This is a genomic window from Ruegeria sp. YTSA064, assembly GCF_059610325.1.
Genome location: NZ_JBXWNK010000001.1, coordinates 394,787 through 451,874 on the forward strand (window position 1 = coordinate 394,787; position 57,088 = coordinate 451,874).

A 57,088-nucleotide genomic window follows, 5' to 3' on the forward strand; every position below is an offset into this window, starting at 1 on the left:
CACGGTCAGGGATGTTGGGCGGACCAAACAAAAGACTATTTCAGTATTGCGGGGAGGCTAGCAAAGCTACCGATCAGCAATACTGCCAATCGCGATCAAAAAACCCACAGACGTCATGCGTAGACTGGCGCAAACAAGGCTTTCGAATGAACCACCAAACCTACAACCCTGTGGTGTTCTAAACATCTGAAAGCACCGAAAACGGCCTTGTAATTGAACCACTGCAAAGCTAGCGTGACGCCAGACCAAAAATTGTGCGCGCATAGTTTTCGTACGCATTTATTGCTGGGAGGCCATCTTGAAGAACGAAAAAACGGGACTTCGATGGGGAGTCGAGCAACGGCTCGAATTTATTGAGTTTCGTCTTTTCTGGGAGGGGCATGTGAACCGGAGCGATTTGATGGATCAGTTTGGACTTTCGGTCAACCAAGCGTCCGCCGACCTGAACCGCTATATCGGCTTCGCCTCTGAAAACATGATCTACGACAAGAGCGCGCGGACTTACGTGCGAGGCAGTGCTTTCCAACCACAGTTTCTGGAACCTGATGCGAGCCGCTATCTGGCTCAGCTTCGGTCCGTGGCCGAAAATATTCTTGACCGTGAAGACTCTTGGATCGCCAGTCTTCCGTCCTTCGCCTCTGCGCCAACGCCGGTCCGCGGAGTTGACCCAGTGACTCTTCGTTCCGTTGTGGGAGCGATCAGGCGGACCGAAGAGTTAGAAATCAGATACCAGTCCTTTTCCAGTCCGGATCCTCGATGGCGGTGGATTGCACCTCATGCGATTGCCTTCGACGGGTTTCGCTGGCACGCCCGCGCGTTTTGTCTGACCGACGAGTGTTTCAAGGATTTTGTTCTCTCCCGGATGATTGAGATTCGTGGATCACGCGAGAGCGCGACATCGGCCGATGATGATATTGACTGGAATTCAGAAGTCGCGCTCGAAGTTGCTCCACATCCCGAACTGTCGGAAACGCAGGCAAAGGTCATTGCCCTTGACTATGAGATGCGGGGCGGCAGTGCGAAGATCAAGGTGCGGCGCGCGTTGCTCTATTACGCGCTGAGGCGCTTGGGATTGGATACAGATCCCTCCGCGCGGCGCCCGCAAGACCAACAGATCGTCCTTATGAACGCCCCCGAAATCGGGCTTCCAACACCGAGCCTCTCGGCGCCAGTGAACGGAGGCGCAAACGGATGATCGAGGCACTTGAACGCGTCGTCGACGATCTTGCCGTGGTGAACAGCAAGCTATTGTTGCTGATTGGAGCACCGAATACTGGGAAGAGCGACTTGCTGCGCCAATTGGCTGGGCGTCGGCAGCTTCACATCCTCAACATTGGAGCAGCACTTGGACGTGAACTGCTCACAATCCCAAGCCCTAGGAGACACCTTCAGGCAGCAGACCTTCTGAAAGGGTTGGCGGATGAGTTCTCGCGGGAAGGACTTCTCCTCATGGACAATCTCGAACTCCTGTTCGATCAGGAGTTGAAGCTAAGTCCACTCGATTTGCTCCGGCGTCACTCTCAGGCGCGACGCGTTGTTGCGGCTTGGCCTGGTACGCTAACAGACAACAGACTGTCTTATGCAACGACAGGGCATCCAGAATATCAGGACTACAGCTGTGATGGCGTGGTTCCGTTCAAAGTTAGTTGAAAGGAAATCTCGAGATGGCAATGCGTTACGGCGATCTCATTCAATTTGAGCCCATTGAATCGGTTATTCAGCTTCTCGATGCAGATCGTCCTGATGAAGCCAAGAAGCTTGTGTCCACCTATGTCATCTCGGATGACATGGCCGACCGCATCGCCAAGCTCATGATCCCGCAGCTCTCCTTCGACGAGGCGGTGGACCACAAAGGCGTCTTGGTGGTCGGGAACTACGGCACTGGTAAGTCGCACTTGATGTCGGTGCTGTCACTTGTCGCTGAGGATGAGGCATATCTGCCGATGATCCAGCACCCCAAAGTGGCCGAGGCTGCAAAGACAATTGCGGGCCGCTTCAAAGTGCATCGGATTGAGATTTCGAGTCAGATGTCATTGCGCGACATCATCACCCAACAGCTTGAGGTGTTCCTAGAAAAGCACGGCGTGACATATGCGTTCCCGCCTGCCGACAAGGTCATCAATAACAAGGCTGCGTTCGAGGAGATGATGTCGGCTTTTGCGGAGGTCCACCCTGATCAAGGTGTTCTCCTCGTTGTCGATGAGTTTCTCGAATACCTGCGGTCGCGCAAGGACCACGAACTTGTGCTCGACTTGTCCTTCCTCCGCGAGATCGGAGAGGTTACCAAACATCTCCGGTTCCGTTTCGTTGCAGGCGTTCAGGAAGCGATCTTCGATAGCAGCCGCTTTCAACATGTGGCGGATAGCCTGCGGAGAGTGAAGGACCGCTTCACTCAGGTTTTGCTGGCAAGACAAGATGTCAGTTTCGTTGTCGCGGAACGTCTCTTGAAGAAGTCCGCGGACCAGCAGGACAAGATCCGCGCTTACCTTGCACCATTCTCGAAATTCTATGGCTCAATGAATGAGCGGATGGACGAGTATGTGCGTTTGTTCCCAGTACACCCAGACTACATCGGGACGTTTGAGCGCCTGGTCTTCACCGAGAAGCGGGGCGCCCTAGTAACCTTGCGTGATCAGATCCAAGCCATCCTGGACGATGAAGTTCCTTCAGATCGGCCTGGTTTGATCGGCTTCGACAAGTTTTGGGATACCGTCGCAACGAACTCCGTACTGCGTTCAGATCCGAATATCGGGCCTGTGCTCAAGGTCTCAGAAGTGCTTGCGGAGAGGGTCTCCAAGGCGTTCACCCGGCCGGCCTACAAGCCGATGGCGCTTCGCATCATTGACGGCCTTTCGGTCCACCGCCTGACGACGGGCGGGGACATCTATGTGCCGGTCGGACCGACGGCCGAGGAACTGCGCGACACGCTTTGCCTGTTTCAGCCGGGTATTGAAGACATGGGTGGCGACCCGTCTGACGACCTACTCACCGCGGTCCAGACCACGCTTCGAGAGACCCTCAAGACGGTAAACGGTCAGTTCATCTCCAAGGCGCCAGACACCGAGCAATACTATCTCGACCTGAAAAAGGACGTCGATTACGACGCGCAAATCGAGAAGCGGGCCGAGGCTCTTTCGGAGGATGCGCTCGATCGCGCTTACTACGGCGCCATTCGCCAACTCATGGAGCGCACGGACGAGTCCAGCTACGTGACGGGACACCAGATTTGGCAATACCAGATCGAGTGGCAGGAGCGTCGCGTCGAACGGATTGGCTATCTGTTCTTTGGCGCGCCGAACGACCGGCCGACCGCTCAGCCAGAGCGGGATTTCTATTTGTACTTCATCCAGCCCTTCGATCCCCCGCGTTTCCGTGATGAGCAGAAGCCCGACGAGGTCTTCTTCCGTCTGAAAGCACCAGACGAAACCATCAAGCGATTGCTGAGCTTCTACGCCGCCGCCCAGGAACTGGCCTCCACGGCAAGTGGTGGCGCGAAAGGCGTGTATCTCGACCGCGCTCGCGATGCGCTGCGCGAAATGAGCAAATGGCTGCAGGAAAAACAGCTGGAGGCATTCGAGGTCACGTTCCAAGGCAAGTCCAAGACACTTCGTGACTGGACCAAAGGTATTTCACTCAGGGACAAAGCGCGCTTGGGGCCGGACGAGCGCATCAACTTCCGCGACGTCGTCAACGTGATCGCGGGGATCGCGCTAAGCAGCCGGTTCGCCGATGTTTCGCCCGAATACCCAACATTCTCGGCGCTCGTGACGGAGTCCAACCGAAAGCAGCTCATTGGAAATGCGCTTCGTGCTCTCACGGGGAGCAACCGTACGAAAGACGCTGTGATCGTCCTGGATGGCCTCGAAATGCTCGATGGTGATCGCATCGATCCGGTTCAATCTCGATACGCTCAGGAGGTTCTCGCGCGGCTGAAGGCCAAAGGTCATGGGCAAGTGTTGAACCGCAGTGAGTTGCTCGTTGGAAACGCGGAGATCGAGTACTTCAGCCCTGACAAGTACCGGCTTGAGACTGACCTATTGGTCACGGTGCTTGGGTCACTGGTCTATTCCGGTGACATTGTCCTCGCGATTACCGGGGACAAAATTGACTCCGGCAAGATCGGGCTTCTCGCGGATCGTCCGCTCGATGAGTTGAAGCAGTTCAAGCATGTTGAGGCGCCGAAGGAGATCAACGTTGCCGTGCTCCGGTCACTCTTCGAGATGCTGGAGTTGCCGCCGGGTCTCGCGCAGCAAGCAACTCAAGGCTCGGATGAACCGGTCAAGGCGCTTCAGGAGGAAGTCAGCAAGCTCACAAAACGTGTGCTTGCAGCTTCCACCGACATGGCGAACCGGCTTAGCTTTTGGGGCCAGTCTCTTCTGCGCGAGGAAGAAATCCGCGACTGGAGATCGAAGCTCGACGAGCTCAAGGCCTTCTCGGAAAGCCTGTCGCCCTACAACACGGTCGGCAAGCTCAAAAACCTGCGCATTGGGTCAGACGATATCGCAGCCCAGAAAAAGAACCTTGAGGTTCTGAACGCCGTCGAAGGGCTCATCAGCCTTATCGGCGAACTCGGGAACACGGCAAGTTATCTTGGCCAGGCCGAGATGGTTCTGCCTTCTGACCACGCATGGGTGAAGCAGGCTCGGGACACGCGCAAGCAGGTCCTCGACGCATTGTCGACGAGCCGAACTGGACAGAATGGATCCGAACTCCGGCAGACGCTCGCCAAGCTCAAAAAAGACTATGTAACGGCTTATGTCAGCCTGCACAGCAAGGCGCGTCTCGGAGTGTCCGAGGACAAGACGAAGACCGCGCTGCGCAAGGACTCTCGGCTCGTCGCCATGCGGGCTTTGGCGAATATCTCGCTGATGCCGACAAGCCAGCTCACCACCTTCGAGGAGAAGCTCGACAAGTTGAAGAGCTGCGCCTCGCTGATCGACTCCGAACTGGCGGCCAGCCCGGTTTGCCCGCACTGCAACTTCCGCCCGGCGAATGAGCAGGGCGACATGCTGCCCGCGGCCAATGTGCTCAAGCAACTCGATGACGAGCTCGATCAGCTGCTGGACGGATGGGTGCAGACGCTTCTCGACAACCTCGAGGATCCAATCATCCAGTCCAACTTTGAACTTCTGAAGGAAGGGTCGCGCAAGATCGTCACCGGCTTTGTCGACAGCAAGTCGTTGCCCGATCCGGTCACGCCCGAGTTCATCAGCGCCGTTCAAGAGGCGCTGTCCGGCCTCGACAAGGTCGTCGTTTCGGGTAGCGACATCCGGCAGGCCCTGCTTCAGGGTGGATCGCCCGCGACACCCGAAGACCTGCGCAAGCGGTTCGAAGCATTCCTGACCGACCGCTGCAAGGGCAAGGACACCACCAAGCTGCGCTTCGTGGTCGAGTGAACTTCCGCCAACCGATTTTGAAATGAGACGAACCGATGACTGAACAACCGAAGATGGATGGCGGCAAGGACGGCGGACTGGTCGAATGCCTGGGTATGACGTTCCCGAGCGATGACGCGCGCCGGGAGCACTTCCTGAAGCTCTTGGCCGAGAAGCTGCAAGAGCCCGAGTTTCGTGCTCAGGAAGGTTTTCCCCAAGGGTCGGACGAATCAATTCTGACGTTGTCAGATCCTCCGTTTTATACCGCCTGCCCCAATCCGTGGCTGGAGGAGTTCGTCAAAGAGTTTGGAACCCCTTTTGAAGACAGTGATGACTACTTCCGATTGCCGTTCGACGCAGACGTGAAGGAAGGTAAAAATCATCCCGTCTACAATGCGCATACTTACCACACAAAGGTACCCCACCGAGCGATCGTTCGCTATATGATGCATTACACAGAGCCGGGCGACGTTGTTCTTGATGCATTTGGCGGAACAGGTATGACAGCAATTGCCGCCGCCGCATGTGGTAACTATCGAGAGCTGATGGAATGTGGCTACCGTGTTTCGGGCGGGGTGGCTACTGACAACTCAGGTGAGTCATCTGGAGTAGGACCTCGCAGGGCCATTATTTCTGACCTTTCTCCCATCGCAACTTTCATTTCTGCAAATCTGAATGACCTTCCAGACGCGCGTGTGCTGCTCGAGGAAGGTGAGAAAATCTTGGCGGGGATCGAAAGCGTTGAGCAGCAACTGTATCGCTCGATATCAGACGACGGAAAGCTGCGCGGACGGGTCAACTACGTCGTTTGGAGTGATTGCTACAATTGCCAAGAGTGTGGCTCGGAGTATGACTATTGGACTCAAGCCGTAGAGCTGGGATCGGGCGAGGCTAAGAAAACTTTCCCATGTCCCACATGTGGTGCAACTCAAAATACGAGAAATCTTCAGCGCGCGTATACAAATTTTATCGATCCGATCTTAGGGTCGGCGGTAAAGATGATGAAGCAGGTGCCTGTCCACATCAATTATTTTGATTTGAAAGGTAAGAAAGCGAGAGGAAAGCTTAGTCGCAAAGACTATGAGCGTGCAGTCGAAATACCTGATCTGACGGACCAGTCATGGTGGTGCAGAGCAATCGAGCTACCCAAGGGGGACCGCTATAGGCGGGACGCCTTTGAAGATAAGGGTGTGACCCACGCACACCAATTTTTTACTTGGCGCAATCTCAAGGCGACATTCACAATTCTTGAGGCGATACGAACGTCAGAGCTCGCCCCAAACATCAAGCGGGCGCTTTTGTTTGTTGTCACATCGTTTGCTGATCGCAACGGAACAAAGCGAAATAGGTTCGTTATCAATAAATATAATCCGCGTGGGCGGATCAATGGGCCGATGGCAAATACCTTGTACCTCCCGAATCTCTTTTGTGAAGTAAACATATTCGAGCTATTTCGAGAGAAGCTCAAAGATGTCGCTGTGGCTTGCCAGTCGAGAATAGGTAAGGCAGATACGATTATAAGTACTTCGAGTGCGACCGGAATGAGTATCCCGAATGACTCCATTGACTATATTTTCACGGATCCACCTTTTGGGCACAATATCCAGTATTCTGAGCTAAACGTTTCCTTGGAGGCTTTGCTGGGAGTCTTAACAAATTCCCCGAATGATCTCGTCGTAAACGCGGCTGTGGAGAAGGGAAACGACTTCTATCGAAAGCGGATCCGGCAAGCGTTTTCGGAATACTATAGGGTACTGAAACCGGGCCGATGGATCACCGTCGAGTTTTCTAATACGCAGGCTGCCATTTGGAATAGTATACAAACAGCACTTTCCGAAAGTGGTTTTGTAATCGCTTCAGTTGCCGCGTTGGACAAAAAGAGGGGTGGGATGCACTCAACTCTGGGGGTCACGGCCGTGAAGCAAGACTTGGCAATAACTGCATACAAGCCAAACCAGAGTCTTGAAGCGGCATGTGACGAATTCCGAGATCCCGCAGAGACAGCTTGGAGCTTTATCGAAGACCATCTTCGGAAACTCCCAGTCGTCCGCACGAAGGCCAGAGAGATTCAGTATATCGCTGAACGTGACCCCCGTATTCTGTTCGACAGAATGATCTCGTGGTTCGTGAGACATAACGTGCCTGTTCCGTTGTCGAGCCAGGAGTTCCAAGACGGCCTGATTCTCAGGTTTGCGAACCGTGACGGAATGGTCTTCCTGCCGGAACAAGTGGCCACGTATGATCGTAAGCGAACCCAATTCGCGCAGGCCCCCCAGATGGAACTGTTCGTCTCGGATGAGCGATCGGCTATCGACTGGTTGACCGATTTCCTGCGGAAGCGCCCTTCGACCTATCAAGAGGTGCATCCCGAGTTCACCACTCAGGTTGGGGCCGGCTGGAAAAAGCACGAAGAGAAGCCCGAGCTTTCGGCGTTGCTCGAAGACAACTTCCTGCGCTTCGACGGGAACGGCGACGTGCCCAGCCAGATCCACAGCTATCTCTCGTCCAACTTCAAGGATCTCCGCGGGCTGGAGAAGGAAGACCCGCGCCTGAAGGCAAAGGCGAAGGACCGCTGGTATGTGCCCGATCCGAACAAGGCGAAGGATCTGGAACAAAAACGCGAACGGACATTGCTGAAAGAATTCGAAGCCTACAAGACCGCGAACAAGCGCCAGCTCAAGGAGTCGCGCCTCGAAGTGTTGCGTGCCGGTTTCAAGACGGCCTGGGCTGCGAAGGACTACAAGACGATCATTGGCATAGCTGAGAAGCTTCCGGACGCGACGCTGCAAGAAGATGAAAAGCTCCTGCTCTGGTACGACCAGGCGCTGACCCGTACGGAGGCTGATGCGTGACGCATGGCACTCAAGACTTTGGCATTGGCGCGTGGTGCTGGCATGAACGACATGCCGCACCCTGCCGCGTCGTGGACCGGGAGGAAATGTGGGGCGAAACCGCATACCGCGTCTGGCTCCCGGGCAAGGATGCCGTTGTCCGCGCCAGATCTCGGGAGCTAGGGCCACTCGACGCTGTCCGAACGACAGTGGATCAGATCCTGCACACGGCCGCCGCGGCAAAGCTCCTGGATGCGCTGGAAGACAATCTGCTTCTGGCGCCGATCCAGTCGAGCGTCGTTCCTTTGCCGCATCAGCTCTATGCCCTGAACCGCGCCATGAGCCGGGATCGGATCCGTTATTTGCTTGCGGATGAAGTAGGGCTCGGCAAGACCATCGAAGCCGGTCTGATCCTCCGGGAGTTGAAGCTTCGCGGCATGGCCAAGCGGATCCTTGTCGTCGCGCCCAAGGGTCTTGTGCGGCAATGGCAGGCCGAGATGCGCCTGCACTTTGGTGAGAACTTTCAGTTCATCGAGCCTTCAGAGCTTTCGGCATATCGTCAGTTCCGAGATGATGAGGAGAATCTCTGGCGGCTGCACGATCAGGCGATCTGTTCGCTGGATTCGGTGAAGCCACTCGAAGGGCGGCGCGGATGGAGCGCGGAGCAACTCAGCACCTACAACCGTGAACGGTTCGAAGACCTGATCTCGGCCAACTGGGACCTTGTGATCATCGACGAGGCTCACCGAATGGGAGGCAGCACGGATCAGGTTGCACGTTACAAGTTGGGCGCGGCACTTGCCGAGGCTGCCCCGTACCTTCTCCTTCTGTCGGCAACACCCCACCAAGGCAAAACGGATCAATTCCACCGTCTGATGCAACTGCTGGATCGAGACTCTTTCCCCGATGAGAACAGCGTCTCGAGCGACCGCGTGCGCCCGTTCGTTGTGCGGACAGAGAAGAGGCTTGCGATCGATGCTGAAGGCAAGCCTCTGTTCAAGCCTCGAATGACCCGCATTCAGGCTGTCGCCTGGCTTGACCGACACAATGCACAGCAAGGGTTGTACGAAGCGATCACTGAGTATGTTCGCCACGGCTATAACCAGGCCATGGCATCGAAGCAGCGGCACATCGGCTTCTTGATGATCCTTATGCAGCGTTTGGTGACGTCCAGCACCGCAGCTATCCGTGCAACCTTGGAAAAGCGCCTCCTCGCTCTGGACGACGACCAGCGACAGCTTCAGCTCTTTTCCACCGAAGGTGTCGGAGACTGGCATGAGCTAACGGGTGATGACCAGATCGATATCGCCGTGGCCTTCGATGCCTTGGATGACGAGCGAAAAGACGTTGAGGCACTCTTGTTCCTCGCTCGTGAGACAGAGGCGCAAGGAACAGACGCAAAAGCCGAAGCACTCCTTGAGCAGATCTACAAGATTCAGCAGGAGGAAAACGATCCTGAACTCAAGGTCCTGGTTTTCACCGAGTTTGTTCCGACCCAGGCCATGCTCGCGGAGTTTCTCGAAAGCAGGGGGTTCTCGGTTGCAACGCTAAATGGGAGCATGGACCTTGGGGCACGTGGTCGAGCTCAAAGGGCCTTCTCCAAGGATGTGCGTATCCTGATTTCGACGGATGCTGGCGGCGAGGGACTCAATCTTCAGTTCTGCCATGTCATCATCAACTTCGACATGCCGTGGAACCCGATGAGGGTCGAGCAGCGAATTGGGCGCGTGGATCGCATTGGGCAACCGCATATTGTGCGAGCCATCAATTTCGTACTCGAAGACACCGTCGAGCATCGGGTTCGCGAGGTTCTCGAAACAAAGCTCGCTGTGATCGCCGAGGAATTCGGTGTGGATAAAGTTGCCGATGTGATGGATTCGGTGGAGGCGGAGCCACTGTTCGACGAGCTCTTTGTTCAGGGGATCCAAGACCCGGCATCGATCGAAACAGAATGCGATGCCGTTCTGACGCAGCTTCGATCCTCGTTGGCAGAGAACCGGAAGAATAGTGATCTGCTCGCCGATCGCCATGAACTAGAAGCCGATGATGCGCGCAAGTGGCGAGACCATCCGGCACAGTTTTGGCTGGAGCGGGCAATCACAACTGGACTCCCTGCGCGGGGGGGAGAAGCCAGGAAGGAAGGCGATACCTGGCGGATACGGTGGACCGATGGCACAGAGTCATCTTCGGTGTGTTTCGATGCGCGCACCGCGGGAGATCGACCCGAAGTTGAGTGGGTTGCGCTGGAAGATCCAAGAGCGCAGGCTTTGATTGCTGATCTTCCGCGTTGCATCGCTGGTCAACCCGTCCCCGCCGTCCGCATAACAGGCCTGCCTGACAGTGTGAAAGGCGTTTGGTCGCTTTGGGAAGTCAGTCTGGCAGCTGACGATTTCAGCCGCCGCCGCTTCCTATCCGTTTTCGTCAATGATGAAGGGCGCGCCTTCCAACCGACGGCAAAACGCATTTGGGATGTGCTTCTGACGGAGCAGATCGAGCCGATTGCTGCGCCTCGGATCGAGGCGCCGTGCGACTGGTTCGAGAGATCGAAAGGGGCTGCGGTCACGCAAGGAGAGCGAGTGTTCTCCGATCTTGTGACAGAGCACAAGGCTCGGATCGAGGAAGAACGCGAACGCGCACTCTACGCTTTCGAAGCTCGACACCAGGCGATTGGCAGAGTGGGGCTTCAGACTGTTCGTGATTATCGACGGAAGCGGCTGCAGAAAGAACATGAAGCTCGTATGGCGCAGCTCGATGCTGCGGCATCTTACTCGCCCGATCTCAATGCCCTCCTCGTGTTGCGAATTGGCGAAACGCTGGCTGGTGCACGATGAGTATTTGGGCTGATCGTATCCTGCGGGAGTTTCCCGCAGATCTGTCTCGCTTCTGGATCGCCTTGGATCCGGATGGCCTGCTCTTGGATGAGACCATTCTGCTCGGGCTTCGCGAACGCGATTTTGAGGTTCTCCCGTTCGAAGATTCTGTTTCGTTTAGAACCGAGTATGAAGAACGTTATCGATCCGCATGGGATGTGGGTCAGAAAGGTACCGCGAAGGCGCTCATCCTGCAGTGGCGGGGCGCGGACATCAATTCCATCCCTTGGGACTACATCAGGGCAGCACGACAAGTCAGCCTGAGCTTGGCTGATCTTTTTCCCAATCTGAATTATGGTGTCGTCCGCAAGCTCGACTCTGAACACCATGAAGGGCTATTCCAAGCCTACCAGAAGCATGTGACGCAGCTGCTCGGTGAGGCTGAGACCAAGAATTTTGTCCTGACGCACATCTTCAGGCTTAGCCCTTATCTGCTGAATCGACCGGAGGATTTCTGGCGAGAAGCTCTGCGGCTTCACTATCGCGGGGCTGGCCTTCCCAACCTATTTGCAGACCATGTCGCAACCGTTCTTCGGGACACATCTCTTGGAAGTCTTCCGATTAGTGAACTGCTCGCCTCAAAACCCTTTATGCTCCGCGCAATACAAGAATCTTGGGCACGTTTCGTTGCACAATATGGCGTTGAACCTGATGCCCGCGACATGGATCAGGAGCCGGTCGAAGGCTATGCGTTTGACGTGCCCTTTGATCACCCCGACGTAAGGGTGATCATAGATACCATGTTCCTCGAGGGAGCCCTTCAGCCTATTGAGGCAAGTGTTCGCCCTGTCCACCCTCCAGATTGGATACAGGTGGGCCTGATCGATGATCCTCAGGCACTCGTTCATTTGGTGTCGGAGGGAGCGAAAAGGATCGCGGCGAGTTTACCCTCAGAGGGGGCGTCGCATCGAGATTGGGTAGAAGCGGCGCGGCGCCTTGGAGAACTCATCTACCGCTTCAACGAACTAAAGGCCGTGGATGCAGATAGCTTGCGGGGGCAGCTCCAAATCTTGCAAAGAGATGCCGATGCCCGCCTTAAGGATTGGGTACTTCAGCATTTTGCGGACTTGCCCTCGCTACCTGTCGCAAAGGCGCCAGTGATGGTTCATCACGTGCCGCGCTATCTCGCGATGCGCAGAGGCTTTGGCGAAGATCGAATTGCTCTTCTTGTCTTTGATGGCCTGGCATTAGACCAGTGGGCTCAGATCAGGGAACACCTGTCGGCCAAGCTTCCCGACTTTTCCGCCGACGAAGGTGGCTGCTTTGCGTGGCTGCCCACGCTAACGTCAATCTCTCGCCAGGCGCTCTTTTCGGGCCTCAAGCCACGGGAGTTTCAAGGCTCGATGGATACAACGGCGAAGGAGCCTTCTCTGTGGACTAAGTTCTGGCAGGAGAACGAGCTCAAGCAGCCTGAAGTCGTATTCCAGAAAGGACTCAAACACTCTGAACAATTGGCAGGACTGGAAGAAGTGCTTTCGAAGCCTACCACCAAAGTTGCAGGCCTTGTTGTCGACATGGTCGATGAAATCGTCCATGGCGCGATGCTCGGGAAACGCGGGATTGCGAGCCAAATTCGCGAGTGGTGTGATACCGGCTTCATCGAAACGCTGTTTCAAATGCTCAGTAGGCATGGCTACCATATCTACCTGACTGCTGATCATGGCAATGTTGATGCTGCGGGCATTGGACGGCTTAGCCAGGGTGTTGTATCCGAGATGAAGGGGGAACGCGTTAGAGCGTATCGCAGCGAGGACCTCGCGGCGTCTGTTCCGCAAGAGATCGATGTATTTCAGTTTAGTGGCCCAGGACTTCCGCCCGACTTCTTGCCCGTTTATGCGAATGAACGCGGTGCGTTTGTGCCCAAAGGGAATTTGGTTGTTGCTCACGGAGGAATGGCGTTAGAGGAACTGATCGTGCCGTTTGTGAAAATAAGAATGAAGAAAGAAGAGCATGCGACCGACAGCTCCTAAGATAGGATTTGACCGTTTCATCCGCCTTGAATGGGCAAAAAGAGCGCTGGAAGTCAGGGCTGGTCTCGCTGAGCTCGACGAGCTTGATGTTCTCCTAGATGAAGCTCACTCAGGCCCATCCGCCAAGAAAAAGACCAGAACCGTACTGAACCGCCTCTGGTTAGAGCCGCGGACGGATCTGGAGCCTTTTACTCAACGCGCCGTGGAACTTTTCCAATCGTCACCGTCTACATCACCAGCTGCCCTTACGTGGGGCATGGCCATAGTGACATATCCCTTCTTTTCCAAAGTGGCTGAAATCGTTGGCCGATTGACCTCGCTCCAAGGCGACTGCACCACCGCTGAGGTGCATCGTCGGATGGCAGAAATCTACGGCGAGCGCGAAGGTACGAGAAGAATGACCAACATGGTCCTTCAATCCCAGATAGACTGGGGACTGCTAAATCGCAGTGACAACGGCAAAACCCTCACTCGGAAAAAAGCCATTGCCTTAGAAGAACCGGATCTCATGCGTTGGATGGCAACGGCCGTTCTGGAAGCGGTGGGGCGTCCTATAGGGCTCGGGACACTAGATGCCCAACCAGTGATCTATCCCTTTGTCCTTGGCGATAATCTTGGTTTTGTTCTCTCGTCTGCGGCAGATCTTGAACTGCGTGCGGATAGTGCTGGAAACCAAACCGTTTCGCAGGTCAAAGAAGCGTAAACCAAAAATCTCGACTACGGTCGGTATCAAGTGAAGCGCTCAAATCTATCCCACTGAAAAGAAAGACTTTCACACGCCGATGCTTGCACAAATCGCTCACTGCGGTTGAGTTACCCACTTGGCACTGGCCACAACGAACTTGCGCCAGGGCGGGAACTCCGCCCTAGCGCTGAGGTCATTCGGTGACCGGATCTTCGTCGCGGCGCGGGAAGGCAACCATTTCGACGTCGGGAAACATGCTGTGTTTGACGTTGATCGACGTGATTTTGCCGCTGTCGTCGGTGTTTACGAAGAGCACGCCGCAGCGGTCCCAGAAGCTCTTGCCGTCTTTTTCGCCGGATTTGATGTTCAGTTTCAGAGTTTGACTAGCCATTTTTTGATCCTCACTTTGAGTGTTTCGATGAACATGTCCAAAGCTGGCACCAAGGGGCTGTCAGCGAGAAACTTGCCTCGCGAGGAATGCGCTAGCGCAGGGGAATTTTCTTGTTGAAGTGGGGCTTGCGCCGCGTCTGGCCCGGGTGCCTGCTTATGTTCAGCAATCAGAAACACGGCGCTGAGGATCTGAGTTCGGCACTCACAAACTGAACGGTGTCGTCATGCTGCGTTACAAGGGCTAAGGACCTAGAAAATCCGCTGCGGCTTAACTGTGGTCACTCCGTCACTACGGGATTTCAGTCGAATATGTTGTCAAAATCAGATGCAGTGCCTTTGCTGCGCGTTCTGACCAAAAGCTCTAAGTCGAGGGCTGCCAACAGCGCCAAGATCGTGTCGAGCTTTGTGCCACCCCGCCCGGCCTCAACTTTCGATATCGTTTCCTGCCAAACACCGCTGCGCGTGGCGAGATCGGCCTGCGTCCAGTTTTTCTCTCGACGAGCCAAACGGATCGCATGCCCAAGATCTCGGGGAATTCGAACGAAGTTCTGCAAGCCTGTCTCCTGCGCCGCCCATGATGCCTAGATCATAGTGCCTGTTCATGATCTAAAGATCATAAGCGCAGCAGTCTAGCCCACGACAACTTACGCTGCAGCGTAATTTTCCTATTTTTGCGCTGTAGCGTAAATTTCGCACCAGTTCTCCTCTTTGCCCTATACCAGTTGCACCTACCGAGGGGTTGCTCCATGGTCCGTTGACTTTCAGAAAAACATACCATATTTTCTGACAAGGAGTTCGAACATGATTACGTCAAACATCAAGCAACGCATCATCGGAAAAGGTCGCGGCGCAATCTTTGCGCCGACCGATTTTCTCGACATTGGATCCCGCGCAAGCGTAGATCAGGCCTTGTCACGCCTTGCTGATCAGGGTGTGATCCGGCGACTGACGCGGGGGCTGTATGACTACCCGAAGAAGAGCCCGCGCTTCGGATTTCTGTCGCCTTCCGCCGATGACATCGCAAAAGCTGTTGCTCGAAAGGATGGTCAGATCTTGCAACCTTCTCCTTCGATGGCTGCCAATCAATTAGGCCTTTCCACGCAGGTACCCTCCAAGCCGACCTATATGACCGACGGCCCGACCCGTACCAAAAAAGTTGGACGGCAAGTCATCCAATTCCGGAACGCGTCCTCCAAGACGCTCGTCGGCGCAGGCCATAAAACCGGGGTTGTCTTCCAGGCACTGCGTTATGTCGGCAAGGACCGTGTGGATAGTCAAATCGTCGACCGGCTTGCACGCGCACTGGACGACAATGATCGGAAGCTCTTGGCAAAGCAGAGCAGGCACGTCCCTGCATGGATGCACCCCGTCGTGCAACAGATTGTTGCACACGCTTGAGCATGGAAAATTTCGCCAACGACGCGCCGGAACTCAGAGATGAAGCCTTTCAAGAAACTGCAGCGCAGCTTGGAATGTCGAAGGCAATCATCGAAAAAGACTTCTGGGTTTGCTGGTCCCTAAAACAGCTCTTTGCACTACCATCTTTTGGCGAGCAAATGATCTTCAAGGGCGGAACATCCCTGTCCAAAGCCTATGACGTCATCCACCGCTTCTCCGAGGATGTGGACCTCTCGCTAGACCGCGAACAACTTGGGTTTGTAGGCGACCGTGACCCAGAAGACCCGGACTTTTCGGGCAAGAAGCAGAAAAGGTTGCTTCAGGAATTGGAGGAAGCGGCGAAAGAAGCCGTCGGAGGCCAAATGCTGGCCGAGATTCAAACAGCGTTTGGCTCCAGTCTCGAACAAAGCTTCACGCTCTCGGTCGACCCTGGTGACCCGCAAACCATTCTCTTTGCCTACCCCGCGTTGGCAGAAAGCGATGCGGGCTATGTCAAACCGGTTGTACGCTTTGAGTTCGGTGCCCGTGGTGTCCAACTGCCTGCCGAGCAGATCGACATTGCACCATACCTGCATCAGGCTTTTCCGGATCTTCTGGCAGACGGTCTGGTCGGCGTGAAAGTGTTGGGGGTCGAGCGCACGTTCTGGGAAAAAGCCACCATTTTGCATATGCTCTTTCATCAAGATGCAGCCAAACCCCTCGCAGATCGCATGTCCCGCCATTACTACGATATGGCGCAGCTGATTGGGCATGAAGCCAAAAAACGTGCCCTCGAAAGGGTCGATTTGCTGAACCAAGTCGCGCATCACAAGTCGGTTTTTTTCAAGTCCGCCCGGGCAAACTACGAAGAGGCAAAGCCCGGTTCCCTGCGCTTGGCACCGAACGCCAAACTCACTGCCGCACTTAGAAAAGACTATGCCGGAATGCGGGAAATGATCATCGGTGACGCACCAACCTTCGATGAAATCATCGCTACGATCGAGACCTTCGACACCGAGATCAACAGCTGACCAGAGGACGCAAATTCTCAACGGCTTTGCCCTGAGTTCAAGCGCACGAAACGCACTGTTCACGCCGATCCTTTTCACGCCTGCAGCCCCGCAGCACGAACCTGTTCGGGCGTCACCAGCATTGATGCAATCAAATCCTCGATCTGCCGGTTGGTGATGTGGCGGCATAGAGGATGGCGCTCGTGGATCCATTCGGCAAGGCTGGCGCGCCCTTTGGCTTCGGCCTCTCGCGCCTTCTCTCGGTCCGCCCGTACTTGGGCAAGCCCCTTCTCCCATCGGCGCATCTTGAACCAATTGTCCGAGAAACAGACCTTGCTGCGGGTGTAGCCTTCGCTTTCCTTGGCATAGGCTTTGACCGCCTGCTTCAGATCGTCGGGCTTCAATCCGGCCTTCACAGCTGCTGCGATCAAACGCAGACTGGTCCGCCGGTCTCGGATCCTGTCTTCGGGATAGGCCGCCAAGATCTTCTCAGCTTCATGATCTTCAACCTCCTCCGCCGCCTCGCGCCTGCGCGTAGGTGGTTTATGGATGGTTTTAGGATGGTTTGGGGTCCACCGTGAACCCCGTACCCCGTTCACCGTGGACCCCGTACCGGGTTCAGGCTGGACGGGGTTCACAGTGACCCCCGTCTCATTATCGGGCTCGGCCGTGGGTTCGAGCGCGGCCACGCGCTCCAACACAATCCGGTAAATGACGGTGTAGCCGTTCTTGCAGTGCCGCCGCCCTGTCTCGATCAGAATGCCTTCTCGCAGGAAGTCGATGATGGTGCGCTTGACTGTGCTCTCGCTGAGCTCTGTGTGGCGCTGGATCGTGCCCTTGGAGCACCAGATGCCCGAGCCGTCATCGCTCGCCTTGTCAGCCAGGAACATGATGATCTGCTTTCGCGCGGCGCTGCCAAAGCGGCGCTCGGCGCATTCATTTGCGATGCGCCAGCTCATTGGACCACCTCACCGGTCAGAGGCCATGAAAAAGCAGACTGAGCGTTTGCGGTGCGGCGCTGGCCCGTGCTAATGTGCTTCGAAAGCTGACAGGCTTTTTCTATTTGGCCCCGGTTCACAGTTGCCGCTGTGACGGGGCCTTTTTCGTTTTGAACCGGCGAATTTGGCTTTGAAACTTTCGCTTTTTGTTCACTTTTTGTCAGGGGGTCTTTTGCACCCTTAAGCCGTTGTTTTCGCTGCCTCTCTTTCTGGATTGCAAATCCGTGTACACCGGTTCGATTCCGGTACTCGCCTCCAATAAACTCAACAACTTATGATTTTCTGCTGTCATGGGGTATCACCTCAGGTATCAGTTTCTTGTTCTGTGCTTGTTCTGTTCGCAAGTCATTTGCGCTTTGCTGCTGCCTGACGCGCCCGCATAATTTGCCGCGCTTCGCCTGCATATTTGATGATCATCGCTTTGGATGTATGGCCGCTGAAGCTGGCAATCTCGTCGTCGGTACAACCAGCCCAAGCCAATTCCATCACACCACGATAGCGTAAGGCGTGCTGGTCAAAGGACATCAGGCCCAGCCGCTTACGCTCCCGCACCATCACCCGAGCCATAGCGTAGTAATCCATGGCAGAGCCGTCTGCTCGTGTCAGGATGTGTCGCGAGGGATGCAGAGCGAACCGCAATTCGACCTTCGCCCTCTCAAGTGCGGCTTTCAACGCCTCAGTACAAGGCAAGAGCAATGGCTTACCAGTTTTGTTCTGGCGCAGTTTCAGGGTTTCTCCATCATAATCACCCCACTGGAAATCCACCCAGTCACCGGGGCGTTGTACGCTGCCTACGCCGATTTCAAAGATCAGCAAAGGAAGCGGCTCCCCCTCATCACGCATCTTCTTCACCGCCCAGTCAGCCCACGGCACATGGGGCTTTTTACGCGACTTCGGAACTTTGAGCGGCTCGATATCAATTGCCGGGTTGTCCCTGCGCCACCGTTTGCGGATCGCTAACTTGGATAACATGCTGATCGCAGTCGGGATGTAATTCGCAAATCGAACCCTGTGCCGGTTCTTTTCCATCGCATCATAAATATCAGCCTGCGTCAGGCGCGCCACTTCCGCCTTGCCAATCTTCTCAGTGAGATATTCAAAAACAGGTTCCAGATCCTTGCGATACCGAGGCGAAAAATTCGCCCATTTATCGGTTTCGCGCATTGCAGCAATCAGCGCGGTCCAAGAGGTTTTCACCTCCACCCTCTTGCCACTCACGATTTCCCAATACTGATGGTCAAATTCGGCGGTACCTTCCTCCGCTGTGATGCGCCCAAGATAGATCATTTTACCGTTGACGCATTTGCGCACATACCAGCGACCGGACGAATGCCGCCACAAGTACTTCTTGCGCCGGATCACCATTCTATTGATCCCTGAATGTCGCCCGCATCGCCATTTGAGATCTGCTTCAGCAGATCCGTGTCCCAACGCACAACACCCGGCGCAATTTCATGCCCCTTCGGCAAGTACCCTTCGTCCACCAAAGATCGAAACTGCTTTGCCCCCAAATCCAGCAAGCGCGCAGCTGTGGTTTCACTGGCCATGAGAGGTGTCTGCTTTCCATGTCTCAAGCCCCTTCCCCCTCATCGATGCAGGAAGGTTCTACCATATTCCGCTCTATATACTCTTGGATAGCATTTGGAGGCAGCAGGAAGTTGGTCCCATTCTTTAAAAACCGTATGCTTTTGGTCGCAATCAACTTCCTTATCCGCTTCTCTGGCCAGCCTGTCTTTGCTGCCAATTCTCGAGGGGTGAGTAGGGAACAATCGTTCATCTTTCTTTCCTTGTTGGCATCTTTTGCTATAAGTAGGCAGAATGCGTTGCAGTAAGTTACGCAAGTCCAAATATGGGTACGTTTGTCCGAATGTCAACTGCATTGATTGGGATAGGTCAGAGGATGCTGAGTATTCGCAGTCAGTTGGGCTATCCTCAAAGCAAAGTCGCTGCGATTCTCGGGATCGCCGACAAATCCTACAAAAACTATGAGCTTGAGAAACGAGAGTTACCGCTCTCAGTCGCTGTCAAATTTTGCGAAGAATTCGACCAAAATCTGATGTGGCTGGTCTACGGAGTTTCTGTTCCTGATGGTGAAAAATCGGCCCAGCTTGCAGGTGATACTGCCAAGGCAGTGTTTGAACATCTCGACACAAATGAGAAATCATTTACTAGCACGGAAATTCAGAAATTCACTCACTACATATTTGAGCAATCTCTTTCGAAAAGCACATCACCAGAAAGCGAAGCAAAACTGTTCTTCTCAGCGATTACATAAGGACCATCTATGAAACACCTGCAAGACCTAGCTACCCCCGTAAACAAATTTGCCAATACAATTAAACTGATTGGGGTGTTCTTGATGCTAGGCGGAGGCGTTGCATTAATTTCTTACAGTTCAGGGCAAGTTGAAGTCTGGGACTTGTTCAGAGGTATAATGCTCCACCTCACCGTCGCCGGCGCCATTTGTACTTTTCTAGGCGAGGCGCTTTGGAAAACACTTGTTAAAAACAGCAACGTCACCAAGCGCCAGTTCTATTTCTACGACGAAGAATAAATTATGAAACTATTTAATAACAAAACACTAACACGGCATATCCCGCATGTTGCACCCGCGCCGGAAAGCCACCTGCAAGCACTCACTGATTGGGCTGCGCTCATTTCATCTGGCAACATCAAGAAGATCAAGGAAACCTCCCTTTCCGCCGACTTCAAAACTAAGATCATCGAAGACGTCCTTGGCTACACATCCCCAGTTGGCAACAGCGATTACACCGTAGAAAGCGAACAAAAGATCCTGAAGGGATCTGTTGACCTTGCTTTAGGCCATTTTGCCCATGGGAAAGTCGATATTATCGCTCCCTTTGAGCTGAAAGGCGCAAAAACCAAAGACCTCGACGCCATCATGCCTGGGCGCAACAAAACCCCGGTTCAACAGGCGTGGGAATACGCGACGAATAACGTTGGTACCAAATGGGTTCTGGTCTCAAACTACCTTGAAATTCGTCTCTATGGCTTTGGCGAAGGCACGCAAGCTTACGAGCATTTCGACATGGCCCGCCTGCATGAACCGCAAGAATACGCACGGTTCATGCTTTTGCTTAGCGCGGAAAACCTTCTGAGCGAAAAAACTGCCGACCTGCTCAAGGAAAGTCGCCGTGAAGACAAAGATATCACCGACGCGCTCTATGCAGACTACAAGGCGCTTCGCTCCACACTGATTGACGGAATTCGGAACACAACACCCGGCATTGACCCTCTTGCATCAATCGCAACGGCGCAAACGGTGCTTGACCGTATCCTGTTCGTTGCTTTTGCCGAAGACACTGGTCTGCTGCCAAAGAACATCCTCGAACAGGCCTTTGAAAGCGAAGACAAATTCAACCCTCGCCCTGTGTGGGACAATTTCAAAGGCCTATTCAATGCAATTGACAAAGGCAGCAACGGCCTTGGCGTTCCGAAATATAACGGTGGGCTGTTTGCCTCCGATGCCACCATTGATGCGCTCACCCTGAGCGATGACATCTGTGAACGGTTTAAGAAAATCGGCGACTACGATTTTGCATCTGAAATCTCTGTCACGGTTCTTGGCCATATCTTCGAGCAATCCATTGCAGACGTTGAACGACTGCAAGCCGTTGCACGCGGCGAAGAGGTTGAAGAAGAAAAAACCAAGGGCACATCAGGGCGGCGCAAACGCGATGGGGTGGTCTACACACCGGACTACATCGCCCGCTTCATCGTGGAGCAAACCGTCGGAGCACATATCCGCGAAATCTTCGATGCCACGATGCAGAGCTTTGCTAAAAAAGGCGCCGACGTCACCGATTATGAAAACATTCCATGGAAACGCAAATCGGCCGAACTTGAGGCGTGGCGCGCCTATCGCGACCGGCTAACGAAACTGCGCATCGTCGATCCGGCCTGTGGATCTGGCGTTTTCCTCGTAATGGCCTTCGATTTTATGAAGGCCGAGCTGAATCGAGTAAACGAGAAGGTCAACGCGCTTGAAGGCAAACACCAACCTGACTTTTTCGACCCTGACAGCGAAATCCTGACGAACAACCTCTTTGGCGTCGATGTGAATTCTGAAAGCGTCGAGATTGCCAAACTGTCGTTGTGGATCAAGACTGCGCGGCGCGGCAAGGTCCTGGACAGTCTCGATGACAACATCATGGTTGGCGACAGCCTGATTGAGGATTCGAACTATGCGTATCTCAACCATCCCTTCACATGGCAAACCGCTTTCCCCAATATCTTTGCCGATGGTGGGTTCGATATCGTGCTTGGGAATCCGCCTTACGTGCGGATGGAATTTCTAAAGGCAATGAAGCCCTATCTTGAAAAGCGATTTGAGGTCGTTTCAGACAGGGCCGACCTTTACGCCTATTTCTTTGAACGCGGCCTCAAGCTGCTGAAAGACGGCGGGCGCATGGGCTATATCTCGTCCTCGACCTTCTTCAAAACTGGATCGGGCAAGCCGCTGCGGGAATACCTGCTACGCGAGGCAACGTTGGAAACCATCGTTGATTTTGGCGACCTGCAAATCTTTGAAGGAGTCACAACCTATCCCGCCATCCTCACCATGCAACGGGGCGCGTCCGCCAAGGGACATGACCTGCAATTCTGGAACGTGGCCGACTTGCCCGCGTCCAACTTTCGCGCCACCTATCGCGCGCAGGCTGGCCCCTATCCACAATCGGCACTGACCGCGGGATCATGGAAGTTAGAAAAGCCCGACTTGCGTGCACTGCGCGTAAAAATTCAAAAAGGCCATCCAAATTTGAAAGAGGAATTTGGGTCACCTCTTTACGGTATCAAGACTGGGCTCAACGCGGCTTTTATCATCGATAGCCCAACGAAAGAGCGGCTCTGTGTCGAAGACCCAAATTCTGCCATTCTGCTTAAGCCGTTTCTGGAAGGTAAGGACCTAAAGCGTTGGAGAGCCGAGCCACGCGGGTTATGGATTATCTATATCCCAAAGAACCGGATCAAGATCGACGATTACCCCGCTATTAGGGATTGGCTTCTGCCCTTCAAAGAAAGGCTGGAGAAGCGCGCCACAAAGCAGGAATGGTTCGAGTTACAGCAACCTCAAGAGGCGTACGCATCAGGTTTCGAGGCGACAAAGATTACCTATCGGGACATCGCCTCTCAAAGCCCATTTCATCTCGATAGCTCCGGCAGTTATCTTGAAACTACTGCATTTGCGTTGCCTTCCGACGACTATGCTTTAGCGAGCCTTCTGAACTCAAACGCCTTATGGTTCATTTTTCGTTCTTTAACGCCCTTGGCAAGAGGCGGTTACTTCAGGATGAAGGCTCAGTATGTTGGGCAATTACCTATTCCAAAGTTGTCCAAAAGCGTTCGAGAGGCTTTGACAGTACTAGCCATCAACAATCAAAAATCTGCGGAAGATCGGCTCAAGCTTCAAACTGCTCTAACTCGCCGCATCCCTGACCTTTGCCCGCCAGAACGTGACCCAAAGCTGACCACCAATCTCAAAGAATGGTGGCTGCTCCTCGACTTTGCGGCTTTCCGCGCCGAGATCAAAAAGTGCTTCAAAGCCGATATCCCGCTGTCAGAGCGCAACGACTGGGAAGCATGGATCACCCGCGACCGTGCCGAAATCGCCCGCCTGACCGCCGAAATTTCAAAATGCGAAGCTGAAATCAATGCGCTTGTTTACACCCTGTTCGACCTGAACAATGACGAAATCAAACTGCTTGAGGCCAACATATGACGCGGCATCTTGTAGCCGCTGATGGTACGTTAACGGATACCAACGGTGAGAATGTGGTCGCTGAGGTGATCGACAGCCCACAGCTGAGCGTTGCCCACCTTGTACCGCATATCCTGACGGTCAATCTGCCCAAAGGCGACCGCGTGAATATCCTTGTCGAATATTCCTGCCACTGTTGGACCAGAACATTTGACACCGCCGAGCACGCTGGTCAGATGCAAATCATGGACGGCACACGCCCACGAGCATTTTGCCCACATCGTTTCGCGGCCTCGGTCGATCTGGCTGGCCTGCTGGGAACATTGCCCCAGAACCGCCTCTACCTCACGCAATCAGACCGGAATTTTGGCACATACAATGCCACAATGATGCTAGGCGATGGAACGGCCTACACTGCATTTTTCACCCTGCGGCCTCACAAGGGTAGATTCGATGGCATCCGCCACAAACTTCGCCTATTTGTCGAAAGCGCTCATCACCGACCACAGCCCGAAAGTGGGCAAAAAGTGAAGATCTCTGTTGTCGTCAGTCAAGCGCTCAAAGGCAAAAAGGTCAAATATTTCAGACGATAAAACGACCGAAGGAGCCACCTTTGCAGGCAACTCCTTGGCTATCTCGACGCTCTCTTCGGCCTAAGCCTTATCCACTATTCCAGTTGGACAACTTGCGTTGCGGAAGGAACCTCACAGTCGATCAGGTATCCTTATGGGGAGGAATATAAGGAGGATTTAGTTGCATGTCAATTAACGCCGCGCGCTCAGCACTATTGCCCACTGGGCGGATATAGCGCCTGTAAGACCATTGCCTCTTTAGCAAGAAACATACCTTCATCACAACAAGTGAACAAAAATCAACCTATCTGGTTAATTTTTGAAACCAACAAGGTTGGTTGACATTCTGCCCTACCTGAGTTAAACATCTGTTAACCAAAACGGGAGACCCACCATGCCAACAACAGAAATCGGGAAGGAGCTACGGAAATTGCGAATTGACGAAGAAGAGCGACTGATCGACATGGCAAATCGCCTTGATAAGTCTTCTTCCTTTGTTTCAGCCGTCGAAACCGGTGGAAAGCCACCGCCCGTAGGCTTTGAGGATCTTGTGATTTCCGCTTACCAGCTCGCAAATGACGCCGCTACGATCCTGCGCAAGGCAGCCGACTTGTCGCGCAAGGCCTTTACAATTCAACCCGAAAACGACCTAGGAAAAGAAGCAATCGGCCTGATGGCTCGTCGCATGAATTCCAAAATGGACGCCCTTACGTCCGAAGAACTCGAACAGATCCTTTCAATACTGCGTAAGGGGGACGCACATAGTGAGTAACATTGACGATTATAAAGCGCCCCCGACAAGCTGGCCGAAAGTTGATGCACTGGCAAATCGCCTACGTGCCAATCTTCAAATGGAACAGGTCCCAAAGCTCCCAATCGTGAACATTGTGGAGAAAATTCTCTACGAGCAATTGGAACTCTTTGAGTTTCAAGTTCGGGACAGACGGGAAATGGGAACGGCTGAAGGACTAACCTGCCCTAACGGCGACTTCATCAGGTTTAGGGAGGATGTTTATAATAGCGCCTGCGCTGGGGGTGTAAGAGCAAGATTCACATTCGCGCATGAGTTGGGGCATTTCTTCATGCACACGAATGTCCCACTGGCTCGGGCCGCAGCAACTGAAAGATTACCCGCATATATGTCGGCAGAATCTCAGGCCAATCGTTTTGCTGGCACACTATTAATACCAGCTGCCTTGGTGACACCTAATCATACCGTTGACCGAATTATGGAAGAGTTCGGCGTTTCCAAGCCAGCCGCAGAATTCAGAATCGCAGATCTTAAAAAGAATGGGGTTCTTTAACGAAAGAAAGCTCAGGTTGCAGCCTGAGCCTTCAAACGAATTCTGTATCGTGCACAAGGGGCTAGACGATGCAGAGCCACCTCGAAGCCCAAATCAGTCTCGTAGCAGGGCCGATTTATACACTACCTCGAGGAAACTGGCAATATACGCCCTGAGGAGAAGTGGAATGACACAACGTCATACACCACCACCACCGGGATACCGGTACGTTTTTCGCCCTTGGCGGACGTGTCCGAGAACCGGAAATCGGCTCTATGCGAAAGCATTTGGGTTCCGTGCGTGGCCAATTCTGGTTCCAGAATAGGTCGCTGTATCAATCTTCATGTGGGCAGTTCGCTGCCCACATTCACAACAACTTTGCCACGAAAGGAACAAAAATGGCTAAGAGAACCATCAAGATCGGCCGCAGTGCCAAAACCGGCCGCTTTACCACCGTAAAACAGGCGCGAACAAAAAAGTCGACACATGTTGTTGAGACAATCAAACGGAAGAAGTGACATATCAAAGGCAGCCACATTCTGTGGCTGCCTTTCTTCTAACCGCCCCCTCCTTCAACATCCAAAGCTTTCACTATGAGCATCTGCCCCACTTCCAGTTTCTTGGCGTTCAGGTCCAGTTCTCGGATAATGTATTCACCGCCCCCGCCGTAAACATGTCGCCGATAACTGTTCCCCTCCGCATCGATGAACAGGCAACGGATATCGCTGTAATCACCCCAGACACCGGCAACGGCCATCAACGGGACACCCTTGGGCAGGCGTGTCACCTTATCAAACGTGCGATAGTCGATGCCATAATCGCGGGACTGACCATATGACATGGTGAAATGATCATGTGGGAAGTTCATTGATTTTCCTTTCAATTCAAAGGCCGTGGCTATGGCTGCATTCTCGTTCGTTCAGTTCTCGTTCAGCCGTTGTTCGGCGCGTTTCGCTAATTTCAAGCTGGCCTCTAAGCCCTCTTGAAGCGTCTCGTAGGTCTGCTCCTCTCTCAGCAAGTCGGCCAATGTGGCGACCGACAAGAGATGCGATTTCATCAGCAGCCCCACGCAATGCGCCAACCCATTCACTTTGTTCTCGATCCCGTTCGTCGAGCGTACTTCCATACCGCGCAATTCCTGCGCTGAGGTTTCGCAGACCGTCACCAACCGTTCGACGCAAGCGAGCAAATCGCGCTCCAAGGCTGTCATGGGTGTCGTCATTTATTTCCCCCTGATTTCGATACAGATGATCGGCGTGCCCGCTATCGTGCAGGTTTTCAATTTGGTCTGCTCCGGGTCCAGCGTCAGCCAGATCTGCCCCGCCTGTTCGATCCGTGTCAGGCCAAGCTCTGTTATTTCCAAGCGCGTCAAAAAGACCATCCAAAGCCAGCTCACCGCCATGGTCGAAACGATCCACGCCATGATCAGCCCCGTGATCACCCAAGGCGACATCGTCAGCCAGCGCCGGATTATCTCGCTGCGCCTCTGTAATTCGCTCCTGCTGTCGCTCAGAAAATAGCGAATATCGGTCTCGATGGTATTCAGCGCGCTTGTCGCAATGCCGTCCAAATCGCTCCTGAAGCGCTCCAACTGAGAATTCATCAAGGCGTTGTGCTCCTGCCTGATCATGTCCAGATCCGCGTTCAATTTCTCGCTCAGCCGGGTCGGCTTGCCAGTTTTCATTGAAAATCTCTCCTTTCAGCCGCCAGCGTTCGCCTGTCTCTGGGTCTTTGGCGGTAATGTAGTTTTTGCTGGCGCGGGGAATATCGAACCCTGCATCTGTCAGAGCATCGACCATGCTTGCGCGGTCGGTGATTGTGCCAACGCTGATCTGGTCGAGAACCCAGTCGTGGAGTTCCTCACGTCCCTGCGCGCGGCTCGGGGCCTCAGCTGTCACCTGCACCTCTTGGGCGTGTTCCAGATCCAACGGATCCGCCCAGCTATGGGTCTTGTTCATCAGATCGCGCAGACTGTCATAGGCATCCTGATAGCCCGGCGGCGCGATATTGAGGCTGTTACCAGTGGTCAGCTCCAGCCGGGGCGTACAGAAATGCAGCTCAACCCGATCTTCGTGGGTATGCCGGACCCAGAGCACGTCATATTGCTCAGGATCCAATCCCGCGAATGCCAGTTCTTCAAAGGCATCCATGACTTCGGTTTGCTGGGCCTCGGTGGGAGCATCTTCATGGGCGAAACTGACAACGCCCGCGCGGTAGGTCCATTGGTTACGGCTAGTGTCAATCAGCGCCCCGGTGCGGTCGGGATTGCCACGCAACACCTCCGGCAGCGGATCACGCGTGACTGTCTGCGGCTGGCCATTGGCATCCCGGATCAAGTCACGGTTGGCATCATAGGCTAACACCTCCTCCGCGATCAGATAGCCGACCGGGCCAGCCCCCGCGCCCTTGCCGTTGGGAAAGAACTTGATCAGCATTCCGGCACCTCATCGAGGACCTGGGCAAGCCGACGTTCGATCGCCACGAGTTGTTGCGCCAAGGTCAGCGTATCGAGGTCAATCCGACCAGCCAGCCGCGCCCGGTTCACGAACCGCGCAATCTGGTTGAGGTTGCCGCCGATGCGAGCGACCGCCAGAGTCAATGCCGGATCGACGCGCGGCATGGGCTTGCGACGGCGGGCTTCGGCAAGGCCAAGCGCCTCCCGCAGGAGCGTCGCGGCGGGCAGGCCAGCGGCCTCGGCCTTGGCGCGCAGCTCGGCCTTCTCGGTCGCCGTGCAACGGAAGACGAAGGTCTCTGTCAGCGGCTCCTTCGCGCGGGGCTTGCCCGCGCCGGTGGGGTTCGAAGGGGAGGCTTGCCGCCCCTCGCAAGGTCCCATGTCATCCGTGCCAGCGTATGACATGGGTCGCCTTGCTCTTTGTACTGAAAACGGTTGTGTTTTTCCCACTAGCCAAGCCCCGCAGCCTGAAGTTGCAACGGCGTCACCATTTCAGCGGCCAAAAGCGCTGCGATCTGACTGGGCGAAATGTGCCTACAAAGTGGGCTGCGTTCTATGATCCAAACCGCCAGCCCTTTCAGCGCGTCAGCCTCTTTGGCTTTTGTGGTTTCGCGCTGGAGCCGGGCATCTTGGACAAACCGCTGCCAGCGGTCAGAGCTGAACCAATTGTCCGAAAAGCAAACCTTGGAACGGGTGAAACCTGCGCTTTCACAGGCATAGTCCCGAACGGCCTCATGCAGATCGTTGGCGGTGACACCCTGCGACAGAATCTCCCGGATCGCCAATAAGCAATCCGCTTTCCGGCGAATACGGTCATCCGGAAATGACGCCAAAATCTTCTCAGGTTCTTCGTCCACCTCCCGCGAAGGATATGGATTTATATTTGGTTTATATCTGTTCTTATATGATTTGCCCTCTGGGGCGGACGGCTTGCCCTCAGGGGCAAATGTATCATTTTCCGGTTTGGTCTGCTCGATTTGCCCATTTGGGCAAATGCAATCGCCCAACGCATACCAGCACGTCCGATCATAACGATCATCGCTGAAATTTCCTTTCAGGATCAGGTCTGATTTGATGAGCTTATCCAGCGCTGTGCGGACCTGCTTTTCAGTCAAATAGGGAAACAACTCGGCAAAGGCAGAGATTGAGTTGTAGGTCCAATAGCGCCCATCTCGCAGATTGCGCCGGTTGGCTTGGTTCTTCTCGATCCAGAAGGTGATGTTCTGGAAAATCACCGCCGCATTCAGCCCCACCTGAGCTGCTACATCAGGATCAAAGCTATGGCGACTCATCGAGCGCCCCCAACCGGCGCCAGAACCGCAGGAAGGCCCTTAATTTCGCTGGTATCATGTTCACCGATAGTTCCGGCTTTGTCTTGATACTTTATTCGACCTAATAAATTGTTAAATAACGATAAATTATTGGATTGCAAATCCGTGTACACCGGTTCGATTCCGGTACTCGCCTCCACTACTTTTCAATGAGTTAGAAGCATTGGCAATTTCTGCCGAAGCGCGTTTTACAATCCATTTTACAATTCCGTTCACGCTTTGCTCTCCTTGGCCTCACTTAGAAGCGTCAAAACGTCATCAGTTTCACCCGGCGAACCCATTCACTCGGACTCACTCATTGAGCCTATCAACGCTTTCCGTTTCCACATGGTCTTGCTGCGTGTGATGATCGAAAATAACTCGGGTCTGGATAGTCGACTCATCCACGACGCTAAATCGACGTGCGGCACTTACCAGAAACCAGTTCAGCGGATCACGTGGACAGAACAATTAGCGTGGTGAACGACCCGGTTCGCAGTCGACCCAATAAATATGTTCTCGATTCCCGGCTTGTGTGAGGCCAGCACTATGCAATCGATGTCGTTTTCATTTGCGAAATCAACGATCGCTCGGCCAGCGCTCCCCGAGGTAAGCCGCGGTTTCGCGCCCGGTAGCTCTGCAGCATCCCGATGTAAGCCTTCCTGAAGCTCTTTTCGAGTGTTTGCCAGAACTTCCTCGGGTATCTGGGATGCCACATATGCAGGGATCGGTTCCTGCACATGGAGCACTGTGAATTCCGCATTTGCATTCGCCAGCAAACGAGCAGCTTCAAATGAGGCCTGTGTATCATGATCTTTGTCCAGCGCGACTGGTACCAGAATGTTATTGTACATATTAGCTACCTTCCATTGCTCCAGCTACGATCTATCTGGCCTCCGCAGTGATACGGCACACTAAACCGGTTCTGATTTCGAAGACTTACCCGCTTTCTTTGCTGTGCTTGCAACATCATCTATCGTCTTTTCTACTGCTTCGGCTTCGGTTTCCGCTGCATATGCTGCACATCGGGCAACTGTTTCGAACCATTCCTGTGCGTCAGCTACAAGGCGTTCGGCTGAATGCTTCTGCCACTCTGCTATGGTTTGCAGTGCTTTCGCCGGATCAGTCGGGTCTGCGGCAGACGCCGAACGCGCAGCTTCCAGCGCGGTTCGAACAGCCTCGTGACGCCTCTCAAACCAATGTTGAGCAAAGGCCTCTGCCTCTTTAAGTGATTTTTTCTGCGTGTCCCAGAATTGCTCAAGCTGAGCGCCTAAAAACGGATTGGCCGTGGTAGTCGGCTGCATCTGCTTGAAAACATCGACAAGTGGGTTGGAGTAACATGATTTTGGCTTCTCTTCAGGCATTGGAGATTCCTCCTCATCTTCCAAATGCTGAATGTTACCAGATCTCGCAAAAAATAACCTTAATGTAGATCAACCAGTGTCACCAAACTTAAGCAGAGGTGCTCTACAATCTAATGGCGGCATTTGTACCATCCTACTCGATTTGAATAGACTCCAGATAATAAATTACATTTGCCAACGGAACACCTGCGAACATCGGCTGGCCGTCAGGCATCGTCAGCGCAACTTTTTGATCCGAATCCAAAGCTGGTCCAAAAATGGGCATTTCTCCGCCATGCGCGAGCAATGGCGCGCGACCATCAATTTGGCGCGCCACCGCCTCAATCGGAAAAACACCTTCGTTTTGGGCCGCGAGCCTCGTCAGATCAGGTGTTCTTATTGCCAGCATCTCCGCCATTGGACCATCTCCTGTGGCCTCGAAACCATGGCATTGCCAACAATAAGTTCTGTAGAGATCGTGCCCATTTTGAAGGTCTATGTCCTGCGCCAGTGCAGCGCTTGCAGTAAAAATTGACAAAAGAAGTGTACGACAAACTAGCATCTGTTCCTCCGACAAGTTCAGCATTTCGAGTTCAAAATACGCGATATCGAATGAATGTTTCATTGATCTCGCTCATATTCAGCCTTTGAGTACCAACTGAGAAAAACCTTCACGAAAGGACGGTCGTAGCAGTCGAATCCGCCTCGCTGATCGGGTCTTAGCGCCTAATGATATAGATCAATGCCAAATGAAGCATTACATATCAAAGTATGAATGTTTCAGCGGAAGCTCGGCATGAGTGGTGACGAGCCCTTGATTTATGATTGGGGCGCTTGTTCGCGGCACTGCTTCGGTGCCCAGGCAATTGTCCATCAAGGAGTGAGGTGAATGCATACAGTTGATCCACCGGCACCTAAACTCCGGCGTTCTCTTACCACCCCGTTGCTTACACTATATGGACTCGGTGTTACCGTCGGTGCGGGAATTTATGTGCTGGTCGGCGCTACCGCCGAGGCCGCGGGCCCTTATGCTGCAATTTCGTTTCTTGTTGCTGCTCTCGTCGTTTCGCTGACGGCTTTGTCATACGCCGAACTCGCGACACGCTTTCCCGTAAGCGCGGGAGAAGCGGCATACATTGAAGCGGGATTTCAAAGGGGCTGGATGGCGGTTCTAATCGGTCTTGCCGTTGCTGCGTCTGGGATTATTTCAGCCTCCGCTGTTGCGATCGGGGCGGCCTCATACCTTCACACCCTGACGGGGCTTGGCACCGCGTTGCTTACGATCGGCGTTGTGTCGGTCATGGGTCTGATTGCACTCTGGGGCATTACACAATCGGTATTTGTGGCAGCCGTGATCACGGTCATCGAGATTGCGGGGCTTCTTTTTGTGATTGGCTGGGGCATGTCCGTACAGGAAGCGCAAGGCTATGAAATTAGTGAGATGGTGCCGGGACTCGAGCTCGATACCTGGCGCGGTATTATGGCGGCATCTCTGCTGGCCTTTTTTGCCTTTGTCGGGTTTGAGGACATGGCAAACGTCGCCGAAGAGGTAAAAGACCCAACCCACACAATTCCAAAGGCCATCCTTTTGACACTCGTTCTGGCGACGGGTCTTTATCTGGCGACCTCAATGACGGTTCTGCTTGTTGTTCCTATCGATGCCTTGTCAGCTTCGGCAGCCCCGCTTACCCTGGTTTTTTCGAACGCACCCGAAGTGATTAAACAGGGGTTCGCCGCAGTCGCGGTTGTTGCGACAGTCAACGGCGTCCTGATCCAGATGATCATGGCGTCGCGAGTGATCTATGGCCTTGCCGACCGGGACCATCTGCCGAAAATACTGGCAACTGTCCCGCAGGTAACCCAAACACCGGTCGTCGCAACACTGTTGGTTGTTGCGATAATCCTTCTGCTGACGCAAACTCTGCCAATCGGCATACTGGCAGAGCGCACATCCCAGATCGTTTTGGGAGTGTTTGTTTTGGTCAACATCTCGCTGATATTGATGAAGTCCCGGCCTGGGTCAACTCGGGAACATTTCCGCGTACCTCTTGTTGTACCAATCCTTGGGGTGCTGACCAGCGCCCTGCTTTTTGGTGCCGGATTTCTCTGAGAGGAAAACCGACAGCACAGGGTCACCAGAACGGGGTCCGACTGACGCATGAACACTGACCGATCAACACTTGGAAGGCGGATTTCAGGCTGGTGGCACCAGACCTTTGTTGATCTGATCGAGCAATTGCAATGGTCTTACCTACCACCATTGATGGTTTACTTTGCGGCCGGGGTTTCGGGACTAACATCCGTCGTCGGTGCGTTTTTTCTTAAGGAATATCTGAATCTATCCGCCGCTTTTGTTGCGGGATTGGCATTCTGGGCCGGGTTGCCGTGGATTCTAAAAATGCCGCTGGGTCATCTAGTTGATCTGTTCTGGCGCTGGAAATCCCTGCTGATTGTCGTTGGCGCAACCCTTATCACGGCGTCATTGCTCATCATGTACAGGCTTGTGGCTGCGCCTGACCATATGGCCGGCATTATGCCACTAGAGGATTGGTACGTCGTTGCTTTGATGTTGGCTCCTTCAGGTTATGCCATTCAGGATGTCGTTGCTGACGCCATGACAGTAGAAGCGGTGCCGCAATCGGACCGCGACGGACGCGCTTTTGCGTCGGAAGAAGTTCGTGCCCGGCACACCACTATGCAGACCCTCGGCAGGATCGCGATCATATCCGGGTTTGCAGGAGTCGCAGCGGTTAACATCTGGATTTTTTCGGGGGCAGAAGATCTGGAGAAAGGCGATCGTTTGGTTCTCTACGGTCAGGTCTATCTTGTCGCTCTGGTTATCCCCTTGCTTTCGATCAGCGGAGTGGTTCTTCACGCTCTGATACAGCGTCGCCTCGTTCGTCGAGGACACCTTCCGCACAGACCAGATCAAACCACCGAGGTCAGGTGGCCCATTCTGCTGGGTGGCTTTGCGTTTGTTGTTCTCAGCATAGTTTTGGGAACCGCAAATTTTGCCTTCGCGCAAGAGACCGTTTTTGCGGTGTCGCTCACGGTCATTCTCTACCTCATGTCGCGTTTGCTGAGAGAGCTGGAGTCGAAACAGGCCAAAGTACTGATCGGGACAGCAACTATCATTTTCGTTTTTCGAGCAGTTCCCTTGCCAGGACCGGGCCTGACCTGGTTCGAGATAGACGAGCTTGGGTTTGACGAACAGTTCCTGGCCATTCTAGCGCTTCTGACCTCACTACTTGCTCTGCTTGGCCTGATTATCCTCAGGCCATTTATGGCAAGTCGTTCGATTGCGCAGGTTGTAGTGTTACTCACGATTGCCGCAGGAGTGCTGGCCCTGCCAAACCTTGCCTTGTACTACGGAGTGCATGAATGGACGGCCGCGCGCACAGGTGGGGTCGTGGATGCAAGGTTTATCGCCATACTCGACACAGCAGTCGAGTCACCGCTGGGTCAGATCGCGATGGTCCCAATGTTGGCCTGGATCGCGCGCAACGCCCCAACACATCTGAAAGCTACCTTTTTCGCAGTCATGGCGTCGTTCACCAACATGGCATTGTCAGCAAGCAGCCTCGGTACAAAATACCTGAACCAGATCTTTACCGTTACCCGCGCGGTTACCGATCCCAGAACGGGTACTGTTGCCTCCGTCGCTGACTATAGCCACTTGGGGAACTTGCTGATTACCGTGGCCTTGATCTCTGTTATCGTTCCTCTGGCTGTGGTTTTTCTTGTGCAAAACTCGTCTTATCAAACACGCGATTGAATATGCCGATCAATCGCTTTCATCGAGAAGTGTCTTGAGGTGTGACACCGGAACGCCAATATTCGAGCCGCCAAATTCCGGTAAGATCGCGGCATTGATGGCAACCACCTCGCCGTTTCGGTTCAGGGCAGGTCCGCCACTTCCGCCGGTTGTGGTTTCCGCATCATAAACGACCGCACCAGGGCTGGTCTGAGCGACGATCCCCCGGCTGGCCAGAGGCCGGATCTTGTTCTGCTCTGAAAGGTGTTTTGCAATCGTCCAGAAATCGACGGTGCCATCGCTCTCAAGCGTTTTCAGAAAGTCCGGCCCGGCCTGCACAATTAAAGCCTTGAGGCCAGTCGGAAATCCAAGCAGGAAAACTTCTTCACCTGCCCGCGGCGATTCAGGTGCCAGTGGAAGCCCGAGCCCTTGAACCCGGCTCGCATCAACAGACAGAAGCGCCAGATCGGCCGTTTTGCTTGCCCTAAGCAATACCGCTTCCATTGGCTTGGATTGCTCTGGCAGATAAGCCAGCAGACTAAGTATCTCGGCTTCAAGCCCTGCTGCCTTCAGGGCCTGCGCCCGATCCCCGGTCGTCCAGGGCAAGGCCACGTGACGGTTGGTCACCAGCAGGGGGGTGCCCTGCAACAGAAACCCGGTTCCGGTAAACTGAAACTCTGCCGGCGCGCCGACCGCATCAGGCTCAATCCATGGTTTCCCGAATGGAGTTTTTAGTTTCTCCCCGTCCGGGCCAAGCACATGCCGCAGCAATTTTCCGCTTTCGGTTTGTCGCAATCCGTAGGCCCCTTGGATAAAGGCAATGGATCGCGTCGAGGCCGTGACTACCCGCCTGGACGCACCTGCACGGTCTTCCAATGTCCCAAGGCGTTGCTCGGTGGAAATTACCTGGTGGTCAAACGCCTCTCTGAGCGCGACCAGATCATCCGCCGTCAATGCATCTTCTCGTGTCTGCGCGAGCATCACGGCAACCGCCTCGATCTTGAGAGATTCTTGTTTAAGGCTGTCCGCCAGTTTCCGGTCGTTCTGAAAAAGCAAATAGCCAAAGGCAAAGATCAGAAGAAGCACACCGATAACGGCAACCCTGAACAAAACCGTGGTTTGTGATGTCAGCCGACGCCCGCCTTCGCGCAGCGCACCGGACATTTTTCTGGCGAAGGGTCGTCGGCTGGAGCGCGTATACACATACGCGTCACTTATTATGTCTTCGACCGTGTGATGTGCAGGGAATGAGTGGTCACACACCCTGTAGCGCGACATGGGCCCCTCTTCACCGAACTCAATCATGTCGCCATGCCCAAGAACTGCCGAAGCAGTTTTTTGACCATTGACCCAAATATCCCGGCCAGGCAACGCGTTTAACGCGTAACCGCCTTGCGACCACTGAATGGTCGCCACGTCTTCATCATGCGGGGGCAAGTCCTCTTTCCGCCTGAACTTCAGGATACGATCAGGACCCACCGAAGCAGCCAAAGCGTTGCCGACAAGCCAGGTAACGGTTCCGCGGGACGGCCCCGTCAAGCTCTCCAGAAATGCACGGACATCGCCCGTTTCACTTTCCACATCGCTTTTGTCAGGCGTCCGCATCGTCCATCTCTGTTCTCCAGCGCTATTGACACATTATCATGCCCAGCAGTGAAACCGCTATGGTGGGCAATAATGTGCTCGTTTTAAGAACACCAAGGGTCCGCGCATGCTGCCCGGACCATGATGGTTGCGCGTGTGCCTCCATCGCGCCTATTTCGATGAGACCTTAATCTTTCGGCTGGGATCCTGAGGTTCGGTTTTCGGCATCGTGACGTGCAGGACCCCTTTGTCGAACGCAGCAGAAATCTCCTCGATATCGACTGCATCAGGCAGCGTCATTGTCCGGGTAAAACTGCCATAGCTTCTCTCACTAAAGCGCAGATCGCCCGTGTCATCATGCGTGACCTTCTTCTGGCCTCGTAGGGTCAATCTGCGGTCCTTGATTTCGACTTCGACATCGTCTTCTTCGAGGCCCGGCAATTCAGCGGTGAGAATGATCGCCGCATCCGTCTCGTGGATGTCAATCGCCGGCGAAATCGCACCCGTCATGTCCAACGACGGAAAGCCCGTGCGTTGCGCGGCTGTTTCCAGTGGCAGGAATGGCGCTGCGCCCCCGAAAAAGCGCGACATCATGGATTCCATTTCGCGTCGAAAATTATCAGATAGCGGATGTGTTCCAGCAAACAGTTGCGGGTTTTTTTTGTCTTCAAGCATTTTCTGATCCTCCTCCTTTGGTGCGATTGGGGTGAGGCAGCATTATCGCAAAAAATGCATCTAATTACCTTGATCTTGCGCAACCAAGCATCCTCGGTATCGCGTCAAAAGACATCACGGCCGTATCGGCATTCTGAATGAAACAAGGCGTATTACCGGTCATACGTCCAGGCCAAGGGGCAAACTAATCTGACTCTATTGCGCCACCGAGCGTCTGAAAAACGTCAGGCTTGACGCCAGAAGGACTGCGCCCGGTAGCGCCATCCATAGGAACTCCGGCCAGATCGTCTCAAACCCCACGCCCTTGAAGATGATGGATTAGCTGGCGGACATGTAGCCGATCATGACGAGGATCAGTGATTTAAGATGTTAGTGAAGAATCCAGTTCGGGATCGAGAGGGCGACCAGTGCAGTGGCAACGTGCGGCCCAATTCCCGGCACCTTCATCAGCCAGTGCGCCATCTCCTTGCCTCGTGGTCGGTGAGTTACCTCCACATCCAACTCTAATATCTGACTGATCAACCGGCCCGCATCCCAATCAGCGGACTTAGGCAAGCCTGTGCCGCTTCCCCTCGTGTTGCACCATCATGCGACAACCGATATCGACCGCGAAGACAAGCCAATGAACAATTTCAACCAACAATCCCGCAACATTCACAAACCCACGTAACGCCAACATCTCACAAAAAATTGTGATTTATTAAGAAATAGAGTTCCTTTACGCAGGTTCGAAATTGGTACTCGCCTCCAAAAGAATTCAATAGCTTACACGACCTCCCCAGACCGAGCGATACAAATGCTTGTTCTTTGGGGTTACATAGGGGAAATGTAGCCCGATTTGAGCTTTTATCCCGCCACAAGACTTGCCGTGTGATTCCATGCGCAATGCCCATTTACCTCTACAATTGGGTGACTCGATTTCAGACCAAGTCCCGCAAATTGAGATATTGTCTCGTTGTGTGATAGTCTCGTTTCATTCTGGTTTGCTTAAGGTGATGTATGTGTGGGTAGTGCGTGCGAGATGGTTGTTGATTGGTGCAATACTGTTTGTGTTGGCCTTTTCCGTATGGATTCTTCTTCCGCGAAATAGCGAGCAAGAAGCGTTCTCCCTGCTTACTCCAGCCGAAATGGCAGAACTCGACAATCAACCTAAAGTTACTGAGTCTCTAGACCGAGGATTGACCGTTACTCAATCCGATGGCCCATTCGTAAATTTCAATTCGCCCAAAAAGGATATTGTCCAGTCGCCTGTTAATATTGACGTAGACATTAGCCCGAGAGGAGATACGGCAGTTGATTTGTCGTCAATTCGGATCGACTATCGTTTGGGTCCAGCATGGGTCAATGTGACCAAACGAATAATGAAGCACGCCTCAGTCGAAGGTTCGCGCCTGCTCGCACGTTCGGCTGAACTGCCGGTTGGGCGGCACACAATGCGACTCTCCATACAGGACGAGGATAAAAGGCGGACGAGGGTTACGGTGTCGTTTGTCGTGCAGTGAACTGTTAGAAGAAGCAACTACTCGCGATATCACTCGGCCGGCCACTCAACCCTGCGCAACTTCCAACGGCGGCTCCTTCGGAAACGGGCTGATATCGGACCACTTGAAACATTTTTCTGTTAGGATTGCGCTCGTCTCCCATTTGTTGGAACACTCTCGCTGTTCGGTGCCGTATTGCATCCCTGATTGATAGAACCCAAGAGCGCTAACGCCGCCGGCAGCCCTGCCAATAAGCTGTGCCTCAGCGTCTTTGTATGGTGCCCCGTCGAAGACTTCTTACGGCCCTGAGATGCGTCAGCGACCGGGGCCCATGGTCTTGTACCGGTGCAAAAACTCTCGGAATTCCACCCAATCCGGTCTTTGATTTAGCTCGACAATTTTCTGCGCGTGCCAGGAGCACGCGGCGGCATGCAAGGACGCCAGTTGGTCATCGGACATCAAACGTTCCCGCTCTACCGCAGCCTTTTCCCAAAGCGGCAAGATCGACCGGTCCTCAACCAAATTCGCGTTCATATTGTTCCAATAGGATTCGGCCTGATCATCGTGAATATGATTGGTTTTACCCCGATCCCGTTTAACCATGAACGACCCAATTGAACGCGTCACATAGTGATGGATACGCGCAAAATCATGGCGGTAGTTGGATGTGGCGCGCCAGGTTACAGCTTCGGGGTCAAGAAGTTGCCCCCCACCATCAACCCATCTGATCTCGGACATGCGCTCAGGCGCAACCCCTTTGGGGCGATGCGGACCATATCGGGTGAATAACCCGTTGTTGCGCGTTATACTCTTCAGCCCGCCCGCAACGCCCGAATAATAGCCCTGCTCGGTATCGCAAAGAAAGAACTGCTCAGCCACTGGAATATCGCTGAAATCTTCAATGCCTCCGCATCCGAATAGTTTCCAGGCAAAAGAGGCAACATCAAAAGGCTCTCCTGCGGTTTCCTGTAACTTTTCCAGCAACTTGTGCATGGAGGGATCAGGAAGGCGGATGTTCAGATATTCATCAACGTCCAGCGAAAAGGTCCAGTCCGCATCAAGAAACCTCGGATGTGAACGAACTCGTCTGAGCATCGTGTTCTGCGGGCTTTGCTTTGGCTTGACCCAATTATCAACATGGGTTGCAATGCCCAGATCCCCGAGCCGTTCTGCAATCAGATCGGTGCCGTCATCACAATCGTTGGTGTAAATGAGGAAATGGTCGATGCCGAGTGACAGGTAGTAGGACACCCAATCAATCATGAACGGGCCTTCGTTCTTCATTGTCGTGTAGACAACGATCCTGTCAGTCATTGCAAGTCCTGCGGTTGAACCAAAGTGGCGCCATCTTCTGTAGGTCCTTCTCGGGTGCCAACATCCCCAATTCGATATGAAACTGGCTCATTGACTATAGCTTTTGAACCGCGACCTGAGCGCCTTTGATCGCCTTAAGACGCAAGCCCGCCGAGTTTGCGCCCAAAAACTCGTGGAATGCACGCATCACGCCATCTTTCCACCATCCCCTCCGATGGTAGTCATCCAACATGATGACACCGCCTTCGATCATCTTCGGCAATACCGCATCCAGATCCGCTTTGACCCCTTCATATGAATGGTCTCCATCAAGATAGGCGAAACCGATACTCTGATCTTCGAACAGGCGCAGTGCAGGAACCGAAAAATCGCGAATTACCGAAACTTGACCCTTCGCTATCTCAGAGGCGTATGTGTTTTTCACCGCTTCATAGATGCGGTCCATATCGTTTTGGCTACGCGCTCCGGCCAAAGATGCGCCACCATCTGCGTCGGGCTGCACGCCCCATGGATCGATGAGGCACAGCTTAGAAGGCTTCAATTCATCGAGTAGTATCCGCGAAAACTCGCCCCGCCAGACGCCGATTTCGATGCTGAGCTTTCCGTGCGGCATTGTCTTGAGCATTTCGCGCCTCAGCGCATCTTTCCGCTCGCGCTGCAGGGCTTGTTTCTTGCGGCGGTCCTCGGCGGATACGGTTTCAGCCATGGGCGTCTTCTCCGATATGAGAATTCTGCAAAGCCTCAACCAAATCTAGCCAATCAGGTCTGGCCTTCAATTCTTCGGCTTTTGCACTATGCCATTCGCAGGCTTTGTGGTGAAGTTCGGCCAACTGAGGATCAGCCATCATCTCGGCTTTGATGTCATGCATGGCGGGCATGTGGCCCAAGATCGAGCGATCTTCGACGTCGTTGTGATTCATTACAAGCCAGTATTTCAGACCTTGGTCCTGGCCAACATGGTTAGTCCGCCCCCGTTCACGTTTGACAAGAAAGCTATCGGTACTTCGTACTGCATAGTGGTGAATACGCGCGAATTCATGGCTGAATCCGCGCCACGCCTTCCATTTCACCTGATCTGCCGGGTAGAGGTTTCCGCCTGCATCTCTCCACAACACCCCTTCGTACGGTGCGTCAGGATTTGGGGCATCCTCTGGATTTATCCGAGGGCGATGGGCGCGAAACCGGCTGAACTTGCCGTTATTTCGGAATAGCGTTTTGAAACCTTTTGTCCGGTGATGGGGGTAGCTGTCTTCGGTGGCCGCCTGAAAGAATGTCTCAGGGACAGGTTGATCGACAAAGTCGTTTAAGCCGGCATTTCCGAACATACGCCAACAGATCGATATTGCATCAGCTTCACCGCTTGCCTCTACCAGTGACTGAACATTGCCTTCAGGCAAACGGATATTGATGTATTCATCCACATCCAGGCTCATGATCCAATTTGCGGACTGATAGCTTGGATGACTGCGAGATCGGGTAAAAGCCCGGTTCTGGGGCGCAGCGCGTGGTCCGACCTTGTTGCGCTCATGATGCGCCCAGCCTAAGGCCTGCATCCGATCACCGATGACATCTGTGCCATCAGAACAGTCGTTGGTGTAGATCAGGATATCATTGAACCCGATTGCGCGATTGTAAGCCACCCAATCGATCATAAATGGCCCTTCGTTCTTCATCGTCGTCACGATGAGAAAGGTCTCGTTTCCCATAAGTTAAACTCTTGCCTGTGCCATTATCGGACTATTGTTGATCTGTTTAGAATAGCCTCCAGAATTTGTCCAACGCAGCAAGTTCCAGGAAGAACTGGCTACCGCACCTCGGCCCCCAGGGGGGCTGATGAAAATGATGGAACTCAATATGCATTCAGCGCCAACTAATATTGAGTTAACCGCTGACTTGATCAGAACTTTCCTGCGACAATCCGAATAACCACCTCCGAACCGCAGATAACCGTGGCATCAACAAACGAAACTCTTCCTGAACGTCAGCACAATATGTTTCACCGATTCTGAGGAACCACTTCGTAACCCGGCTCTTCCGGCTCATCATCCTGCATTTCGGCGGGGAACCCCGGTGCACGGATATCCAGTCCCGTGGCGTCCTCAAGGCGTTTGATAATGTTAGGGGAAAGTTCACGGTCACCGTAGCGTGCGATTCCGTCGTCGAAGATTTCCATCATCACCGGGTTTATCTCCAGCGGCACCCCGGCGCGGTCGGCGACCTCCTGAAACAGACCGATATCCTTTTTGACCAGATCCATGGTGAATGAAATATCGCGGGACCCATTCAGAATCACTTGGCTTTCCGTTTCGTGCACAAATGATGTGCCCGACGAAATTTTGATCGCCTCATAGGTCGTGCCAAGATCCATCCCTGCGGCCTTTGCGGTCACCAAAGCCTCGGCGCAAGTGATCAGATTTGCGGTTGCCAAATAGTTTGTTAGCACCTTCAACACTGAGGCCGATCCCAAATCGCCTGTGTGCAAAACGCGGCGCCCCATCGTCGTCAGGAACGGCAGAATGCGCTCAAATGTTTCTCGATCGCAGCCTGCGAAGATCGAAATATTGCCCGTAGCCGCCCGATGACATCCGCCCGATACCGGGCAATCGACTGCAGCCCCCCCACGTTCGATCACCGAAGCACCCAATCGTTTTACTCCCGCTTCGTCGGTGGTGGACATTTCCATCCAGATCTTACCGGATGTCACTTCGGACAGCATCTCCTGCATTACCGCGTCCGAGGCGGCAGGAGATGGCAGACAGGTAATCACAGCGTCACAATCCCGCATCAATTGAGCGGGGCTTTCAGCTGCCTTCGCACCCTGCGCGACAAATCCAGACACAAGATCAGGGTTGAGGTCATGAACGGTCAGGTCAATCCCATTGCGCAGCAGCGAGCCCGACAATTTTCCGCCCACGTTTCCCAGCCCGATGAAGCCTACTTTCATATGACGCTCTCCCTGTTCGTCTTTCGATGCACATGCGAACACGCCTGTTGACCTAAGTCATGCCGTCCAGCGACCCTCAGAGGTCGCTTTTTTGCCCCTGTACGCACTGTTGAGCGAGACTCGCTTGACAAGGGGGGTAATGCTGTCCCAAGAGCCAAGTGTTGGTGTCTGCAGCAGCAGATGAAAAGGGAATGCGTCAGCGGATTTTCCGTCAAACGCAGCCGCCCCCGCGACCGTGACCGGAGAGGGTGCCCAAGCCACTGGCGAATGCCGGGAAGGCGGGACATCCGACAGAGCACTGCTCTGACATCCGCAAGCCGGGAGACCTGCCAACGCCCGAAGATGAAACCGGACGGGGTGTTCCGGTGTGGGGCTTTGATCGGCCCGCATGAAACCCCGTCCCCCACGAAGAGGATTGGGGGGATGAGAGACATGACCGAGACCACACCGGTCGAGCTGCTGGTCTGCACTACATGCCGTCGCGGCCTACCCGTCGAAGACGACGCCCAACGCCCCGGCACATTGCTGCACAAAGCGCTTGAACAGGCCGCCCTGCCCGAGGGCATCACCTTGAAAGCAGTAGAATGCCTTTCAAACTGCGATGAGGGCTGTTCTATCGTGCTGCGTGGCGGACCTGATCGCTGGACATTCGTTTACGAACACCTCAGCGAAACCGATCACGTCGAAACCATCATTGAAGGTGCCACCAAGTACCTTCAGACCGAGGACGGGCTGGTCAAATGGCGTGAACGCCCCGAACACTTCCGCAAGAATTGCGCGGCCCGTATTCCCCCGATTGGAGCCCTGAAATGAGCAATCTCGAAAAACTGCCCGTCACCGTGATCACCGGCTTTCTGGGCTCGGGCAAAACGACACTGGTCAAGCATTTGATGCAGAACCCGCAAGGCAAGCGCTTGGCTGTTGTAGTCAATGAGTTCGGCGATGTGGGTGTCGATGGCGATATCCTGAAATCCTGCGCAATCCCGGATTGCCCAGCAGAAAACATCATGGAACTGGCCAATGGCTGCATCTGCTGCACTGTGGCCGACGATTTCATTCCCACGATCGAAGCGCTTATGGCCTTGGAGCCGCGCCCCGATCACATTCTGATCGAAACCTCGGGCCTGGCTCTGCCTAAGCCGCTGCTTAAAGCGTTCGACTGGCCAGACATTCGCTCGAAAATCACAGTCGACGGCGTGATCGCTTTGGCCGATGCCGAAGCGGTTGCCGCTGGTCGGTTTGCACCCAATGTCGAAGCGGTAGACGCCCAGCGCCTCGCCGATGAGTCGATCGACCACGAGACGCCACTATCGGAAGTGTTTGAAGATCAGATCTCTTGCGCCGACATCATCCTGCTGACCAAGCCCGATCTGGCCGGTCCCGAAGGTGTCGCCAAAGCCAAAGAGGTCATCGCGGCCAAAGCCCCTCGCCCCCTACCCGTCGTCGAAGTCGCCGAAGGTGTCGTGGACGTGCGCGTTGTCTTGGGCCTTGAAGCTGCCGCCGAGGACGACATGGAAGCGCGTCCCAGCCATCATGATGGTCATCACGATCACGAGCATGACGATTTTGAAAGCATCATCGTCGAACTGCCGGAACAGACTGATCCGCTGGATCTGGTCGCCAAGATCGAACGCCTGGCAAAGGAACTGAACATCCTGCGCGTCAAAGGCTATGCCGCGGTTCAGGGCAAGCCCATGCGCCTGCTGGTACAGGCCGTCGGCTCGCGGGTACGTCATCAGTATGACCGCCCGTGGGAACCTGGTGAAGAGCGCCACTCGCGCCTTGTGGTCATCGCCGAGCATGATGATATCAAAGAGGCCGAAATCCGTGATATCCTTGTGGGTGTGACCGAGGCCGCCGAGTAAGATTCATGCACGTCGTCTTCCGCGAAAGCCACGGGTTAGAGGAAACCGAGACCCCAACCGATCTGGGCCAGAGCCCGGCGGACTTGGTGGTGCTGTCATTTTCTGACAGTGACCTTGGCGCTTTCGCGGCGGGCTGGCATCGCGGTGGCGGGCCAGACGGGCGCATGCCAACCCTGCGGCTGGCCAACCTGACAGCTCTAAAACATCCCCTGTCAGTCGACACATATGTGGAACAGACGCTTGAGGGGGCCAAAGGCATCCTGATCCGCCTGATTGGCGGCGTGCCATATTGGTCTTACGGCTTGCAGCAGGTTCTGGCACTGGCACAGGCCAAGGGGATCGCACTGGCTGTCCTGCCTGCGGACGGGCGCGAAGATACGCGGCTGGATGAGTACTCCACCCTGCCCGTCTCAACCCTGCGGCGCTTGGCGCATCTGTGTGATACCGGCGGAGAGGTTGCGGCACAGGCCGCGCTCGCACAGACGGCGCTGGCGGCGGGACTATATGCCGGTCCGGTGATGGGGGCAAAGACCATACCGGATTACGGCGCCTGGTGCCCGGATCGTGGCGTGATACCGGCGGACACAGCTTTTTCGGGCGATGCAAAACGCATTATTGTCACGTTTTATCGGGCCTACCTGACCTCTGCCGACACTGCCCCGATCGCGGCTTTGATCCGCAGTGTGAGATCGCGTGGATTCGAGGCCATTGGCCTGTTCGCCCCGTCGCTCAAAGCGCCAACCGCCGCTGACTGGTTGCGTGAGACGATCGTGGCGCTGAAACCTTCAGCGATCATCAATGCCACCTCCTTTTCGGGCAAGGGCGCATCAGGCACTTCACCCTTGGATGCTGCCAATGTGCCCGTCTTTCAGGTCGCCCTCGCGACCTCGCGCCGCAAAGCCTGGGCAGAAGCGGAACGCGGGCTTTCGCCTGCTGACCTCGCCATGCATGTGGTTCTGCCCGAGGTCGACGGGCGGATTAACGCGGGCATCGTGTCGTTCAAAGAACCGGGCAAGCGCGATCCTTATCTGGAATATTCGCGTTTTGCCCACCAGCCCGAACCTGACCGGATCGAAGCTGTCATCGATCGGGTCTCTGGCTGGCTGGACCTGCACGAAAAGCCCAGTTCAGATCAAATACCGGCGCTGGTTCTGTCGACTTACCCGGGTAAGGACTGGCAGATGGCGCATGCAGTTGGCCTTGATGCGCTTGCTTCAGCCGAAGCGATGCTGACCGATCTTCAGAATGAGGGATATGCAACCGCACCGGCCGAGCCGATTGCCGAAACCCTGCTGGGCGTCCGGATTTCATGGTCATTGCAGGACTACCTGATTGCGCATGCAGAGCTACCCGATCAATTGCGCGCCGATCTGCAGGCGGTCTGGGGAGACCCCGAGGACGATCCAGTGTTCGCAGATGGAGCATTCCATTTCACGGCCCTTCGGCGTGGCAACGCTGTGGTTGCGCTGCAGCCAGAACGCGGCACGCCAGAGCTGCGCGAGGATGACTATCATGACCTTTCGCGCACTCCTCGTCACAGCTACGTCGCCTTTTACCTTTGGCTACGCAAAGGGATAGGCGCGGATGCTTTGATCCATATTGGTGCCCATGGCACGCTGGAATGGCTGCCAGGTAAATCGGTCGCTTTATGCAGTGAATGCTGGCCCGAGGTGTTGATCGGCGATCTGCCGGTGATCTACCCGTTCATCGTCAATGACCCCGGCGAAGCTGCGCAGGCCAAGCGCCGGATCGGCGCTGTTACGCTGGGCCATATCCCGCCCCCGATGAAAGAAAGTGGTACGCCAGATCGCATGGCTCGGCTGGAAGCACTGCTGGATGAGTTCTCGAACGCGGACGGTCTGGACCCCAAGCGCCGTGATCGCCTGCAAGGAGATATCCGCGACGAGGCACAGGCCATCGGGCTGGAGAGCGACCTTGGTCTCGACCAAGCCACCTGCATCGCCGAGGCGATCACCCGCATTGATCGATTTGTCTGCGACATCAAGGAAAGCCAGTTCAGCGACGGCCTGCACATCTTTGGACGGGTGCCCGATGCGACTGGCACCTTCGACCCTGCCCCGTCGGCCCACGCTGAACGCTCCGCCCTGATTGACGCTTTGGCGGGCAAACGGATTGAGGCCGGGCCGTCCGGTTCCCCTTATCGCGGGCGTACGGATGTATTGCCTACCGGGCGGAATCTTTACACGACCGACCCGCGCTCAGTTCCTACGCGCGCGGCCTATACACAAGGCGTCAAGCTCGCTGAAGAGCTGGTTCGGCGGCATCTGCAGGAAGAAGGCGACTACCCCAAGGGCTTGATAGTCGATCTATGGGGTTCGGCCACGATGCGCACAGCGGGCGAGGAATTCGCCATGGCGCTACACCTGCTGGGGGTGAAGCCGGTTTGGGATAAAGGGTCCGAGCGGGTCTCTGGCATCGAAGTTTTGCCAATCACCGATCTCAGCCGCCCGCGACTGGACGTGACATTGCGCGTCTCAGGCCTGTTCCGGGACGTGTTCCCGACGCTTTCCGCGCTGTACGGTCAGGCCGTCCGCGCACTGACAAAACGAGATGAAGCAGCCGACTGGAACCCTTACGCCGGTCAGGAGCCAGCCGCGCGGGTCTATGGGCCAGCCCCCGGCAACTATGGTTTGAACATGACCCATCTGTCCGAAACCTATACGGATGAGGCACGCGTGCAGGCGGGTGAGGCTTGGCTGGACGCCAGTTCCTTCGCGTTGGAAGGCGAACACATCGCACAGGATAAGGACGGCATTACTCAGCGCGTCGCCAATGCCGACAGCTTTGTGCATCTCCAGGACCTGACCGAAACCGATCTGCTATTGGCGAATGACTATGCCACGCATGAGGCTGGTTTTGCTGCCGCCAAGAAAATCACCGGTGGTAACGCTCAGCTCTATCACCTGGACAATACCAACCCGGAAAATCCACGCGCCCGTACCTTACCCGAAGAAATTAGCCGCGTGGTTCATGCGCGCGCCGCCAATCCAGGATGGATAGCGGGGATGCAGCGGCATGGTTTTCGAGGCGCGGCCGAGATTGCGGCGACTCTTGATCACATGGCCTCGTTTGCACATTTGTCTGGCACCGTCGCGCCGCATCTGTTCGACCTTTATCACGAAGCCACGCTTGGCGACGAAGACGTCGATGCCTTTCTACAAGAGGCCAACCCGCGTGCGCATCAGGCGATGCAAGACCGATTCCGTGCCTTGTTGGACGCTGGATTATGGAACACGCGCCGAAACTCGATCCGTGCCGGTTTGGAAGGTCTGGGATGAGCGCCCTTACCGACAAACCTGTCGTCCAAGGCTGGTGCCCCGGCGCACATCGCCCGATGATGTCCGGCGATGGGCTGGTCGTGCGCGTACGCCCGCGGTTGGCGCGGCTTAGCGCTCAGCAGGCTTTGGGTCTGTGCGAATTGGCCGACCGTTTCGGCAATGGCACTATCGACCTGACCAACCGTGCGAACCTGCAACTACGTGGCGTCAAGGAAGCCGACCACCAGCCACTATTGACCGAGCTGTCTGATCTGAACCTTCTCGATGCCGAGCCCGGCATCGAGATTAGACGGAATATTTTGGTCACACCGCTCTACCGTGCAGGTGATCTGACAGCGCGACTAACGCAGCATCTGATTGACCGCCTAGCAGAGTTGCCCTCGCTGCCCGCCAAGTTCGGATTTGCAATCGATACGGGACCTGAGCGCATGTTAGCCGGAGACTCGGCTGACATACGCGTGGAAACCGGCGAAAACGGCCTGATTCTGCGTGCAGATGGTGCAGAGACCGGACGGACTGTTTCTGAATCTGATGTCATCGATCGACTGATCGAACTGGCAAAGTGGTTCTCTGACACCTATACGCCTGAGACCCGCCGAATGGCCCGCGTGATCTCTGCGCAAGACCTTCCGCTCGAATGGCAAGGCAGCCCACCTGGCCCAATAAGTACCCCTCTACAGCCTGGCGCTTGCGATTTGGGAACACTTTTGGGCGCGACGTTTGGGCAATTGCCCGCAGGCCCGCTCTCGAAACTGATCGAGAGCAGCGGTGCGTCTGCCCTGCGAGTTACACCGTGGCGGTTGATCCTGCTGGAAGGCGGAGCAGATACTCCCGCACCAGCCTTCGTCACAGACGGTACTGACCCGCTGATGACCACCGACGCCTGCCCTGGCACGCCGTTCTGTCCGCAGGCGCAAGTGGAAACGCGAGAGATCGCGCGCGTTTTGGCGGCTCGAGTGCCCGGATCTCTGCATGTCTCGGGGTGTGCAAAGGGTTGCGCCCGGATGATCCCTGCAGATGTCACCTTAGTAGGATGCAATGGACGATTTGATCTTGTCAAACAAGGTCGCGCAGGTGATGAGCCCTGCCAACGCGGCCTGACCGAAGAAAAACTTATGACCATGGACTTCACCTGATGCCCTATGAATACGAAACCGACGGCGCGGCGATTTACAAACAGAGCTTTGCCACCATCCGCTCGGAGGCCGATCTCGCTCGGTTCGATGCCGATGAAGAGCAAGTGGCCGTGCGCATGATCCATGCCGCTGGAATGGTTGGGCTGGAGGAGTTCGTGCATTTCTCGCCCGGCTTCGTCACAGCTGCCCGCACCGCGCTGGAAAATGGCGCACCGATCCTGTGCGACGCGCGCATGGTCAGCGAAGGTGTGACCCGCTTCCGCCTGCCTGCGGATAATGAGGTAATCTGCACTCTGCATGACGAACGCGTGCGCCCATTGGCCGCTGAGATGAGCAACACGCGCTCTGCCGCTGCGCTAGAGCTGTGGCGTCCGCATCTTGGCGGCGCGCTGGTCGCGATCGGTAACGCTCCGACTGCGCTATTCCATCTGCTAAACATGCTGGAAGACCCAGATTGTCCGCGCCCGGCCGCCATCATCGGCTGCCCTGTGGGCTTTGTCGGCGCAGTCGAATCCAAGGACGCCTTGTGGGACGCGCAGCCCGTACCCTCCTGCATCGTCAAAGGTCGCTTGGGCGGCAGTGCAATCACCGTTGCTGCCATCAACGCCATCGCGAGTCGTGTGGAATGAGCGGGGGCAAGATCTACGGCGTGGGCCTTGGCCCTGGTGACCCGGATCTCATGAGCGTCCGTGCAGACCGCCTGTTGCGCAATGCCCGACACGTGGCGTTCTTCCGCAAGCCGGGCCGCACGGGGCAGGCCCGCAAGATCGTCAATGGAATGATCCCCGGCGACGCTATCGAGTTTGCGATGGAGTATCCCGTAACAACCGAAATCCCGGTGACGGACCCGAGGTACAACGAGCTGCTTTCCGTATTTTACGAGGATTGCGCCGCCCACCTGAAGACGCTGACAGAGAACGGCGAAGACGTCGTGGTCCTGTGCGAAGGAGATCCTTTCTTCTACGGGTCATTCATGCATCTTTACAATCGATTACGGGATATATCTAAGGTCGAGGTCGTACCAGCCATTACCGGAATGTCGGGTGCCTGGACCGCTACCGGCGATCCGATAACCTGGGGTGATGACGTCCTGACGGTTCTGGTCGGTACATTGTCCGAGGACACGCTGACCGAACGCATGACCCAAACCGATGCGTTGGTGGTCATGAAGATCGGTCGCAACTTTGACAAGGTAAAACGCGCCTTGAAACGGGCCGATCTCTATGACCGTGCATGGATCGTCGAATACGCCCAGATGCCCAACCAGCGGGTTTGCAAACTCTCGGACAATTGCGAGAGTATCACACCCTATTTCTCGATCATCCTGGTTCACGGTCAGGGCCGTCGCCCATGAGTGGCTGGGTCAAAATAGCCGGCCTCGGACCGGGAGACGAAGCTCTGGTCACGCCCGAGGTTACCGCTGCTCTGGCCGAGGCGACGGATGTTGTTGGATACATCCCCTACGTCGCGCGCGTTGCTGAGCGTGAAGGGTTGACCCTACATGCCAGTGACAACCGGGTCGAGATCGACCGCTCGCAGCACGCATTAAGGATGGCGGCCGAGGGCAAGCGTGTCGTGGTTGTTTCCTCCGGAGACCCAGGCGTGTTCGCGATGGCCGCTGCCGTGTTCGAGGCATTGGAGAATGGTCCTGTTGAATGGCGAAGCATTCAGATCGACGTACTGCCGGGGATCACAGCGATGTTAGCTGCGTCTGCCCGTGCGGGTGCGCCGATGGGGCACGATTTCTGCGCCATCAACCTCAGCGACAATCTGAAACCATGGTCTTTGATCGAAAAACGACTGCGCCTTGCCGCGCAGGGAGATTTCGCGATGGCGTTCTATAACCCCCGCTCGAAGTCACGCCCGGAAGGCTTTGTAAAAACACTGGAAATCCTTCGCGAGGAATGTGAGCCAGAACGCCTGATCCTGTTCGCCCGCGCAGTGTCGCGTACGGATGAGAAGTTGCGGATTTCAACACTGGCAGAGGCCACACCAGACATGGCGGACATGCAGACCATCGTGATCGTCGGCTCGTCATTGACCCGGGTGATCGAGCGCGACGGCGCGCCGATCGTTTACACGCCGAGATTCACGCCTGACAAGGATCAGGTATGAACCAGCCAGTCCAAGACCTGCGAAACCTTTTCGAACTCAGTCCGCTGCGGCAACAGCGGACGGTCGATCATCAGAACCGGAAGACCCAGCGCCCGTGCGGCATCCAACTTTGCGCGCGCCCCGATGCCACCCGCGTTCTTGGACACAACCAACTGCGTCCCGTGACGCTGCATCAGCCCCCGGTCCTCAATTTCAGTGAACGGACCGCGCGAAATAATGACGTCTCTATTAGGAAACGGCACGGTTTCAGGCTCATCCACCAGCCGCAAAAGATAGTGATGCTGAGGCTGTGCTGCAAAGTCCTGAAGTTGCATGCGACCGACGGCAAGGAACACGCGCTGAGCGGAACCGGAAAGCGCGTCGACGGCACCGTCGATGTCCGGAACATGCTGCCAACTGTCGCCATCTTGAGCGACCCAGGCAGGCCGCGTCAGCGCCGCCAGCGGAGTCGCCGTCGCAGCACAGGCTTCCGCGGCGTTGCGGCTCATCTGCGCGGCAAAGGGGTGGGTTGCGTCTATGATATGGCTGATCTCTTGGTCGCGGATGTAACGCACCAGCCCCTCCGCTCCTCCGAAACCGCCCACGCGCGTGGGAACGGGCTGCGGGCGTGGCGTGTCGACACGGCCCGCGTAGGAATACGTGGCCGGAATACCTTGTTCGGAAACGGATTTTGCCAGAGCATTTGCCTCGGTCGTCCCGCCAAGAATCAGGAGGTTGGGCATGTCTGAAACTCCGTGGCTAACCGTATTGGGTTTGGGCGAAGATGGACTGGATGGCCTGTCTCCCGCAAGCCGTCAAGTGCTGGATCGCGCCGAGATCGTCATGGGTCCGTCGCGCCACCTATCTTTGATTCCCAAAAGCAACGCCGAACAGATTGAATGGCCAGTTCCATTTGCCGATGGTCTTCCGATACTGACCGGATTACGCGGTCGGCAAACTATTGTTCTGGCCTCGGGTGATCCGTTCTGGTTCGGGGCCGGCTCCGTCATCGCGCGAAATTTCGATGCGAGCGAATGGACCGCCATACCCGGTCAATCGACCTTTTCGCTAGCCGCTGCAAGGCTCGGCTGGCCGCTTGAAAACACGTTAACCTTTGGACTGCACGCCGCCCCCCTGACCCGTTTGCGCCCCCACCTGGCGCAGGGCCTCCGCGCCATTCTCTTGCTGCGTGATGGAAAAGCGGTGGCTGAGCTTGCAACTTATCTGGGTGAAACCGGCTTTGCCGATTGTACCCTGCATGTCATGGAGGCCCTTGGCGGCCCCCGTGAACGCGCGCGGAGCGTGTCGCTGACCGAAGCGCTACTGGGAACATTCGAACATCCGGTCTGTGTCGGGCTGGACGTCGCGGGCACAGGGTGCGCCTTTCCCAAAGCCTCGGGCAAGCCTGATGATATCTTCGAAACCGACGGGCAAATCACCAAGCGCCCTATCCGCGCACTGACCCTGTCGGCCCTTGCCCCGCGTAGAGGAGAACATCTGTGGGATATTGGCGGCGGCACCGGTTCGATCAGCATCGAATGGCTGATGTGCGATCCGACGCTGACTGCAACGACAATCGAGCCGCGTGAAGATCGGGTCGAGCGCATTCGCCGAAACGCCGATGCGCTCGGGCAGGATCGGTTGCGGGTCGTTCATGGTATCGCACCTGAGGCGTTGGTTGACCTTGACCAACCAGATGTCGTTTTCATCGGAGGCGGCCTGAGCGCGGAGCTGTTGAACTGGCTACACGCAAATCTCCGCGCCGGTACGCGGCTTGTCGCCAACGCAGTGACATTGGAAAGCGAAGCCTTGCTGGCTGCGTGGCACGACAAGCTGGGCGGAGACCTGTTGCGTATCGAATTGGCGCAAGCTGCTTCGCTTGGTCCACGGCGGGGTTGGAAATCTGCCTACCCCGTGATGCAGTGGAGTCTTACGCTATGATCGTCGCCGGGCTCGGATTTTCGTCTTCTGCTACGCTGGTCAGTCTGCGCGCTGCCTTTGATCTGGCCTCGAAAGGAAAAACAGTCGATGCCCTGGCAACCGTTGCAGACAAGGACGGACATGCCGCACTTGTCGCACTTGCAGAGGTAACTGATCTACCGGTTCATTTCGTCCCGGCACATGATCTTGCCGGACAACGAACCCTCACCTGCTCGCCCCGCAGTCGTGCCACATACGGCACCAGCAGCGTGGCCGAAGCATCCGCTCTTGCTGCCGCCGGGCATGGCGCGCGGCTGATTTCACCCAGACAAATCTCGGACGACCGGCTTGCAACCTGCGCCGTCGCCATTGGAGGACAACCATGACCGTTCATTTCATCGGCGCCGGACCGGGTGCCGCGGACCTGCTGACTCTGCGCGGGCGCGATATCATCGCCTCGTGCCCGGTGTGCCTCTATGCTGGCTCATTGGTTCCCGAGGAGATTTTGAGCCACTGCCCCGACGGCGCGAAGATCGTGAACACGGCTCCGATGGATCTGGATCAGATCATGGCCGAGATCGAAATAGCGCACAAAGCCGGGCAAGACGTGGCGCGGCTGCATTCCGGAGACCTCTCTGTCTGGTCGGCAATGGGAGAGCAAATCAGACGTCTGAAAGAGATGGGAATCCCGGTCAGCGTCACGCCCGGTGTCCCGTCTTTTGCCGCCGCAGCTGCTGCTCTAGGAACTGAACTCACCCTTCCGGGACTGGCGCAATCGGTGGTGTTGACCCGGACGCCTGGGCGCGCGTCCTCGATGCCTGAAGGTGAGACGCTGAAAAACTTTGCTAAAACAGGTGCTACTCTGGCCATTCACCTGTCGATCGGAAATCTGGACAATGTCATCGCCGACCTGACCCCTGCCTATGGTGCGGACTGCCCGGTCGCCGTTGTCTACCGCGCCAGCTGGCCAGATGAACGGATCATCCGTGCGACTCTGGCCACGCTGAAAGAGGCGCTGGACGAAAGCATCTCGCGCACCGCACTGATAATGGTTGGTCCGGCGCTCGCAGGTGAAGGGTTTGACGAAAGCTGCCTGTATTCAAAAACATACGACCGCCGCTATCGCCCTCAAAGCGCCGACAGCCCGTGGTCGAGCTGGAGCCACGGTGATGACTAACCCTCCGGGACTACTGATTTCCGCGCCGTCGTCGGGTACAGGCAAGACTACAGTAATGCTGGGGTTGCTCCGGGCGCTGGCTGAGGACGGATTGACCGTGCAGCCGTTCAAAAGCGGGCCCGACTACATAGACCCAGCCTTTCACCGCGCTGCGGCAGGCCGCGCTTCGTTCAATTTGGATAGCTGGGCGATGGGAGAGCCGCTGCTCAGCGCGATCTCAGAGCAAGCCACGGGCGCGGATATCGTGGTGGCCGAGGGCTCAATGGGTTTGTTTGATGGCGTCGCCAAACCCGGAGAGCTGGGGCATGGGTCGAGCGCTGAAACGGCTCAGCGAATGGGATGGCCAGTCGTATTGGTTCTGGATGTCGGAGGACAGGCGCAATCAGCGGCGGCGACCGCGCTTGGGTTTCGGATGTATAACCCCGATTTGCCTTTTGCCGGTGTCATCCTGAACCGCTGTGCTAGCCCTCGCCACGAACGACTGACCCGTTTGGGCATGGAGCGTGCCGGATTACCCGTTCTGGGCGTTCTTCCGCGCCGGGGAGACCTTACCTTGCCCGAAAGGCATCTGGGCTTGATTCAAGCGGTTGAACATCCCGATCTGGAAACGGCGATCGCCGGTTACGCCGCATTCCTGCGTGAACATGTTGATCTGGATACGATCAAAAAGGCGGCCTCCTCAGGCCCTAATGGGCCATCGTCGGCCGCACTGCCGCACCCCCCGGCTCAGCGGATCGCACTTGCCCGAGACGCCGCGTTTTCGTTTACCTATCCGCATCTTCTGAAAGGATGGCGCAGCGCGGGTGCAGAGATACTGCCCTTTTCGCCGCTGGCAAACGAAGCGCCAGCTGCAGACGCCGATCTGGTCTGGCTACCGGGGGGCTATCCTGAGCTGCACGCAGGAACATTAGCAGCAGCAGATACCTTCTTGACCGGGCTGCGGAAACACGCGGAAACGCGGCCAGTGCATGGTGAATGCGGGGGGTACATGGCATTGGGGGAAGTGCTGGTCGACAAAGATGGCACCCCGCATCAGATGGCGGGGTTGTTGGGTCTGCAAACCTCATACCAAAAGCGCAAATTCAACCTTGGCTATCGTAGGGCTGAACTTTTGGCCTCGATGCCCGGCTTTGCGGCAGGTACCGCTCTGCGCGGACATGAGTTCCATTATTCCTCGATCATCGAACAACCTGACGCTCCTCTTGCGCGGGTCTTCGATGCCGAAGGGGCTGAAGGCCCTCAGACAGGATCGCGACGCGGCAATGTCACCGGCACGTTCTTTCACCTGATTGCGGAGGCAACGGTATGACCGGGTTTGTCTCATTCATCGGCTCCGGTCCGGGTGATCCGGAGCTGCTAACGCTCAAGGCCGTGGACCGGATGCAGAAGGCCGATGCGGTGCTGTTTGATGATCTCAGCAGTGGCCCGATCTTGACCCATGCACGTGACGACGCTGATCTGGTGGGCGTAGGTAAACGCGCCGGTCGCCCCTCGCCCAAGCAGGATCACGTCAGCCGGTTGCTGGTTGAGTATGCGCAGACCGGCCAGCATGTCGTGCGGCTGAAATCCGGTGATGGAGGATTGTTCGGTCGACTAGAGGAAGAACTGGTCGCGTTGCAGGCCGCCGGTATCAAATACGAGATCATTCCTGGCATCCCCTCTGCCGTCGCGGCGGCTGCGACTGCGGGAATTCCTCTGACACGACGCCTGACTGCGCGTCGTGTTCAATTCGTCACCGGGCATGATGCGAGTGGAAAACTGCCTGCCGATCTGAATCTTCCCGCCCTAGCTGATGCTGGCGCGACAACGGTCGTATTTATGGGCAAGCGCACTTTTCCATTGCTGGTCGAAGCGCTGAGCGCGCATGGCCTGCCGCTGGACACACCTGCCTTGATGGCCGAATCCGTTTCAACCCCCGAACAATCTTTGCATCGTTCCACCATCGGAGAGCTTTCCGACAAACTGCGCACCGAGATCGGTACTGCTCCTGCCTTGATCCTGTATGGCCCGCTGGCGGAGTTCGGCGATGTTTGATCTCACACTGATCGGGATCGGCACCGGCAATCCCGACCACCTGACCTTTCAGGGGGCGCAGGCAATCAGATCAGCAGACCTGATCCTGATCCCGCGTAAGGGAGAGAACAAAGCTGATCTGGCCGGTTTGCGCGAAGACATCATCGCGCAGGTCACCGATAAACCTGCGCGGATCGTCTATTTCGACGTTCCCAAACGCCGGGCAGATGACGGTTATCTACGAGGTGTCGACGAATGGCACGACGCAATTGCCCTGCGCTGGCACGAAGCGATTTCAGCCCACCCCGACGCGCAGAAGGTCGCGTTGCTGATCTGGGGTGATCCGTCGCTGTATGACAGTTCGCTCAGGATCGCCGCTCGACTGGACCCACAGCCGCAGGTCCAGGTTGTGCCGGGCATCACCGCGTTGCAGGCGTTAACTGCGGCCCATGCGATCCCGATCAATGATCTGGGGGCACCCTATGTCGTGACCACCGGTCGCCGCATCCGCGATGAGGGATGGCCTGAAACGGCATCGAAAGTGGCTGTTATGCTGGATGGCGAATGCTCGTTCCAAAGCCTAGAGATGGCCGATTATGACATCTGGTGGGGGGCATATGTGGGCATGAAAGAAGAGATTCTGATCAAAGGCCCATTGGCGGATGTGGCGCAAGACATTCTGGACTCGCGCGCGCAAGCCCGTTCTGATCACGGCTGGATCATGGATATCTATCTGCTGAAGAAACGTACGGCCTGACGCGCGCACAGGATTGTGAGCCCCGTTTCAGCGGTTTTCTGTCATCTATTCTCCAATCAACAGGAAGGGATAGAACATGAGGGCGCTTTGGGCTGCGATCTGCCTGCTGGCCATGCCTGCTTGGGCTGACAGCATCGAACCACTTGCCGGATGGGCGGTCTACCCCAGCGGAAAAAGCTATGAGAGCCTCGTGGAAGACACAAAGGCCGCGGTAAAAGAGAACGGCCTGATCGTGGTCACTCAGGCCGGACCGACCAAAGCAGCGGCCTCGCGCGGCATTACCATTCCGGGCAACCGAGTGATCGGCGCATTCAACAACGACTACGCAGTTCGGGTCCTTGAAACCTCGACCAATGCGATGATCGAAGCGCCCATCCGTTTCTACGTGACCGAGGAAAAGGATGGCACTGCGACCCTGTCCTACAAAATGCCAAGTTTTGTGTTCGCCCCATATACGGATGAAGGCGGTGAGGCGCTGCGCGAGATTGCCGCCGAATTAGACGCAAAGTTTCAGGCCGTGGCGGAACGCGCCGTCAAATAGTCACACTGACGTGAAGCTGCTTGCGTCCGGGCGCGTCCTCCGCAATCTGCTGAAAGATAAACTTGTCGGAGCTTGATTGATGCAGGACCTGTCCCCCCGCGCTGCGGATCTGTTGGCACAACGCCTTTTCGAGGCCGGATGCCGCCACGCGTTCGGAATGCCCGGTGGCGAGGTTCTGACATTGGTGGATGCACTGGAAAGCGCAGGTATCACCTTTCATCTGACCAAACATGAAAACGCAGCCGGTTTCATGGCCGAAGCCGTTCATCATCGCGATGGTGCACCTGCGATTCTGGTGGCCACGCTTGGCCCGGGCGCAATGAATGGGATTAACGTTGTCGCGAACGCA

53 protein-coding genes and 1 riboswitch (1 of these 54 only partly in view) are annotated in these 57,088 nt (G+C 55.5%); of the genes, 33 read left to right on the forward strand and 20 right to left on the reverse strand.

Annotated elements, in window-relative coordinates; genetic code table 11:
• Positions 1-298: 298 nt before the first annotated feature.
• Genes AC2FI7_RS01990 through AC2FI7_RS02020 form a run of 7 tightly spaced genes read left to right on the forward strand, consistent with a single transcriptional unit; the run spans position 299 to position 13,749 of the window.
• Entirely contained in the window at positions 299-1,195 is an 897-nt protein-coding gene (locus AC2FI7_RS01990) for a BrxR family helix-turn-helix transcriptional regulator (protein WP_496833178.1), read from the forward strand.
• Positions 1,192-1,650, forward strand: a complete 459-nt coding sequence (gene brxF / locus AC2FI7_RS01995) for a BREX-3 system P-loop-containing protein BrxF (protein WP_496833180.1) — start codon at positions 1,192-1,194, stop codon at positions 1,648-1,650. The genes AC2FI7_RS01990 and brxF overlap by 4 nt, the downstream gene beginning before the upstream one ends.
• Before the next feature lie 14 nt (positions 1,651-1,664).
• Positions 1,665-5,396 (forward strand): DUF6079 family protein, encoded by a 3,732-nt coding sequence (locus AC2FI7_RS02000; RefSeq protein ID WP_496833182.1) that lies wholly within the window; start codon positions 1,665-1,667, stop codon positions 5,394-5,396.
• 35 nt (positions 5,397-5,431) lie between these two features.
• Positions 5,432-8,227 (forward strand): DNA methyltransferase, encoded by a 2,796-nt coding sequence (locus AC2FI7_RS02005; protein WP_496833183.1) that lies wholly within the window; start codon positions 5,432-5,434, stop codon positions 8,225-8,227.
• Positions 8,224-11,037, forward strand: coding sequence for a DEAD/DEAH box helicase (locus AC2FI7_RS02010; protein ID WP_496833184.1), 2,814 nt, complete (start codon positions 8,224-8,226; stop codon positions 11,035-11,037). Before AC2FI7_RS02005 ends, AC2FI7_RS02010 begins: the two co-directional genes overlap by 4 nt.
• Complete coding sequence (gene pglZ / locus AC2FI7_RS02015; protein ID WP_496833186.1) at positions 11,034-13,046, forward strand: BREX-3 system phosphatase PglZ; 2,013 nt, start codon at positions 11,034-11,036, stop codon at positions 13,044-13,046. The genes AC2FI7_RS02010 and pglZ overlap by 4 nt, the downstream gene beginning before the upstream one ends.
• A complete protein-coding gene (locus AC2FI7_RS02020; RefSeq protein WP_496833188.1) occupies positions 13,027-13,749 on the forward strand; it encodes a hypothetical protein in 723 nt (240 codons plus the stop codon). Before pglZ ends, AC2FI7_RS02020 begins: the two co-directional genes overlap by 20 nt.
• Positions 13,750-13,924: 175 nt before the next feature.
• Here the strand turns inward: AC2FI7_RS02020 and AC2FI7_RS02025 are convergent, their stop codons facing one another.
• Complete coding sequence (locus AC2FI7_RS02025; protein ID WP_496833190.1) at positions 13,925-14,122, reverse strand: hypothetical protein; 198 nt, start codon at positions 14,120-14,122, stop codon at positions 13,925-13,927.
• A gap of 298 nt (positions 14,123-14,420) precedes the next feature.
• Positions 14,421-14,675, reverse strand: coding sequence for a helix-turn-helix domain-containing protein (locus AC2FI7_RS02030; protein ID WP_496833191.1), 255 nt, complete (start codon positions 14,673-14,675; stop codon positions 14,421-14,423).
• Between the two features lie 247 nt (positions 14,676-14,922).
• Between AC2FI7_RS02030 and AC2FI7_RS02035 the strand changes: the two genes are divergently transcribed.
• Together AC2FI7_RS02035 and AC2FI7_RS02040 are read left to right on the forward strand one after the other, a co-directional pair.
• On the forward strand, positions 14,923-15,519 hold the full coding sequence (locus AC2FI7_RS02035; RefSeq protein WP_496833193.1) for a DUF6088 family protein: 597 nt from the start codon (positions 14,923-14,925) through the stop codon (positions 15,517-15,519).
• Positions 15,520-15,521: 2 nt separating this feature from the next.
• Entirely contained in the window at positions 15,522-16,529 is a 1,008-nt protein-coding gene (locus AC2FI7_RS02040; RefSeq protein WP_496833195.1) for a nucleotidyl transferase AbiEii/AbiGii toxin family protein, read from the forward strand.
• Between the two features lie 74 nt (positions 16,530-16,603).
• Here AC2FI7_RS02040 and AC2FI7_RS02045 read toward each other — a convergent pair whose 3' ends face one another.
• The 4 genes from AC2FI7_RS02045 to AC2FI7_RS02060 form a co-directional block, all read right to left on the reverse strand.
• Entirely contained in the window at positions 16,604-17,467 is an 864-nt protein-coding gene (locus AC2FI7_RS02045; RefSeq protein WP_496833197.1) for a hypothetical protein, read from the reverse strand.
• A gap of 384 nt (positions 17,468-17,851) precedes the next feature.
• A complete protein-coding gene (locus tag AC2FI7_RS02050) occupies positions 17,852-18,871 on the reverse strand; it encodes a tyrosine-type recombinase/integrase (protein ID WP_496833199.1) in 1,020 nt (339 codons plus the stop codon).
• Positions 18,865-19,053, reverse strand: a complete 189-nt coding sequence (locus tag AC2FI7_RS02055; RefSeq protein WP_496833201.1) for a hypothetical protein — start codon at positions 19,051-19,053, stop codon at positions 18,865-18,867. Before AC2FI7_RS02055 ends, AC2FI7_RS02050 begins: the two co-directional genes overlap by 7 nt.
• A gap of 23 nt (positions 19,054-19,076) precedes the next feature.
• Positions 19,077-19,283, reverse strand: a complete 207-nt coding sequence (locus AC2FI7_RS02060) for an excisionase family DNA-binding protein (RefSeq protein WP_496833202.1) — start codon at positions 19,281-19,283, stop codon at positions 19,077-19,079.
• 123 nt (positions 19,284-19,406) lie between these two features.
• Between AC2FI7_RS02060 and AC2FI7_RS02065 the strand changes: the two genes are divergently transcribed.
• From AC2FI7_RS02065 to AC2FI7_RS02090, 6 genes are all read left to right on the forward strand, one after another.
• Positions 19,407-19,781, forward strand: a complete 375-nt coding sequence (locus AC2FI7_RS02065; protein WP_496833204.1) for a helix-turn-helix domain-containing protein — start codon at positions 19,407-19,409, stop codon at positions 19,779-19,781.
• Positions 19,782-19,790: 9 nt separating this feature from the next.
• Entirely contained in the window at positions 19,791-20,060 is a 270-nt protein-coding gene (locus tag AC2FI7_RS02070) for a hypothetical protein (RefSeq protein WP_496833206.1), read from the forward strand.
• A 3-nt stretch (positions 20,061-20,063) separates the two neighbouring features.
• Positions 20,064-23,246, forward strand: coding sequence for an Eco57I restriction-modification methylase domain-containing protein (locus AC2FI7_RS02075; protein WP_496833207.1), 3,183 nt, complete (start codon positions 20,064-20,066; stop codon positions 23,244-23,246).
• Positions 23,243-23,818 carry a YjaZ family protein gene (locus AC2FI7_RS02080; protein WP_496833209.1) on the forward strand — a complete coding sequence of 192 codons (576 nt, stop codon included), beginning with the start codon at positions 23,243-23,245 and terminating at the stop codon, positions 23,816-23,818. Before AC2FI7_RS02075 ends, AC2FI7_RS02080 begins: the two co-directional genes overlap by 4 nt.
• Positions 23,819-24,191: 373 nt before the next feature.
• A complete protein-coding gene (locus AC2FI7_RS02085) occupies positions 24,192-24,569 on the forward strand; it encodes a hypothetical protein (RefSeq protein WP_496833211.1) in 378 nt (125 codons plus the stop codon).
• Complete coding sequence (locus tag AC2FI7_RS02090; RefSeq protein ID WP_496833212.1) at positions 24,562-25,101, forward strand: ImmA/IrrE family metallo-endopeptidase; 540 nt, start codon at positions 24,562-24,564, stop codon at positions 25,099-25,101. Before AC2FI7_RS02085 ends, AC2FI7_RS02090 begins: the two co-directional genes overlap by 8 nt.
• A 535-nt stretch (positions 25,102-25,636) precedes the next feature.
• Here the strand turns inward: AC2FI7_RS02090 and AC2FI7_RS02095 are convergent.
• The 7 genes from AC2FI7_RS02095 to AC2FI7_RS02125 all read right to left on the reverse strand — a co-directional run bounded on the left by AC2FI7_RS02095 (position 25,637) and on the right by AC2FI7_RS02125 (position 30,810).
• Complete coding sequence (locus AC2FI7_RS02095) at positions 25,637-25,948, reverse strand: hypothetical protein (protein ID WP_496833214.1); 312 nt, start codon at positions 25,946-25,948, stop codon at positions 25,637-25,639.
• 16 nt (positions 25,949-25,964) lie between these two features.
• Positions 25,965-27,515, reverse strand: coding sequence for a relaxase family protein (locus AC2FI7_RS02100; RefSeq protein WP_496833216.1), 1,551 nt, complete (start codon positions 27,513-27,515; stop codon positions 25,965-25,967).
• Complete coding sequence (locus AC2FI7_RS02105) at positions 27,509-27,982, reverse strand: plasmid mobilization protein (protein WP_496833218.1); 474 nt, start codon at positions 27,980-27,982, stop codon at positions 27,509-27,511. Before AC2FI7_RS02105 ends, AC2FI7_RS02100 begins: the two co-directional genes overlap by 7 nt.
• Complete coding sequence (locus AC2FI7_RS02110; protein ID WP_496833220.1) at positions 27,982-28,824, reverse strand: hypothetical protein; 843 nt, start codon at positions 28,822-28,824, stop codon at positions 27,982-27,984. The genes AC2FI7_RS02105 and AC2FI7_RS02110 overlap by 1 nt, the downstream gene beginning before the upstream one ends.
• Positions 28,825-29,288: 464 nt before the next feature.
• Positions 29,289-29,696: a universal stress protein gene (locus AC2FI7_RS02115; RefSeq protein ID WP_010439022.1), complete on the reverse strand. Its 408-nt coding sequence runs from the start codon at positions 29,694-29,696 to the stop codon at positions 29,289-29,291.
• A gap of 60 nt (positions 29,697-29,756) precedes the next feature.
• Positions 29,757-30,206 (reverse strand): phasin family protein, encoded by a 450-nt coding sequence (locus AC2FI7_RS02120; RefSeq protein WP_010439020.1) that lies wholly within the window; start codon positions 30,204-30,206, stop codon positions 29,757-29,759.
• 133 nt (positions 30,207-30,339) lie between these two features.
• Complete coding sequence (locus AC2FI7_RS02125) at positions 30,340-30,810, reverse strand: c-type cytochrome (RefSeq protein WP_010439017.1); 471 nt, start codon at positions 30,808-30,810, stop codon at positions 30,340-30,342.
• A gap of 264 nt (positions 30,811-31,074) precedes the next feature.
• On the opposite strand from AC2FI7_RS02125, the gene AC2FI7_RS02130 reads away from it, so the two are divergent.
• The gene (locus tag AC2FI7_RS02130; protein WP_496815577.1) at positions 31,075-32,295 is read left to right on the forward strand and encodes an APC family permease; all 1,221 of its coding nucleotides are present in this window, start codon (positions 31,075-31,077) and stop codon (positions 32,293-32,295) included.
• A gap of 48 nt (positions 32,296-32,343) precedes the next feature.
• The gene (locus AC2FI7_RS02135) at positions 32,344-33,960 is read left to right on the forward strand and encodes an MFS transporter (protein ID WP_010439012.1); all 1,617 of its coding nucleotides are present in this window, start codon (positions 32,344-32,346) and stop codon (positions 33,958-33,960) included.
• A gap of 9 nt (positions 33,961-33,969) precedes the next feature.
• On the opposite strand, the gene AC2FI7_RS02140 is transcribed toward AC2FI7_RS02135, so the two are convergent.
• Positions 33,970-35,544, reverse strand: a complete 1,575-nt coding sequence (locus tag AC2FI7_RS02140; protein ID WP_010439010.1) for a trypsin-like peptidase domain-containing protein — start codon at positions 35,542-35,544, stop codon at positions 33,970-33,972.
• 150 nt (positions 35,545-35,694) lie between these two features.
• Positions 35,695-36,198 (reverse strand): Hsp20/alpha crystallin family protein, encoded by a 504-nt coding sequence (locus AC2FI7_RS02145; protein ID WP_496815578.1) that lies wholly within the window; start codon positions 36,196-36,198, stop codon positions 35,695-35,697.
• Positions 36,199-37,076: 878 nt separating this feature from the next.
• Here AC2FI7_RS02145 and AC2FI7_RS02150 point away from each other — a divergent pair.
• Complete coding sequence (locus tag AC2FI7_RS02150) at positions 37,077-37,700, forward strand: hypothetical protein (RefSeq protein ID WP_496815579.1); 624 nt, start codon at positions 37,077-37,079, stop codon at positions 37,698-37,700.
• 294 nt (positions 37,701-37,994) lie between these two features.
• Here AC2FI7_RS02150 and AC2FI7_RS02155 read toward each other — a convergent pair whose 3' ends face one another.
• The 4 genes from AC2FI7_RS02155 to AC2FI7_RS02170 form a co-directional block, all read right to left on the reverse strand.
• A complete protein-coding gene (locus AC2FI7_RS02155) occupies positions 37,995-38,993 on the reverse strand; it encodes a glycosyltransferase family 2 protein (RefSeq protein WP_010439000.1) in 999 nt (332 codons plus the stop codon).
• A gap of 94 nt (positions 38,994-39,087) precedes the next feature.
• The gene (locus AC2FI7_RS02160; protein ID WP_010438997.1) at positions 39,088-39,699 is read right to left on the reverse strand and encodes a class I SAM-dependent methyltransferase; all 612 of its coding nucleotides are present in this window, start codon (positions 39,697-39,699) and stop codon (positions 39,088-39,090) included.
• On the reverse strand, positions 39,692-40,699 hold the full coding sequence (locus tag AC2FI7_RS02165) for a glycosyltransferase family 2 protein (protein WP_010438994.1): 1,008 nt from the start codon (positions 40,697-40,699) through the stop codon (positions 39,692-39,694). Before AC2FI7_RS02165 ends, AC2FI7_RS02160 begins: the two co-directional genes overlap by 8 nt.
• A gap of 290 nt (positions 40,700-40,989) precedes the next feature.
• Positions 40,990-41,937, reverse strand: coding sequence for an NAD(P)-dependent oxidoreductase (locus AC2FI7_RS02170; RefSeq protein WP_496815580.1), 948 nt, complete (start codon positions 41,935-41,937; stop codon positions 40,990-40,992).
• Between the two features lie 145 nt (positions 41,938-42,082).
• A riboswitch (cobalamin riboswitch) is annotated at positions 42,083-42,285 on the forward strand.
• 84 nt (positions 42,286-42,369) lie between these two features.
• Between AC2FI7_RS02170 and AC2FI7_RS02175 the strand changes: the two genes are divergently transcribed.
• Genes AC2FI7_RS02175 through cobJ form a run of 7 tightly spaced genes read left to right on the forward strand, consistent with a single transcriptional unit; the run spans position 42,370 to position 50,352 of the window.
• The gene (locus AC2FI7_RS02175; protein ID WP_010438989.1) at positions 42,370-42,750 is read left to right on the forward strand and encodes a DUF1636 family protein; all 381 of its coding nucleotides are present in this window, start codon (positions 42,370-42,372) and stop codon (positions 42,748-42,750) included.
• Positions 42,747-43,802, forward strand: a complete 1,056-nt coding sequence (cobW, locus tag AC2FI7_RS02180; RefSeq protein ID WP_010438987.1) for a cobalamin biosynthesis protein CobW — start codon at positions 42,747-42,749, stop codon at positions 43,800-43,802. Before AC2FI7_RS02175 ends, cobW begins: the two co-directional genes overlap by 4 nt.
• Before the next feature lie 5 nt (positions 43,803-43,807).
• The gene (gene cobN, locus AC2FI7_RS02185; RefSeq protein ID WP_010438984.1) at positions 43,808-47,101 is read left to right on the forward strand and encodes a cobaltochelatase subunit CobN; all 3,294 of its coding nucleotides are present in this window, start codon (positions 43,808-43,810) and stop codon (positions 47,099-47,101) included.
• Positions 47,098-48,237, forward strand: coding sequence for a ferredoxin-like domain-containing protein (locus AC2FI7_RS02190; RefSeq protein WP_010438981.1), 1,140 nt, complete (start codon positions 47,098-47,100; stop codon positions 48,235-48,237). The genes cobN and AC2FI7_RS02190 overlap by 4 nt, the downstream gene beginning before the upstream one ends.
• Positions 48,237-48,866, forward strand: coding sequence for a precorrin-8X methylmutase (locus AC2FI7_RS02195; protein WP_010438978.1), 630 nt, complete (start codon positions 48,237-48,239; stop codon positions 48,864-48,866). Before AC2FI7_RS02190 ends, AC2FI7_RS02195 begins: the two co-directional genes overlap by 1 nt.
• Positions 48,863-49,591, forward strand: coding sequence for a precorrin-2 C(20)-methyltransferase (gene cobI, locus AC2FI7_RS02200; protein WP_496815581.1), 729 nt, complete (start codon positions 48,863-48,865; stop codon positions 49,589-49,591). Before AC2FI7_RS02195 ends, cobI begins: the two co-directional genes overlap by 4 nt.
• Positions 49,588-50,352, forward strand: a complete 765-nt coding sequence (cobJ, locus tag AC2FI7_RS02205; RefSeq protein ID WP_010438972.1) for a precorrin-3B C(17)-methyltransferase — start codon at positions 49,588-49,590, stop codon at positions 50,350-50,352. The genes cobI and cobJ overlap by 4 nt, the downstream gene beginning before the upstream one ends.
• Here cobJ and AC2FI7_RS02210 read toward each other — a convergent pair.
• Positions 50,343-51,074 (reverse strand): cobalt-precorrin-6A reductase, encoded by a 732-nt coding sequence (locus AC2FI7_RS02210; RefSeq protein ID WP_496815582.1) that lies wholly within the window; start codon positions 51,072-51,074, stop codon positions 50,343-50,345. The two genes, cobJ and AC2FI7_RS02210, sit on opposite strands and share 10 nt — an antisense overlap.
• Here AC2FI7_RS02210 and cbiE point away from each other — a divergent pair.
• The 8 genes from cbiE to AC2FI7_RS02250 form a co-directional block, all read left to right on the forward strand.
• A complete protein-coding gene (cbiE, locus tag AC2FI7_RS02215; protein ID WP_496815583.1) occupies positions 51,073-52,272 on the forward strand; it encodes a precorrin-6y C5,15-methyltransferase (decarboxylating) subunit CbiE in 1,200 nt (399 codons plus the stop codon). The genes AC2FI7_RS02210 and cbiE overlap by 2 nt on opposite strands.
• Positions 52,269-52,637, forward strand: coding sequence for a cobalamin biosynthesis protein (locus tag AC2FI7_RS02220; protein ID WP_010438966.1), 369 nt, complete (start codon positions 52,269-52,271; stop codon positions 52,635-52,637). The genes cbiE and AC2FI7_RS02220 overlap by 4 nt, the downstream gene beginning before the upstream one ends.
• On the forward strand, positions 52,634-53,428 hold the full coding sequence (gene cobM, locus AC2FI7_RS02225) for a precorrin-4 C(11)-methyltransferase (protein ID WP_010438965.1): 795 nt from the start codon (positions 52,634-52,636) through the stop codon (positions 53,426-53,428). The genes AC2FI7_RS02220 and cobM overlap by 4 nt, the downstream gene beginning before the upstream one ends.
• Complete coding sequence (locus AC2FI7_RS02230) at positions 53,421-54,737, forward strand: cobyrinic acid a,c-diamide synthase CobB (RefSeq protein ID WP_029621727.1); 1,317 nt, start codon at positions 53,421-53,423, stop codon at positions 54,735-54,737. Before cobM ends, AC2FI7_RS02230 begins: the two co-directional genes overlap by 8 nt.
• Complete coding sequence (cobA, locus tag AC2FI7_RS02235) at positions 54,734-55,462, forward strand: uroporphyrinogen-III C-methyltransferase (RefSeq protein ID WP_010438961.1); 729 nt, start codon at positions 54,734-54,736, stop codon at positions 55,460-55,462. Before AC2FI7_RS02230 ends, cobA begins: the two co-directional genes overlap by 4 nt.
• Positions 55,455-56,198 carry a precorrin-6A synthase (deacetylating) gene (cobF, locus tag AC2FI7_RS02240; protein ID WP_010438958.1) on the forward strand — a complete coding sequence of 248 codons (744 nt, stop codon included), beginning with the start codon at positions 55,455-55,457 and terminating at the stop codon, positions 56,196-56,198. The genes cobA and cobF overlap by 8 nt, the downstream gene beginning before the upstream one ends.
• Positions 56,199-56,274: 76 nt before the next feature.
• Positions 56,275-56,739, forward strand: coding sequence for a DUF302 domain-containing protein (locus AC2FI7_RS02245; protein WP_496815584.1), 465 nt, complete (start codon positions 56,275-56,277; stop codon positions 56,737-56,739).
• A 79-nt stretch (positions 56,740-56,818) separates the two neighbouring features.
• Positions 56,819-57,088: the 5' portion of a thiamine pyrophosphate-binding protein gene (locus AC2FI7_RS02250; protein ID WP_010438954.1), read on the forward strand. The gene runs 1,350 nt beyond the window's last position; 270 of the gene's 1,620 nt are visible here — the first part of the coding sequence; its start codon is at positions 56,819-56,821; the stop codon falls past the right edge of the window.

What these genes read in the sequence shown, in the direction of transcription:
- brxF (WP_496833180.1), top strand. Translation starts at nt 1,192, where the DNA reads ATGATCGAGGCACTTGAACGCGTCGTCGACGATCTTGCCGTGGTGAAC.
- AC2FI7_RS02000 (WP_496833182.1), top strand. Translation starts at nt 1,665, where the DNA reads ATGGCAATGCGTTACGGCGATCTCATTCAATTTGAGCCCATTGAATCG.
- AC2FI7_RS02005 (WP_496833183.1), top strand. Translation starts at nt 5,432, where the DNA reads ATGACTGAACAACCGAAGATGGATGGCGGCAAGGACGGCGGACTGGTC.
- pglZ (WP_496833186.1), top strand. Translation starts at nt 11,034, where the DNA reads ATGAGTATTTGGGCTGATCGTATCCTGCGGGAGTTTCCCGCAGATCTG.
- AC2FI7_RS02020 (WP_496833188.1), top strand. Translation starts at nt 13,027, where the DNA reads ATGCGACCGACAGCTCCTAAGATAGGATTTGACCGTTTCATCCGCCTT.
- AC2FI7_RS02025 (WP_496833190.1), bottom strand. Translation starts at nt 14,122, where the DNA reads ATGGCTAGTCAAACTCTGAAACTGAACATCAAATCCGGCGAAAAAGAC.
- AC2FI7_RS02035 (WP_496833193.1), top strand. Translation starts at nt 14,923, where the DNA reads ATGATTACGTCAAACATCAAGCAACGCATCATCGGAAAAGGTCGCGGC.
- AC2FI7_RS02040 (WP_496833195.1), top strand. Translation starts at nt 15,522, where the DNA reads ATGGAAAATTTCGCCAACGACGCGCCGGAACTCAGAGATGAAGCCTTT.
- AC2FI7_RS02045 (WP_496833197.1), bottom strand. Translation starts at nt 17,467, where the DNA reads ATGAGCTGGCGCATCGCAAATGAATGCGCCGAGCGCCGCTTTGGCAGC.
- AC2FI7_RS02050 (WP_496833199.1), bottom strand. Translation starts at nt 18,871, where the DNA reads ATGGTGATCCGGCGCAAGAAGTACTTGTGGCGGCATTCGTCCGGTCGC.
- AC2FI7_RS02055 (WP_496833201.1), bottom strand. Translation starts at nt 19,053, where the DNA reads ATGGCCAGTGAAACCACAGCTGCGCGCTTGCTGGATTTGGGGGCAAAG.
- AC2FI7_RS02060 (WP_496833202.1), bottom strand. Translation starts at nt 19,283, where the DNA reads ATGAACGATTGTTCCCTACTCACCCCTCGAGAATTGGCAGCAAAGACA.
- AC2FI7_RS02065 (WP_496833204.1), top strand. Translation starts at nt 19,407, where the DNA reads ATGCTGAGTATTCGCAGTCAGTTGGGCTATCCTCAAAGCAAAGTCGCT.
- AC2FI7_RS02070 (WP_496833206.1), top strand. Translation starts at nt 19,791, where the DNA reads ATGAAACACCTGCAAGACCTAGCTACCCCCGTAAACAAATTTGCCAAT.
- AC2FI7_RS02075 (WP_496833207.1), top strand. Translation starts at nt 20,064, where the DNA reads ATGAAACTATTTAATAACAAAACACTAACACGGCATATCCCGCATGTT.
- AC2FI7_RS02080 (WP_496833209.1), top strand. Translation starts at nt 23,243, where the DNA reads ATGACGCGGCATCTTGTAGCCGCTGATGGTACGTTAACGGATACCAAC.
- AC2FI7_RS02085 (WP_496833211.1), top strand. Translation starts at nt 24,192, where the DNA reads ATGCCAACAACAGAAATCGGGAAGGAGCTACGGAAATTGCGAATTGAC.
- AC2FI7_RS02095 (WP_496833214.1), bottom strand. Translation starts at nt 25,948, where the DNA reads ATGAACTTCCCACATGATCATTTCACCATGTCATATGGTCAGTCCCGC.
- AC2FI7_RS02100 (WP_496833216.1), bottom strand. Translation starts at nt 27,515, where the DNA reads ATGCTGATCAAGTTCTTTCCCAACGGCAAGGGCGCGGGGGCTGGCCCG.
- AC2FI7_RS02110 (WP_496833220.1), bottom strand. Translation starts at nt 28,824, where the DNA reads ATGAGTCGCCATAGCTTTGATCCTGATGTAGCAGCTCAGGTGGGGCTG.
- AC2FI7_RS02115 (WP_010439022.1), bottom strand. Translation starts at nt 29,696, where the DNA reads ATGTACAATAACATTCTGGTACCAGTCGCGCTGGACAAAGATCATGAT.
- AC2FI7_RS02120 (WP_010439020.1), bottom strand. Translation starts at nt 30,206, where the DNA reads ATGCCTGAAGAGAAGCCAAAATCATGTTACTCCAACCCACTTGTCGAT.
- AC2FI7_RS02125 (WP_010439017.1), bottom strand. Translation starts at nt 30,810, where the DNA reads ATGAAACATTCATTCGATATCGCGTATTTTGAACTCGAAATGCTGAAC.
- AC2FI7_RS02130 (WP_496815577.1), top strand. Translation starts at nt 31,075, where the DNA reads ATGCATACAGTTGATCCACCGGCACCTAAACTCCGGCGTTCTCTTACC.
- AC2FI7_RS02135 (WP_010439012.1), top strand. Translation starts at nt 32,344, where the DNA reads ATGAACACTGACCGATCAACACTTGGAAGGCGGATTTCAGGCTGGTGG.
- AC2FI7_RS02140 (WP_010439010.1), bottom strand. Translation starts at nt 35,544, where the DNA reads ATGCGGACGCCTGACAAAAGCGATGTGGAAAGTGAAACGGGCGATGTC.
- AC2FI7_RS02145 (WP_496815578.1), bottom strand. Translation starts at nt 36,198, where the DNA reads ATGCTTGAAGACAAAAAAAACCCGCAACTGTTTGCTGGAACACATCCG.
- AC2FI7_RS02150 (WP_496815579.1), top strand. Translation starts at nt 37,077, where the DNA reads ATGCGCAATGCCCATTTACCTCTACAATTGGGTGACTCGATTTCAGAC.
- AC2FI7_RS02155 (WP_010439000.1), bottom strand. Translation starts at nt 38,993, where the DNA reads ATGACTGACAGGATCGTTGTCTACACGACAATGAAGAACGAAGGCCCG.
- AC2FI7_RS02160 (WP_010438997.1), bottom strand. Translation starts at nt 39,699, where the DNA reads ATGGCTGAAACCGTATCCGCCGAGGACCGCCGCAAGAAACAAGCCCTG.
- AC2FI7_RS02165 (WP_010438994.1), bottom strand. Translation starts at nt 40,699, where the DNA reads ATGGGAAACGAGACCTTTCTCATCGTGACGACGATGAAGAACGAAGGG.
- AC2FI7_RS02170 (WP_496815580.1), bottom strand. Translation starts at nt 41,937, where the DNA reads ATGAAAGTAGGCTTCATCGGGCTGGGAAACGTGGGCGGAAAATTGTCG.
- AC2FI7_RS02175 (WP_010438989.1), top strand. Translation starts at nt 42,370, where the DNA reads ATGACCGAGACCACACCGGTCGAGCTGCTGGTCTGCACTACATGCCGT.
- cobW (WP_010438987.1), top strand. Translation starts at nt 42,747, where the DNA reads ATGAGCAATCTCGAAAAACTGCCCGTCACCGTGATCACCGGCTTTCTG.
- cobN (WP_010438984.1), top strand. Translation starts at nt 43,808, where the DNA reads ATGCACGTCGTCTTCCGCGAAAGCCACGGGTTAGAGGAAACCGAGACC.
- AC2FI7_RS02190 (WP_010438981.1), top strand. Translation starts at nt 47,098, where the DNA reads ATGAGCGCCCTTACCGACAAACCTGTCGTCCAAGGCTGGTGCCCCGGC.
- AC2FI7_RS02195 (WP_010438978.1), top strand. Translation starts at nt 48,237, where the DNA reads ATGCCCTATGAATACGAAACCGACGGCGCGGCGATTTACAAACAGAGC.
- cobI (WP_496815581.1), top strand. Translation starts at nt 48,863, where the DNA reads ATGAGCGGGGGCAAGATCTACGGCGTGGGCCTTGGCCCTGGTGACCCG.
- cobJ (WP_010438972.1), top strand. Translation starts at nt 49,588, where the DNA reads ATGAGTGGCTGGGTCAAAATAGCCGGCCTCGGACCGGGAGACGAAGCT.
- cbiE (WP_496815583.1), top strand. Translation starts at nt 51,073, where the DNA reads ATGTCTGAAACTCCGTGGCTAACCGTATTGGGTTTGGGCGAAGATGGA.
- AC2FI7_RS02210 (WP_496815582.1), bottom strand. Translation starts at nt 51,074, where the DNA reads ATGCCCAACCTCCTGATTCTTGGCGGGACGACCGAGGCAAATGCTCTG.
- AC2FI7_RS02220 (WP_010438966.1), top strand. Translation starts at nt 52,269, where the DNA reads ATGATCGTCGCCGGGCTCGGATTTTCGTCTTCTGCTACGCTGGTCAGT.
- cobM (WP_010438965.1), top strand. Translation starts at nt 52,634, where the DNA reads ATGACCGTTCATTTCATCGGCGCCGGACCGGGTGCCGCGGACCTGCTG.
- AC2FI7_RS02230 (WP_029621727.1), top strand. Translation starts at nt 53,421, where the DNA reads ATGACTAACCCTCCGGGACTACTGATTTCCGCGCCGTCGTCGGGTACA.
- cobA (WP_010438961.1), top strand. Translation starts at nt 54,734, where the DNA reads ATGACCGGGTTTGTCTCATTCATCGGCTCCGGTCCGGGTGATCCGGAG.
- cobF (WP_010438958.1), top strand. Translation starts at nt 55,455, where the DNA reads ATGTTTGATCTCACACTGATCGGGATCGGCACCGGCAATCCCGACCAC.
- AC2FI7_RS02245 (WP_496815584.1), top strand. Translation starts at nt 56,275, where the DNA reads ATGAGGGCGCTTTGGGCTGCGATCTGCCTGCTGGCCATGCCTGCTTGG.